General features: G+C 69.7%; 50 protein-coding genes and 1 pseudogene (1 of these 51 running past the window's edge). 7 read left to right on the top strand and 44 right to left on the bottom strand.

Annotated elements, in window-relative coordinates; translation table 11 throughout:
- The 7 genes from RB628_RS02795 to pyrR form a co-directional block, all read right to left on the bottom strand.
- A protein-coding gene (locus RB628_RS02795) for a quinone-dependent dihydroorotate dehydrogenase (RefSeq protein ID WP_318318629.1) crosses the window boundary here: on the bottom strand, positions 1-851 show its 5' portion. 256 nt of this gene lie to the left of the window's left edge; 851 of the gene's 1,107 nt are visible here — the first part of the coding sequence; the start codon lies at positions 849-851; its stop codon lies off the left edge, out of view.
- Between the two features lie 63 nt (positions 852-914).
- On the bottom strand, positions 915-4,223 hold the full coding sequence (carB, locus tag RB628_RS02790) for a carbamoyl-phosphate synthase large subunit (RefSeq protein WP_318318628.1): 3,309 nt from the start codon (positions 4,221-4,223) through the stop codon (positions 915-917).
- Positions 4,216-5,358 carry a glutamine-hydrolyzing carbamoyl-phosphate synthase small subunit gene (gene carA / locus RB628_RS02785; RefSeq protein WP_318318627.1) on the bottom strand — a complete coding sequence of 381 codons (1,143 nt, stop codon included), beginning with the start codon at positions 5,356-5,358 and terminating at the stop codon, positions 4,216-4,218. The genes carB and carA overlap by 8 nt, the downstream gene beginning before the upstream one ends.
- Positions 5,355-5,939, bottom strand: a complete 585-nt coding sequence (locus RB628_RS02780; RefSeq protein WP_318318625.1) for a hypothetical protein — start codon at positions 5,937-5,939, stop codon at positions 5,355-5,357. The genes carA and RB628_RS02780 overlap by 4 nt, the downstream gene beginning before the upstream one ends.
- Positions 5,936-7,222 carry a dihydroorotase gene (locus RB628_RS02775; RefSeq protein ID WP_318318624.1) on the bottom strand — a complete coding sequence of 429 codons (1,287 nt, stop codon included), beginning with the start codon at positions 7,220-7,222 and terminating at the stop codon, positions 5,936-5,938. Before RB628_RS02775 ends, RB628_RS02780 begins: the two co-directional genes overlap by 4 nt.
- A 5-nt stretch (positions 7,223-7,227) precedes the next feature.
- Complete coding sequence (locus tag RB628_RS02770; protein ID WP_318318623.1) at positions 7,228-8,205, bottom strand: aspartate carbamoyltransferase catalytic subunit; 978 nt, start codon at positions 8,203-8,205, stop codon at positions 7,228-7,230.
- A gap of 89 nt (positions 8,206-8,294) precedes the next feature.
- Complete coding sequence (gene pyrR / locus RB628_RS02765) at positions 8,295-8,876, bottom strand: bifunctional pyr operon transcriptional regulator/uracil phosphoribosyltransferase PyrR (protein ID WP_189146201.1); 582 nt, start codon at positions 8,874-8,876, stop codon at positions 8,295-8,297.
- A gap of 265 nt (positions 8,877-9,141) precedes the next feature.
- Between pyrR and bldD the strand changes: the two genes are divergently transcribed.
- On the top strand, positions 9,142-9,642 hold the full coding sequence (gene bldD / locus RB628_RS02760) for a transcriptional regulator BldD (protein ID WP_003956405.1): 501 nt from the start codon (positions 9,142-9,144) through the stop codon (positions 9,640-9,642).
- 226 nt (positions 9,643-9,868) lie between these two features.
- Here bldD and nusB read toward each other — a convergent pair whose 3' ends face one another.
- From nusB to RB628_RS02670, 18 genes are all read right to left on the bottom strand, one after another.
- On the bottom strand, positions 9,869-10,303 hold the full coding sequence (gene nusB, locus RB628_RS02755; protein ID WP_318318622.1) for a transcription antitermination factor NusB: 435 nt from the start codon (positions 10,301-10,303) through the stop codon (positions 9,869-9,871).
- A gap of 2 nt (positions 10,304-10,305) precedes the next feature.
- Entirely contained in the window at positions 10,306-10,872 is a 567-nt protein-coding gene (gene efp, locus RB628_RS02750; protein ID WP_053744664.1) for an elongation factor P, read from the bottom strand.
- 59 nt (positions 10,873-10,931) lie between these two features.
- Positions 10,932-12,041, bottom strand: coding sequence for an aminopeptidase P family protein (locus RB628_RS02745; protein ID WP_318318621.1), 1,110 nt, complete (start codon positions 12,039-12,041; stop codon positions 10,932-10,934).
- A gap of 720 nt (positions 12,042-12,761) precedes the next feature.
- Positions 12,762-13,646, bottom strand: a complete 885-nt coding sequence (locus RB628_RS02740) for a Pro-rich N-terminal domain-containing protein (protein WP_318318620.1) — start codon at positions 13,644-13,646, stop codon at positions 12,762-12,764.
- Positions 13,647-13,811: 165 nt separating this feature from the next.
- On the bottom strand, positions 13,812-14,906 hold the full coding sequence (gene aroB, locus RB628_RS02735; protein ID WP_318318619.1) for a 3-dehydroquinate synthase: 1,095 nt from the start codon (positions 14,904-14,906) through the stop codon (positions 13,812-13,814).
- Entirely contained in the window at positions 14,903-15,385 is a 483-nt protein-coding gene (locus RB628_RS02730) for a shikimate kinase (RefSeq protein WP_318318711.1), read from the bottom strand. The genes aroB and RB628_RS02730 overlap by 4 nt, the downstream gene beginning before the upstream one ends.
- A gap of 29 nt (positions 15,386-15,414) precedes the next feature.
- Positions 15,415-16,599, bottom strand: coding sequence for a chorismate synthase (aroC, locus tag RB628_RS02725; protein WP_318318618.1), 1,185 nt, complete (start codon positions 16,597-16,599; stop codon positions 15,415-15,417).
- A gap of 166 nt (positions 16,600-16,765) precedes the next feature.
- Positions 16,766-17,605, bottom strand: coding sequence for a shikimate dehydrogenase (locus RB628_RS02720; RefSeq protein ID WP_318318617.1), 840 nt, complete (start codon positions 17,603-17,605; stop codon positions 16,766-16,768).
- Entirely contained in the window at positions 17,586-19,346 is a 1,761-nt protein-coding gene (mltG, locus tag RB628_RS02715; protein WP_318318616.1) for an endolytic transglycosylase MltG, read from the bottom strand. Before mltG ends, RB628_RS02720 begins: the two co-directional genes overlap by 20 nt.
- Positions 19,347-19,471: 125 nt before the next feature.
- Entirely contained in the window at positions 19,472-19,936 is a 465-nt protein-coding gene (gene ruvX, locus RB628_RS02710) for a Holliday junction resolvase RuvX (protein WP_318318710.1), read from the bottom strand.
- Positions 19,937-19,953: 17 nt separating this feature from the next.
- Entirely contained in the window at positions 19,954-22,626 is a 2,673-nt protein-coding gene (alaS, locus tag RB628_RS02705) for an alanine--tRNA ligase (protein WP_318318615.1), read from the bottom strand.
- Entirely contained in the window at positions 22,626-22,985 is a 360-nt protein-coding gene (locus RB628_RS02700) for a hypothetical protein (RefSeq protein WP_318318614.1), read from the bottom strand. The genes alaS and RB628_RS02700 overlap by 1 nt, the downstream gene beginning before the upstream one ends.
- A gap of 8 nt (positions 22,986-22,993) precedes the next feature.
- Positions 22,994-23,440 (bottom strand): DUF948 domain-containing protein, encoded by a 447-nt coding sequence (locus tag RB628_RS02695; RefSeq protein ID WP_318318613.1) that lies wholly within the window; start codon positions 23,438-23,440, stop codon positions 22,994-22,996.
- A 251-nt stretch (positions 23,441-23,691) separates the two neighbouring features.
- Complete coding sequence (rpsD, locus tag RB628_RS02690; protein WP_318318612.1) at positions 23,692-24,306, bottom strand: 30S ribosomal protein S4; 615 nt, start codon at positions 24,304-24,306, stop codon at positions 23,692-23,694.
- A 299-nt stretch (positions 24,307-24,605) separates the two neighbouring features.
- Complete coding sequence (locus RB628_RS02685) at positions 24,606-25,961, bottom strand: replication-associated recombination protein A (protein ID WP_318318611.1); 1,356 nt, start codon at positions 25,959-25,961, stop codon at positions 24,606-24,608.
- Between the two features lie 45 nt (positions 25,962-26,006).
- Positions 26,007-26,666, bottom strand: coding sequence for a vitamin K epoxide reductase family protein (locus tag RB628_RS02680; protein ID WP_318318610.1), 660 nt, complete (start codon positions 26,664-26,666; stop codon positions 26,007-26,009).
- 360 nt (positions 26,667-27,026) lie between these two features.
- Positions 27,027-28,289: a histidine--tRNA ligase gene (gene hisS / locus RB628_RS02675; protein ID WP_318318609.1), complete on the bottom strand. Its 1,263-nt coding sequence runs from the start codon at positions 28,287-28,289 to the stop codon at positions 27,027-27,029.
- 13 nt (positions 28,290-28,302) lie between these two features.
- Positions 28,303-29,025: an MBL fold metallo-hydrolase gene (locus tag RB628_RS02670; protein WP_318318608.1), complete on the bottom strand. Its 723-nt coding sequence runs from the start codon at positions 29,023-29,025 to the stop codon at positions 28,303-28,305.
- A 177-nt stretch (positions 29,026-29,202) separates the two neighbouring features.
- Between RB628_RS02670 and RB628_RS02665 the strand changes: the two genes are divergently transcribed.
- Positions 29,203-30,021, top strand: a complete 819-nt coding sequence (locus tag RB628_RS02665; protein ID WP_318318607.1) for a peptidylprolyl isomerase — start codon at positions 29,203-29,205, stop codon at positions 30,019-30,021.
- A gap of 134 nt (positions 30,022-30,155) precedes the next feature.
- On the top strand, positions 30,156-31,385 hold the full coding sequence (locus tag RB628_RS02660) for a DUF349 domain-containing protein (RefSeq protein WP_318318606.1): 1,230 nt from the start codon (positions 30,156-30,158) through the stop codon (positions 31,383-31,385).
- Positions 31,386-31,458: 73 nt separating this feature from the next.
- Here RB628_RS02660 and RB628_RS02655 read toward each other — a convergent pair whose 3' ends face one another.
- The 15 genes from RB628_RS02655 to pgsA form a co-directional block, all read right to left on the bottom strand.
- Positions 31,459-33,990, bottom strand: a complete 2,532-nt coding sequence (locus RB628_RS02655) for a bifunctional (p)ppGpp synthetase/guanosine-3',5'-bis(diphosphate) 3'-pyrophosphohydrolase (protein ID WP_318318605.1) — start codon at positions 33,988-33,990, stop codon at positions 31,459-31,461.
- A gap of 194 nt (positions 33,991-34,184) precedes the next feature.
- Positions 34,185-34,724, bottom strand: a complete 540-nt coding sequence (locus tag RB628_RS02650; RefSeq protein ID WP_318318604.1) for an adenine phosphoribosyltransferase — start codon at positions 34,722-34,724, stop codon at positions 34,185-34,187.
- On the bottom strand, positions 34,721-35,839 hold the full coding sequence (secF, locus tag RB628_RS02645) for a protein translocase subunit SecF (protein WP_318318603.1): 1,119 nt from the start codon (positions 35,837-35,839) through the stop codon (positions 34,721-34,723). The genes RB628_RS02650 and secF overlap by 4 nt, the downstream gene beginning before the upstream one ends.
- A 1-nt stretch (position 35,840) precedes the next feature.
- Positions 35,841-37,607, bottom strand: a complete 1,767-nt coding sequence (gene secD, locus RB628_RS02640) for a protein translocase subunit SecD (protein ID WP_318318602.1) — start codon at positions 37,605-37,607, stop codon at positions 35,841-35,843.
- 149 nt (positions 37,608-37,756) lie between these two features.
- Entirely contained in the window at positions 37,757-38,263 is a 507-nt protein-coding gene (yajC, locus tag RB628_RS02635; RefSeq protein ID WP_318318601.1) for a preprotein translocase subunit YajC, read from the bottom strand.
- A gap of 175 nt (positions 38,264-38,438) precedes the next feature.
- Entirely contained in the window at positions 38,439-39,512 is a 1,074-nt protein-coding gene (gene ruvB / locus RB628_RS02630; protein WP_318318600.1) for a Holliday junction branch migration DNA helicase RuvB, read from the bottom strand.
- Between the two features lie 109 nt (positions 39,513-39,621).
- Entirely contained in the window at positions 39,622-40,230 is a 609-nt protein-coding gene (gene ruvA, locus RB628_RS02625) for a Holliday junction branch migration protein RuvA (RefSeq protein ID WP_318318599.1), read from the bottom strand.
- A complete protein-coding gene (gene ruvC / locus RB628_RS02620; protein ID WP_318318598.1) occupies positions 40,227-40,841 on the bottom strand; it encodes a crossover junction endodeoxyribonuclease RuvC in 615 nt (204 codons plus the stop codon). The genes ruvA and ruvC overlap by 4 nt, the downstream gene beginning before the upstream one ends.
- Positions 40,842-40,982: 141 nt before the next feature.
- Positions 40,983-41,735 (bottom strand): YebC/PmpR family DNA-binding transcriptional regulator, encoded by a 753-nt coding sequence (locus tag RB628_RS02615; protein WP_318318597.1) that lies wholly within the window; start codon positions 41,733-41,735, stop codon positions 40,983-40,985.
- Positions 41,736-41,783: 48 nt separating this feature from the next.
- The gene (gene pdxT, locus RB628_RS02610) at positions 41,784-42,416 is read right to left on the bottom strand and encodes a pyridoxal 5'-phosphate synthase glutaminase subunit PdxT (RefSeq protein WP_318318596.1); all 633 of its coding nucleotides are present in this window, start codon (positions 42,414-42,416) and stop codon (positions 41,784-41,786) included.
- 5 nt (positions 42,417-42,421) lie between these two features.
- Positions 42,422-43,270, bottom strand: a complete 849-nt coding sequence (pdxS, locus tag RB628_RS02605; RefSeq protein ID WP_412180585.1) for a pyridoxal 5'-phosphate synthase lyase subunit PdxS — start codon at positions 43,268-43,270, stop codon at positions 42,422-42,424.
- A 224-nt stretch (positions 43,271-43,494) separates the two neighbouring features.
- Positions 43,495-44,040 (bottom strand): hypothetical protein, encoded by a 546-nt coding sequence (locus RB628_RS02600; protein ID WP_318318594.1) that lies wholly within the window; start codon positions 44,038-44,040, stop codon positions 43,495-43,497.
- An 88-nt stretch (positions 44,041-44,128) separates the two neighbouring features.
- Positions 44,129-45,295 (bottom strand): glycosyltransferase family 4 protein, encoded by a 1,167-nt coding sequence (locus RB628_RS02595; protein WP_318318593.1) that lies wholly within the window; start codon positions 45,293-45,295, stop codon positions 44,129-44,131.
- Positions 45,292-46,281: a phosphatidylinositol mannoside acyltransferase gene (locus tag RB628_RS02590; RefSeq protein WP_318318592.1), complete on the bottom strand. Its 990-nt coding sequence runs from the start codon at positions 46,279-46,281 to the stop codon at positions 45,292-45,294. The genes RB628_RS02595 and RB628_RS02590 overlap by 4 nt, the downstream gene beginning before the upstream one ends.
- A complete protein-coding gene (gene pgsA, locus RB628_RS02585; RefSeq protein WP_318318591.1) occupies positions 46,278-47,012 on the bottom strand; it encodes a phosphatidylinositol phosphate synthase in 735 nt (244 codons plus the stop codon). Before pgsA ends, RB628_RS02590 begins: the two co-directional genes overlap by 4 nt.
- Positions 47,013-47,295: 283 nt before the next feature.
- On the opposite strand from pgsA, the gene RB628_RS02580 reads away from it, so the two are divergent.
- Both RB628_RS02580 and RB628_RS02575 read left to right on the top strand, forming a co-directional pair.
- Positions 47,296-49,494: an elongation factor G-like protein EF-G2 gene (locus RB628_RS02580; protein WP_318318590.1), complete on the top strand. Its 2,199-nt coding sequence runs from the start codon at positions 47,296-47,298 to the stop codon at positions 49,492-49,494.
- 219 nt (positions 49,495-49,713) lie between these two features.
- Positions 49,714-51,381: a hypothetical protein gene (locus RB628_RS02575; RefSeq protein ID WP_318318589.1), complete on the top strand. Its 1,668-nt coding sequence runs from the start codon at positions 49,714-49,716 to the stop codon at positions 51,379-51,381.
- A 33-nt stretch (positions 51,382-51,414) separates the two neighbouring features.
- On the opposite strand, the gene RB628_RS02570 is transcribed toward RB628_RS02575, so the two are convergent.
- On the bottom strand, positions 51,415-51,987 hold the full coding sequence (locus tag RB628_RS02570; protein ID WP_318318588.1) for an HIT domain-containing protein: 573 nt from the start codon (positions 51,985-51,987) through the stop codon (positions 51,415-51,417).
- Positions 51,988-52,054: 67 nt separating this feature from the next.
- On the opposite strand from RB628_RS02570, the pseudogene RB628_RS02565 reads away from it, so the two are divergent.
- Positions 52,055-52,736: pseudogene (locus RB628_RS02565) on the top strand (potassium channel family protein).
- Positions 52,737-52,763: 27 nt separating this feature from the next.
- Here the strand turns inward: RB628_RS02565 and thrS are convergent.
- The 3 genes from thrS to RB628_RS02550 all read right to left on the bottom strand — a co-directional run bounded on the left by thrS (position 52,764) and on the right by RB628_RS02550 (position 56,659).
- Positions 52,764-54,740 (bottom strand): threonine--tRNA ligase, encoded by a 1,977-nt coding sequence (thrS, locus tag RB628_RS02560; protein ID WP_318318587.1) that lies wholly within the window; start codon positions 54,738-54,740, stop codon positions 52,764-52,766.
- 132 nt (positions 54,741-54,872) lie between these two features.
- Entirely contained in the window at positions 54,873-56,096 is a 1,224-nt protein-coding gene (locus RB628_RS02555; protein ID WP_318318586.1) for a hypothetical protein, read from the bottom strand.
- Complete coding sequence (locus tag RB628_RS02550) at positions 56,093-56,659, bottom strand: DUF4365 domain-containing protein (RefSeq protein ID WP_318318585.1); 567 nt, start codon at positions 56,657-56,659, stop codon at positions 56,093-56,095. Before RB628_RS02550 ends, RB628_RS02555 begins: the two co-directional genes overlap by 4 nt.
- A 168-nt stretch (positions 56,660-56,827) precedes the next feature.
- Between RB628_RS02550 and RB628_RS02545 the strand changes: the two genes are divergently transcribed.
- The gene (locus tag RB628_RS02545; protein WP_318318584.1) at positions 56,828-57,553 is read left to right on the top strand and encodes a 3'-5' exonuclease; all 726 of its coding nucleotides are present in this window, start codon (positions 56,828-56,830) and stop codon (positions 57,551-57,553) included.
- The last annotated feature ends 118 nt before the right edge of the window (positions 57,554-57,671 follow it).

Below are 57,671 nucleotides of genomic sequence, written 5' to 3'. Positions count from 1 at the left end.
AGGGAGCGTGCCTTCAGGGGTGCGCCGGAGAGACCGCCGGTCTCCTCCACCAGGGTGAGGTCGGAGGTCAGACCGAGTCCCTCGCGCGCGATGGTGGTGTTCGTGGCGATGATCCCGTCCAGGCCCAGTTCGACGGCGAGGTCGGCGACGGCGTCCACGTCCTCGTCCGCGAGGTCGGGCGCGATCTTCACCAGCAGCGGGACGCGGCGCGAGGTCACCGTACGGTCGGCGGCCTCGCGGACGGCGCTGAGCAGCGGGCGCAGCGCCTCGGTGGCCTGGAGGTTGCGCAGGCCCGGTGTGTTGGGTGAGCTGACGTTGACGACTAGGTAGTCGGCGTACGTGGCGAGCCGCTCGGCCGACTTCACGTAGTCGGCGACGGCCTCGTCCTCGGGGACGACCTTGGTCTTGCCGATGTTGACGCCCACGACGGTCCGGAAGACCGCCTCCCGGCTCGCCAGACGGGCCGCCACGGCCAGCGAACCCTCGTTGTTGAACCCCATGCGGTTGATGAGCGCCCGGTCCGGCACAAGGCGGAACAGCCGCTTCCTGGGGTTGCCCTGCTGCGGCTCCCCGGTGACCGTGCCGATCTCGACGTGGTCGAAGCCGAGCATCGACATCCCGTCGATCGCGACCGCGTTCTTGTCGAAGCCGGCCGCGAGCCCGAACGGGCCGTGCATCCGCAGCCCGAATGCCTCGGTGCGCAGTTCCTCGTACCGGGGTGCGAGGGCGGCGGCGACGAACGTCCGCAGCACGGGTACGCGGGCGGCGAGGCGGATCCAGCGGAAGGCCAGGCAGTGGGCCTTTTCTGGGTCCATCCGTGTGAAGACCAGACGGAAGAAAAGCTTGTACATGGTGGTGTCCTCGTGAACCTCATGAAGAGGGGGACACCGTTTCCGGTGTCCCCCTCAGGGCTGCTAGTCGCGGGCCGCGATCAGATGTTCGGCGTGTTCCTGGAGTGAACGCACGCCCACGTCACCGCGGTTGAGAGCGTCGATGCCCTGGACGGCCGCGGCAAGCGCCTGGACGGTCGTCAGGCACGGCACCGACCGCGCCACGGCCGCCGTACGGATCTCGTAGCCGTCGAGGCGGCCTCCGGTGCCGTACGGCGTGTTGACGATGAGGTCGACCTCGCCGTCGTGGATGAGCTGCACGATGGTCTTCTCACCGTTCGGCCCCGTGCCCTCGTTCTGCTTGCGGACGACCTTCGCGTTGAGGCCGTTGCGCCTGAGGACCTCGGCCGTGCCGGAGGTGGCGAGCAGTTCGAAGCCGTGGGCGACCAGTTCACGGGCCGGGAAGATCATCGAACGCTTGTCCCGGTTGGCGACCGAGATGAAGGCACGTCCCTTGGTCGGCAGCGGGCCGTACGCCCCCGCCTGCGACTTGGCGTACGCCGTGCCGAAGACGGAGTCGATGCCCATGACCTCTCCGGTGGACCGCATCTCCGGGCCGAGCACCGTGTCGACGCCACGCCCGGACGTGTCACGGAAGCGGTTCCAGGGCATGACGGCCTCCTTGACGGAGATCGGCGCGTCCAGGGGCAGTTCGCCGCCGTCGCCGGTCGCCGGAAGGAGTCCCTCGGCCCGCAGTTCGGCGACGGTCGCGCCGAGCGAGATCCGGGCGGCGGCCTTGGCCAGCGGCACCGCGGTCGCCTTCGAGGTGAAGGGGACCGTACGGGACGCGCGAGGGTTGGCCTCCAGGACGTAGAGGATGTCGCCGGCCATCGCGAACTGGATGTTGATCAGACCCCGGACGCCGACCCCGCGCGCGATGGCCTCGGTCGAGGTCCGCAGCCGCTTGATGTCGAAGCCGCCCAGCGTGATCGGGGGCAGTGCGCAGGCCGAGTCGCCGGAGTGGATACCGGCCTCCTCGATGTGCTCCATGACGCCGCCGAGATACAGCTCCTCGCCGTCGTACAGGGCGTCGACGTCGATCTCGATCGCGTCGTCGAGGAAGCGGTCGACCAGGACCGGCCTGGAGGGGCTGATCTCGGTCGACTCGGCGATGTAGGACGACAGCCGGGTCTCGTCGTACACGATCTCCATGCCACGCCCGCCGAGGACGTACGACGGGCGTACGAGGACCGGGTAACCGATCTCGTCCGCGATGGCCTTGGCCTCGGCGAAGGTGGTCGCCGTGCCGTGCTTGGGGGCCGGGAGACCGGCCTCCGCGAGGACGCGGCCGAAGGCGCCCCGGTCCTCGGCGGCGTGGATGGCCTCGGGCGGGGTGCCCACGACCGGTACGCCGTTGTCCTTGAGGGCCTGCGCGAGGCCCAGCGGGGTCTGGCCGCCGAGCTGCACGATCACGCCCGCGATCGGACCCGCCTGGGACTCCGCGTGGACGATCTCCAGCACGTCCTCCAGGGTCAGTGGCTCGAAGTACAGGCGGTCGGAGGTGTCGTAGTCCGTGGAGACGGTCTCGGGGTTGCAGTTGACCATCACGGTCTCGTAGCCCGCGTCGCTCAGTGCGAAGGAGGCGTGGACACAGGAGTAGTCGAACTCGATGCCCTGGCCGATGCGGTTGGGGCCGGAGCCGAGGATGATGACGGCCGGCTTCTCACGACTCGCCACCTCGGTCTCCTCGTCGTACGAGGAGTAGAAGTACGGGGTCCTCGCCGCGAACTCGGCGGCGCAGGTGTCGACCGTCTTGTACACCGGGCGCACGCCCAGCGCGTGGCGCACCTCGCGCACGACGTCCTCGCGCAGCCCCCGGATCTCGGCGATCTGCTGGTCGGAGAAGCCGTGCCGCTTGGCCTCCGCCAGGAGTTCGGGGTTCAGACGCTCCGCCGCTGTCAGCTCGTCCGCGATCTCCTTGATCAGGAACAGCTGGTCGACGAACCACGGGTCGATCTTCGTGGCCTCGAAGACCTCCTCGGGCGTGGCTCCCGCGCGGACGGCCTGCATGACGGTGTTGATGCGTCCGTCGGTCGGCCGTACGGCCTCGGCCAGCAACGCGGCCTTGTCGCCGGGCTCGCCGACGAACGTGAACTGGCTGCCCTTCTTCTCCAGCGACCGCAGCGCCTTCTGGAGGGCCTCGGTGAAGTTGCGGCCGATGGCCATGGCCTCGCCGACCGACTTCATGGTCGTGGTGAGGGTGGAATCGGCGGACGGGAACTTTTCGAACGCGAATCGCGGGGCCTTCACGACGACGTAGTCGAGCGTCGGTTCGAAGGAGGCCGGGGTCTTCTCCGTGATGTCGTTCGGAATCTCGTCGAGGGTGTAGCCGACGGCCAGCTTTGCGGCGATCTTGGCGATCGGGAAGCCGGTGGCCTTCGACGCGAGGGCCGAGGACCGGGACACCCGCGGGTTCATCTCGATGACGATGATGCGGCCGTCGTCCGGGTTGACCGCGAACTGGATGTTGCAGCCGCCGGTGTCGACCCCGACCTCGCGGATGATCGCGATGCCGATGTCACGGAGGCGCTGGTACTCGCGGTCGGTCAGCGTCATGGAGGGTGCGACGGTGATCGAGTCGCCGGTGTGCACGCCCATGGGGTCGAAGTTCTCGATGGAACAGACGACAACCACGTTGTCGTGCTTGTCACGCATCAGCTCCAGCTCGTACTCCTTCCAGCCGAGGATGGACTCCTCCAGGAGCACCTCGGTGGTGGGAGACAGGGTCAGGCCCTGGCCCGCGATCCGGCGCAGTTCCTCCTCGTCGTGGGCGAAGCCGGAGCCGGCGCCGCCCATGGTGAAGGAGGGCCGGACGACGACGGGGTAGCCGCCGAGGGTGTCTACGCCCTCGATGACGTCGTCCATGGAGTGGCAGATCACGGAACGGGCGGACTCACCGTGCCCGATCTTCTCGCGGACGGCCTCGACGACGCCCTTGAAGAGGTCTCGGTCCTCGCCCTTGTTGATCGCCTCGACGTTGGCGCCGATCAGCTCGACGCCGTACTTCTCCAGCACACCCTGCTCGTGCATGGAGATCGCGGTGTTCAGGGCGGTCTGGCCGCCGAGCGTCGGCAGCAGGGCGTCCGGCCGCTCCTTGGCGATGATCTTCTCGACGAACTCCGGGGTGATCGGCTCGACGTAGGTGGCGTCGGCGATCTCCGGGTCGGTCATGATCGTCGCCGGGTTGGAGTTGACCAGGATGACCCTGAGGCCCTCGGCACGCAGGATGCGGCACGCCTGGGTGCCGGAGTAGTCGAACTCGGCGGCCTGGCCGATGACGATCGGGCCGGAGCCGATGACCAGGACGGACTGGATATCGGTGCGCTTAGGCACGCTGGCCCTCCATCAGGGAGACGAAGCGGTCGAACAGGTACGCGGCGTCATGCGGGCCCGCCGCCGCCTCGGGGTGGTACTGGACGCTGAACGCGGGCCGGTCGAGCAGCTGGAGCCCTTCCACGACCTGGTCGTTCAGACAGATGTGCGATACCTCGGCGCGCCCGAACGGCGTCTCGGAGACCCGGTCGAGCGGCGCGTCCACGGCGAAGCCGTGATTGTGGGCGGTGACCTCGACCTTGCCGGTCGTACGGTCCTGCACGGGCTGGTTGATGCCGCGGTGGCCGTATTTCAGCTTGTAGGTGCCGAACCCGAGCGCCCGTCCCAGGATCTGGTTGCCGAAGCAGATGCCGAAGAGCGGGGTGCCGCGCTCCAGGACCGACTGCATGACGGAGACGGGGTGGTCGGCGGTGGACGGGTCGCCCGGCCCGTTCGAGAAGAACACCCCGTCGGGGTTCACGGCGTACACGTCCTCCACGGTCGCCGTGGCGGGCAGCACATGCACCTCGATGCCGCGCTCGGCCATCCGGTGCGGGGTCATGCCCTTGATGCCGAGGTCGACAGCGGCGACGGTGAACTTCTTCGTGCCGATCGCGGGGACGACGTACGTCTCCTTGGTGGCGACCTCGGCCGAGAGGTCGGCGCCCTTCATCTCCGGGGCCTGGCGCACCTCGGCGAGCATCGTGCCGTCGTCGGGCAGCGCGTTGCCGGAGAAGATGCCGACGCGCATGGCACCGCGCTCCCGCAGATGACGCGTCAGCGCGCGCGTGTCGATGCCGGAGATACCGACCACGCCCTGCTTGCGCAGTTCCTCGTCGAGGGAGCGCCGGGAGCGCCAGTTGGAGGGAACGCGCGCGGGGTCCCGTACGACGTAGCCCGCGACCCAGATCCGCCGCGACTCGGGGTCCTCGTCGTTGACGCCGGTGTTGCCGACGTGCGGGGCGGTCATGACCACCACCTGGCGGTGGTACGACGGGTCCGTGAGGGTCTCCTGGTAGCCGGTCATGCCGGTGGAGAAGACGGCCTCTCCGAAGGTCTCCCCCACGGCCCCGTAGGCACGGCCGCGGAAGATCCGGCCGTCCTCCAGGACGAGTACGGCGGGAGCCTTCGCGGCTCCCCGGGTGGAGGTCGTCATCGTGCGCCTTCCGTTTCCGTCTTGTTGATCATCTGGTTCAGGGTCTTGACCCACTCGTTGTGCCCGGCCGCGGCGTCGGAGCGGAATCCCGAGTCGATCAGCCGGTCGCCGTGCGCCCAGGTGACGACCAGCAGGCCGCCCTCGGTGAGGACCTTGCCCGCGATGCCCTTGTCGAGCCGGGCCTCGCGAAGGGCCTCCAGGGGGACGAAGAAGTCGGCCGCCCCGGGGCGTACGACGTCCAGTCCCGCGTCCGTCAGCGTCAGCTCGACCCGGCTGCGGGTGCCGAGGCCGTGCGCCACGATGCGGTCGAGCCACTGCCCCGCGGTGGTGGAGCCGTGGTAGCGCCCACTCATCGACAGCACAGTCAGTCTCGCCGCACCGGGCTCGTCCGGCACGACGGGCAGCTCGGGCAGGTCGCCCTGGAGCGTGCCGCGCCACTTCCAGCCCTCGCGCATCAGCCAGTAGATGAGCGCGACGAAGAGCGCGAGCCCGACCAGCCAGCCCACACGGGCGGCCCAGTCGGTCACCTCCGCCGACTTCTGTTCGGCGGCTACGTACGTCAGATGCGGCAGTGATGTCACGCGAGCTTCCCGTCGACGAGCGTGGCCTTGCCCCGGAGCCACGTGTGCGTGACACGGCCCGGCAGCTCACGGCCCTCGTACGGGGTGTTGCGGCTGCGGGAGGCGAAGCCCGCGGGGTCCACGGACCCACGGTATGCCGTGTCGACGAGCGTGAGGTTGGCGGGCTCACCTGCCGAGACGGGGCGTCCGTGGCCCGTCGCCCGCCCGATGCGCGCGGGGGCGAAGGACATACGGTCGGCGACGGTCGCCCAGTCCAGCAGTCCGGTGTCCACCATCGTCTCCTGGACCACTGACAACGCGGTCTCCAGGCCGACCATGCCCATGGCGGCGGCGGCCCACTCGCAGTCCTTGTCCTCGTGCGGGTGCGGGGCGTGGTCGGTGGCGACGATGTCGATCGTGCCGTCCGCGAGCGCCTCGCGCAGGGCCAGCACATCGCGCTCGGTGCGCAGCGGCGGGTTGACCTTGTACACGGGGTTGTACGTCCGGACCAGCTCGTCGGTGAGGAGGAGGTGGTGCGGGGTCACCTCGGCGGTGACGTCGATGCCCCGGGACTTGGCCCAGCGGACGATCTCGACGGAGCCGGCGGTCGACAGGTGGCAGATGTGGACGCGGGAGCCGACGTGCTCGGCGAGCAGCACATCGCGCGCGATGACCGACTCCTCGGCGACGGCGGGCCAGCCCCCGAGCCCCAGTTCCGCCGACACGACGCCCTCGTTCATCTGGGCGCCCTCGGTAAGCCGCGGCTCCTGCGCGTGCTGGGCCACGACCCCGCCGAAGGCCTTCACGTACTCCAGCGCCCGCCGCATGATCACGGCGTCGTCGACGCACTTGCCGTCGTCGGAGAAGACGGTGACACCGGCCGCCGACTCGTGCATGGCGCCCAGCTCGGCGAGCTTCCTGCCGTCCAGGCCGACGGTCACCGCGCCGATGGGCTGCACGTCGCAGTAGCCGTGCTCCCGGCCCATTCGCCAGACCTGCTCGACCACACCGGCCGTGTCGGCGACCGGGAAGGTGTTGGCCATGGCGAACACGGCCGTGTAACCGCCGCTCGCCGCCGCCCTGGTCCCGGTCAGCACGGTCTCGGAGTCCTCGCGCCCCGGCTCACGCAGATGCGTGTGCAGGTCGACGAGTCCCGGCAGAAGCACCTTCCCCTCCGCCTCGACGACCTCGGCCCCCTCGGCGGACAGGCCGGCACCGACGGCGGCGATGGTCCCGCCGTCGATCAGGACGTCCTGCGGCTCGCCGCCGAGCACCCGCGCACCACGAATAAGGATCTTGCTCATGTGTCTTACTTCTCCTCGGTACGGGTGTGGGTGACGGCGGGTTCGTTGCCGCCGAGCAGCAGATAGAGCACGGCCATCCGGATGGAGACACCGTTGGTGACCTGCTCGATCGCCGTGCAGCGCTCGGAGTCGGCGACCTCGGCGGTGATCTCCATACCGCGGACCATCGGCCCGGGGTGCATCACGATGGCGTGCTCCGGCATCCGCGCCATGCGGTCGCCGTCGAGGCCGTAGCGCCGCGAGTACTCGCGCTCGGTCGGGAAGAACGCGGCGTTCATGCGCTCGCGCTGCACACGCAGCAGCATCACCGCGTCGGACTTCGGAAGGGTGCTGTCCAGTTCGTACGACACCTCGCAGGGCCAGGCCTCCACACCGACCGGCACCAGGGTCGGCGGCGCGACGAGGGTGACCTCGGCGCCGAGGGTGTGCAGCAGGTCGACGTTGGAGCGGGCGACGCGGCTGTGCAGGATGTCGCCGACCAGAGTGATGCGCTTGCCGGCGAGGTCCTGGCCGATGCCCGCGTCCCGGCCGACCAGCCGGCGCCGCATGGTGAAGGCGTCGAGCAGGGCCTGTGTGGGGTGCTGGTGGGTGCCGTCACCGGCGTTGATGACGACCGCGTCGATCCAGCCGGAGGTGGCGAGCCGGTACGGGGCCCCGGAGGCACCGTGCCGGATGACGACCGCGTCGACGCCCATGGCTTCGAGGGTCTGGGCGGTGTCCTTGAGGGACTCGCCCTTGGAGACGCTCGACCCCTTGGCGGTGAAGTTGATGACGTCCGCGGACAGGCGCTTCTCGGCGGCCTCGAAGGAGATCCGGGTCCGCGTCGAGTCCTCGAAGAAGAGGTTGACGACGGTACGGCCGCGCAGGGTCGGCAGTTTCTTGATCGGCCGGTCGGCGACCCGGGCCATCTCCTCGGCGGTGTCGAGGATCAGGACGGCGTCGTCGCGGGTGAGGTCGGCGGCCGAGATGAGATGACGCTGCATCTTTCAGGCTCCGTAAGGAAGTTCAGGAGATTCCGGGCAGACAGGGGCATCGCGGGGGGACGTACGGCGCGGGGCCGCACGCGCGCGTGCTACTGCTGGGCGGTCTGCTTCACACCGAGCAGCACGGTGTCCCGACCGTCCTCCTCGGCGAGCTGGACCTTGACCGTCTCCCGCAGCGACGTGGGGAGGTTCTTGCCGACGTAGTCGGCGCGGATGGGCAGTTCGCGGTGTCCGCGGTCGACGAGGACCGCGAGCTGCACGGCGCGCGGGCGCCCGAGGTCGTTGAGGGCGTCGAGAGCGGCGCGGATGGTGCGGCCGGAGAAGAGCACGTCGTCGACGAGTACGACCAGTCTGCCGTCGAGGCCGTCACCGGGGATGTCGGTGCGGGCCAGCGCGCGCGGCGGGTGCATACGCAGGTCGTCGCGGTACATGGTGATGTCGAGCGAGCCGACCGGGATCTTGCGGTCGGTGATCTCCGCCAGTTTGGCGGCGAGCCGCTGGGCGAGGAAGACGCCCCGGGTCGGAATGCCGAGGAGCACCACGTCGTCGGCGCCCTTGGCGCGTTCGACGATCTCGTGGGCGATGCGGGTCAGCACCCGCGCGATGTCGGGGGCTTCCAGAACGGGCCGTGCGTCGGCCTCGTACTGCTGCTTGTCCTGCTCTGAGTCCATACGAAACGGACCTCCTTCCCCGCCTCACAGGACGGATCATTAAAGGACGTCGGAATTGCGCCATCCACGGTACCAGCCCGCGCAACACGCCTGATCACCCGACCGGCGTCACACGTCACCCGACCGGCGTAACCGCACCTCGCGCACCGCGTGGGGGGCGGGCCACCCGGTTCGGCTTGACGGGAAAGAGTAACGCTGCGTAACCTCACAGTGAGTCACCAGCCGCGCGGCTCGTCCGCACGTCGACACTGTGTCCGGGAGCTATATGTCCAGCGAATACGCCAAACAGCTCGGGGCCAAGCTCCGGGCGATCCGCACCCAGCAGGGCCTTTCCCTCCACGGTGTCGAGGAGAAGTCCCAGGGACGCTGGAAGGCGGTCGTGGTCGGTTCTTACGAGCGCGGCGATCGTGCCGTGACCGTGCAGCGCCTCGCCGAGCTGGCGGATTTCTACGGGGTTCCCGTGCAGGAGCTGCTGCCGGGCACCACGCCGGGCGGGGCAGCCGAGCCGCCGCCGAAGCTCGTCCTCGACCTTGAGCGACTGGCCCATGTGCCGGCCGAGAAGGCGGGCCCTCTGCAGCGCTACGCCGCGACGATCCAGTCCCAGCGCGGCGACTACAACGGCAAGGTGCTGTCGATCCGCCAGGACGACCTGCGCACGCTCGCCGTCATCTACGACCAGTCGCCCTCGGTCCTGACCGAGCAGCTGATCAGCTGGGGCGTCCTGGACGCGGACGCGCGCCGCGCCGTCTCCCACGAGGAGAGCTGAACCAGACGGCTTTCAGCCGTTGAGCAGAAACGTGCCGCCGGGGTGGCCGGAACTCATGGGTTCCGGCCACCCCGGCCGCGTTCTACGGGCTTCGGAAGCCTCATGGGTGCAGCCGACACCCCGGGACGCCCCAGTGCCTTCCTGGCCACGCGAACGCCGGTGGGCCCCAGCAGTGTGTCGCTGGGGCCCACCGGCGTTCGTACGGCCCGACGCCCTGAGTGCTGGCTCAGACCTCGTCGCGGCGCAGCGAGGGCTTCAGGTCCTTGAACCGGCCGAGGAGCCCGTTGACGAACGAGGGCGACTCGTCCGTGGAGAACTCCTTGGCCAGCTGCACCATCTCGTCGAGAACGACGGCGTCCGGGGTCTCGTCGACCCAGATCAGCTCGTAGGCACCGAGGCGCAGGATGTTACGGTCCACGACCGGCATCCTGTCGAGCGTCCAGCCGACCGAGTACTGCGCGATCAGCTCGTCGATGCGCCTGGCGTGCTGCGCGTACCCCTCGACGAGCTGCATCGTGTACTCGCTGACCGGGGGCTGGCGGGTGTCGGCCCGGGAGAGCCGGATCCAGTCCCCGAGGACCGTCTGGACATCGGCCCCGCGCTGGTCGCCCTCGAAGAGGATCTGGAAGGCACGCTTGCGGGCCGTGTTGCGGGCAGCCACGGTTAGCTGTTCACCCGGCCGAGGTAGTCGCTCGTACGGGTGTCGACCTTGATCTTCTCACCGGTGGTGATGAAGAGCGGGACCTGGATCTGGTGACCCGTCTCCAGCGTGGCCGGCTTGGTGCCGCCCGTGGAGCGGTCGCCCTGGACGCCCGGCTCGGTCTCCTGGACGACGAGCTCGACGGCGGCCGGCAGCTCGACGAAGAGCACCTCGCCCTCGTGCTGCGCGACCGTGGCGGTGAAGCCCTCGATCAGGAAGTTGGCTGCGTCGGCGACGGCCTTGCGGTCAACCATGAGCTGGTCGTACGTCTCCATGTCCATGAAGACGAAGTACTCGCCGTCCATGTAGGAGAACTGCATGTCGCGCTTGTCGACAGTGGCCGTCTCGACCTTGACGCCGGCGTTGAACGTCTTGTCGACGACCTTGCCGGAGAGCACGTTCTTGAGCTTGGTGCGCACGAAGGCCGGGCCCTTGCCGGGCTTTACGTGCTGGAACTCGACGACGGACCAGAGCTGGCCCCCGTCGAGCTTGAGCACCAGGCCGTTCTTGAGGTCGTTCGTGGAAGCCACGGTTGCGGAATCTCCTGGACTGACGTGGACGACCCCGGGGCAGACGCGACAGCTCGAAGCTAGAGCGCGAGCAGTTCCTTGGTCGTGATGGTGAGTAGCTCGGGTCCGCCGTCCGCCTCAGGGCGTACGACGAGCGTGTCATCGATCCGGACACCGCCCCGGCCCGGAAGGTGGACTCCCGGTTCGACGGTGACCGGCACGCAAGCGTCCAGTTTACCCATGGCCGCGGGGGCGAGCTGCGGGTCCTCGTCGATTTCGAGTCCGACACCGTGTCCGGTGAGTTCCGGAAGGCGGTCGGCGTAGCCCGCGGAGTCCAGTACCTGCCGTGCCGCGCGGTCCACGTCACGGTAGGCGGCACCGGGCACCAGGGCCTCTCGGCCCGCGCGCTGAGCTGCGAAGACGAGGTCGTACAGCTCGATCTGCCAGTCGGCCGGCGAGGTTCCGATGACGAACGTGCGGCCGATCTCACAGCGGTATCCGCGATAGACGGCGCCCAGACAGACGGACAGGAAGTCTCCCTCTTCCACCCGGCGATCGGTGGGCCGATGCCCCCGGCGGCCGGAGTGGGGCCCGGTGGCGACGGCAGTCGCGAAGGCCGGCCCGTCGGCTCCGTGATCGACGAGCCGCCGCTCCAGTTCGAGGGCGAGATGTCTCTCCGTACGCCCGACGAGGATGGACTCGAGGAGTTCGCCGAGCGCCTGGTCGGCGATCTCCGCGCCGATCCGCAGACAGGCGATCTCCTCCTCGTCCTTGACCACCCGGAGCTGCTCGACGGCGCCGCCGAGGTCGGCGAGGCGCAGGCGGGGCGCGACCGAGCCGATGGCCCGGTGCCGGGCGACGGTCAGGTGGTGCTCCTCGACGGCCAGGGACTCGGCCCCCTGAGCGGCGGCGAGATCCGCGGCCGCGACGGCCGGATCACCGGCGGACGCGGACAGCGCGTGCACGCGCAGGGCCTCGTCCGGACGCCCGCCCACGGCGGGCCGGTCGTCCTCGGGCCCCGCACACACGAGCAGGTCCTCACGCTTTCCCAGCAGCAGTACGGCTCCCTGCGGGGCCGCACCCGCGAGATACCGCACATTGGCGGGCCGGGACACCAGCGCCCCCGCACTGCCGCCCGCGTGACACCGTTCCCGAAGCCGCGCTCTGCGCGCCGCGTACACCTCTGACATGCCCCGAGCGTAAGAGCGCTGCCGGATTGCCGCCGGTCGGAGAGAGCCGACCGGGCGGTGCGGGGCGGGGAGGCCCACGAGGGCGCGCTGGAGACGGGACCGGGCACGGACGCCCAGGCGCCCGCGCGCCGGTCCCCACAGGCCGTGCAGCTGATCACCACTGCAACAAGCACCAGCACCAGCACCAACGAGGGTCCACCGGGCCGGGGAGCCGCCCGCGCGTCCTGCGCCCAGGGCCATACAGCCGAACACCACAGCGACCAGCACCAGCACCAACCGGGCACCACCGGAACAGAGAACCGCCCGCACTCGGGCACCCGAGGCCACACAGCCGAACACCACAGCCACCAGCACCAACCACGCCCCACCGGAACGTCGAACCGCCCGCACGCGGCCTTCGCTCCATCCGACGGCAGCGCGAACCCAGGCCTCACCAGGACGGCAAACCGCCCTCAAAGGGCCGGTGCACCGCCTGGCTTGGCCAAGAGCCCGCCCGTCGGTCGTCGGGCGGACGACCGGCCGGACTCGGCCGGGCCACCCGTTCGGCCCAGCCTGCCGTCTCCCGGCCCCTACGGCGGGTCAGGCGGTCTGGGGCGGCGAAGGAACGGGGGCGGGGCCTGGAGGGCGGGGTCCGCGCCGGGGCGGCCGTCGGTCGGTGCCCGGCGGGCGGACGGACGCCGGCGGACGTATTCTGCCCCGCTTCCGGACGACCGTCGCCGGCTACCACTTGGGCGGGCTGGCCAGCAGTCGTGCGAGGACCTCGTCCAGGACCTGCGCCGTCGCCGGTACGTCGAGCTGGGAGTTGTCGATGATCGGAAGGCCGGAGCCGTACCAGCCCGCCATCCGGCCGTGGATGCGGGCGACTTCCTCGTCGGTGAGGCGGCGGTTGCCGGAGCGCTCGGCGTTGCGCTCCAGGACGATCTCCAGGCCGGGCAGCAGCACGACCGGCAGCAGACCGGGTCCCACATGCCGCTTCCAGCCGCCGAGGCCGACGACCGGGCGGTCGGGAAAGACCGCGTCGTCGAGGATGCACGAGATGCCGTTGGCCAGAAAGTTGCGCGCGGCGAAGCCACAGGTGCGGCGGGCAAGGCGGTACTGCGCCTCGGAGTGGTCGTTCCACCCCGACTGCGGGTCGGCGAAGCCCGAACGCACCCATTCGCGTACGTCATCGAGGCTGATGTGCGCGGTGGGCACCCGGCGATGGTCCGCCCAGTACTTCGCGACGCTGGTCTTACCGGCGCCCGCAGGGCCGATCAGCAGCACGGCGAGGGGCGCGGAGGCCGGGTCGGCGGGGCCCGTGGCGGGCGGCGGGCCCGGCATGGTGACGAAGTCGCCCTGCGGGAGCTGCACATGGCCGGTGGTGTCCGGTGTCGGCGGCACCGGGGCATGCTGGGGGACGGGCGGATGCGCATGCGCCTGCGGCCCCGGTCCCGAAGTCGCTCCCCCGGTGTAGACGGGGGCCTGCGGCAGACTCGGGGGTGCCGAACCCGGGTACGCGCCCGGGTGTTGCTGCCCCGCGTGTGGTGCGGCCGACGACCAGTCGGCGGCCGGTCCCTGCCCCGGCTGGTGGGGCGGCGGCAGCGGAGACCCCACTGCGTGCTGCATCCGGTGCCACTCCATCTCGTACAGGCGACTGGCGCTGGCCGGCGGGGCACGAACCCCGTCTGCCACCGAACGGTACCGTCCCGGGACGCCGTTTGGTGAACGGCCCGGAACGGCCCGAAGTGCCCGTCGCCACAGGCGAATCGGGCCAAGCGCCCGAGCGGGGAGCTACTGCCCCACTTCGCCGTAGGCTGCGAGGAGGACGGCCGGGTCGGGTCCCTCCAGGACGGTCGGTTTGGCCAGTCCGTCCAGGACGATGAACCGCAGCAGGTCGCCCCGCGACTTCTTGTCGACCTTCATCGTCTCCAGCAGCTTGGGCCACTGGTCGTAGCGGTAGTGCAGCGGCAGTCCGACGGACTCCAGGACCGTGCGGTGCCGGTCGGCCGTCGCGTCGTCCAACCGGCCCGCGAGGCGTCCCAGTTCGGCCGCGAAGTGCATGCCGACAGAGACGGCCGCGCCGTGCCGCCACTGGTAGCGCTCGTTCTTCTCGATGGCATGGGCGAGCGTGTGCCCGTAGTTGAGGATCTCCCGCAGGCCCGACTCCCTGAGGTCCGAGGAGACGACCTCCGCCTTCACCTTGATCGACCGCTCGATCAGCTCGGCGGTGTGCGGACCGGCCGGGCTGCGGGCGGCCTGCGGGTCGGCCTCGATCAGCTCCAGGATCGCCGGGTCGGCGATGAAACCGGCCTTGATGATCTCCGCGAGCCCGGACACGTAGTCGTTGACCGGGAGCGAGTCCAGCGCCGCGAGGTCGCAGAGCACTCCGGCGGGCGGATGGAAGGAGCCGACGAGGTTCTTGCCCTCGGCGGTGTTGATGCCGGTCTTGCCGCCGACCGCCGCGTCCACCATCGCCAGCACCGTGGTCGGGATCGCGATCCAGCGCACCCCGCGCAGCCAGGTCGCGGCCACGAACCCGGCCAAGTCGGTGGTCGCCCCGCCGCCGACACCGACGATGACGTCGGTGCGGGTGAAGCCGGACTGGCCCAGCGCCTTCCAGCAGTAGGCGGCAACCTCCGCGGTCTTGGCCTCCTCCGCGTTCGGGACCTGGATGGCGACCGTCTCGAAGCCCTGGCCGGCCAGGTCGGCGCGCAGCGCCTCACCCGTCTCGGCGAGCGCCTCGGGGTGGATCATTGCGACCCGCTTGGTCCGGGGCCCGATCAACCCGCCCAGCTCCTCCAGGAGTTGGCGCCCGATGAGGACCTCGTAGGGGTCACTGCCCGCGGTGCCGCCGACCTGGATCCGGGTCACTGCCTCGCTGCTCATGCTGACTTCAACTCCAGTGCGTCCAGAACGGCTTGGGTGACCTCTTCGGGGGTACGGCCATCGGTGGGTACGACGGCCAGGGCGACCTCCGTGTACAGATGGCGGCGGGCCTCCATCAGCTCCCGCCACTGCTTGCGCGGGTTGACCGCGAGCAGGGGGCGGGCCGCGTTCAGGCCGGTTCGCCGGACCGCTTCCTCGACGTCCATCGAGAGGTAGACCACCCGGTGACCGGCCAGCTGCCTGCGGGTGTCCTCGTCGAGGATCGAGCCGCCGCCGAGGGCGAGGACGCCCTCGTGGTCGGCCAGCGCCCGCTGGACCGCCTGCTTCTCGACGACCCGGAAGGCAGGTTCACCCTCGTCGACGAAGATGTCGGCGATCGTACGGCCCTGCTCGGCGACGATGTCGTCGTCCGTGTCCCGGTACGAGCAGCCGAGCCGCTCGGCCAGCAGCCGTCCGACGGTTGACTTGCCGACTCCCATCGGCCCGACCAGCACAATCTGCACCGCGCTCACCGGACGATCAGGTGTTCGAGGTAGGACTCCACATTGCGGCGGGTCTCGGGCACGCTGTCGCCGCCGAACTTCTCCACGACCGCGTCGGCCAGGACGAGGGCCACCATCGCCTCGGCGACGATGCCGGCCGCCGGGACGGCACACACGTCGGAGCGCTGGTGGTGGGCCTGGGTCGCCTCGCCGGTGACCACGTCGACGGTCTGCAGGGCGCGCGGCACGGTCGCGATCGGCTTCATCGCCGCCCGCACCCGCAGCAGCTCACCCGTCGACAGGCCACCCTCGGTGCCGCCGGAACGGCCGGTGGCGCGCCGGATGCCGTCGTCGGTGGGCACGATCTCGTCGTGCGCCTTCGAGCCGGGCACGCGCGCGAGGCCGAAGCCGTCACCGACCTCGACACCCTTGATGGCCTGGATACCCATCAGCGCGGCGGCCAGCCGGGCGTCCAGGCGCCGGTCCCAGTGCACATGCGAGCCCAGGCCGACCGGTACCCCGTACGCCAGCACCTCGACGACACCGCCCAGGGTGTCGCCGTCCTTGTGGGCCTGGTCGATCTCCGCGACCATCGCCTTCGACGCGTCCGCGTCCAGGCAGCGCACCGGGTCCGCGTCCAGCCGCTCCACATCGGAGGGCTTGGGGTACACGCCGTAGGGTGCCTTCGCCGCAGCCAGCTCGACGACATGCGAGACGATCTCGATGCCCGCCGCGGCCTTCAGAAACGACCGGGCCACGGCGCCGAGCGCCACCCGCGCCGCCGTCTCCCGCGCGGAGGCCCGCTCCAGGATCGGGCGGGCTTCGTCGAAACCGTACTTCTGCATGCCCGCGAGATCGGCGTGGCCGGGGCGGGGACGGGTCAGCGGGGCGTTACGGGCCAGCCCGGCCAGGATCTCCGGATCCACCGGGTCGGCGGCCATCACCTGCTCCCACTTCGGCCACTCGGTGTTGCCGACCATCACCGCGACCGGCGAGCCCATCGACAGACCGTGCCGGACACCGCCGAGAAAGGTGACCTCGTCCCGCTCGAACTTCATCCGGGCACCGCGCCCATAGCCGAGCCGACGCCTCGCCAGGTGGTCCGCCACCAGCTCCGTGGTGATGGGCACGCCGGCGGGAAGACCCTCCAGCGTCGCGACGAGTGCGGGACCGTGGGACTCCCCCGCGGTCAGCCAGCGCAACCTGCTCAACGGTGCTCCTCATGCTCGCGCCCTGGTACTGCCCTGCGTACGCGTGTTCTCGCGTACGGCGACGGCGTGACCGGGTGCGCGGCCCTGGCCCGCCACCCCGATCCTCCCACGTCCGGGCGGAATGCCTGATCGGCGGTCCAGTAGACGGACGCGGAACGGCACCGGGTCAGCGGTCGGCCAGCGCCTTCTCGCCCGCCCTGCGCATGGCGCCCAGCGGCCCGGGTGCGCACCCGGTCATCTGTTCCACCTGAAGCACCGCCTGGTGCACGAGCAGGTCGAGTCCGCTGACGACCGCCCCGCCGTACGCCGACCAGCGCGCCGCCAGATCGGTCGGCCAGGGGTGGTAGAGCACGTCGAAGAGGGTCGCGGGCCGTTCCGGGACGGCCCCGGACAGAACGTCCGTCGCACCCGCCGGGGTGGTGGCGATCACCAGCGGGGCGTGCAGCGCCCGGGCCGCGTCCGCCCAGTCAGCCGTACGGACCTCGATGTCGAGGCGCTCACCCCACTCCCGCATCTCGGCGGCCCGGGCCTCGCTGCGGACGTACACGACGACCTCGCCGGTGCAGATCCGGGCCAGCGCGGCGAGCGCGGAGGAGGCGGTGGCGCCGGCCCCGAGGATCGCGGCGGAGTCGACCTGTTCGATGCCGTGCTCACGCAGGGCCCCCACGATCCCGGGGATGTCGGTGTTGTCGCCGACGCACCGCCCGTCCGCGCCGAACACGACGGTGTTCACGGCCTCGACCGACGCGGCCGTCTCGCTCACCTCGTCGAGCAGCGGAATGACCGCCCGCTTCAGCGGCATGGTGAGCGACAGCCCCGCCCACTCGCGCCCGAGCCCGCCCAGGAACCCCGGCAGTGCCGCCTCGTCGACCTCGAAGCGGTCGTACGTCCAGTCGGTCAGCCCCAGTTCCGCGTACGCCGCGCGGTGCAGCACCGGGGAGAGGGAATGGGCGATGGGGGAACCGAGCACCGCGGCCCGGCGGGCGTCAGCTGCCCGTACTCTCATTGAACTTGTCCTTGAGCTTCTGGAATTCCGCGTGCGTCTTGGCGAATTCGGTCTTGCTCACGCCGTCGGTCGCCACGAAGTAGTACCAGCCCTCGTCGGTCGGATTCAGCGTCGCCTTGATCGCCACCTCACCCGGGTTTCCGATCGGACCGGGTGGCAGACCCTTGTTGGTGTACGTGTTGTACGGGTCCTTGTTGCTGTTGATCTCCGACTCGCTGATCTCGATTTCGCTCTCGTTCTTCGCATAGTTGAAGGTCGAGTCGAACTGCAGGAAGCCGTAGGTTTCGGGGTTCGCGAGATCGAGACGGTTGTAGACCACCTCGGCCATCTTGCGATAGTCGTCGCTGGTCTTCCCCTCTGCCTCGACAAGGCTCGCGACCGTGAGGAGCTGCAACGGACTGTCGAGGTCGAGCGCCTTGGCCTCGGCTTCGAGATCGAGCGCCTCGTACTTGGCGGCGGCCAGCGTGACCATTTCCTTCAGGACTTCCGCGGGCTTCATGCCCTTGGCGGCGGGATAGGTCGCCGGGTACAGGAAACCTTCCAGCGGGTCCTTGATGTCCTTGTTGTCGTTCGCCCAGTCCGGCAGACCAAGGGTCTTGTAGTCTTTCTCGGCAACCTTTCTCGTGGTGCCGGCGGAAAGCCCGAGCTGTTTGTCGATCGCCGCGTAGACCTGGATGTTGCGCTGCCCGGGAGCGACAATCAGATTGTTCTGGCTCTTGGGGTCGAGCATCATCGTGACGGCGCTCTTGGCGGACATTTCCTTGTTCAGGACATAGACACCGGCCTGGATTGTCTTCCCTTCCGGATTCTCCGACTGGGCGGCCACAAAGGCGTCGACGCTCTTGACGACACCTTTCTCTTTCAGCGCCTGGCCGATGGCGTATCCGCCCGCGCCCTTGGGGATCTCCACGGTCACCGTCGCGCTCGTGCCGTCGCCCGCGTAGTCGGGAGCCGCGCCGAAACGATTTTGGTAGAACTGGTACCCGTAATACCCGATTCCGGCGATGCCACCGCCGAACACCAGGACGACCACCAGGCAGGCGGTTCCGCTGCGGCCCTTCTTGCTCTTGCCGCCCTTCCCGCCACCCCGGTCCTTCCGGTCGCCGCGACCCCGACGTCCCCCCGCCTCGTCGTCGGCCTCGCCGTCATCGTCATCGTCGCCGCCCGCGAAGAAGGCGTGCTCACCCTGGTCGGGACCAGGGTCCCAACCGGTCTGCGGCGGTTCCGGCTCGGGCTCCGCACGGCGCCTGGCAGGCGGCTCCGGCGGCGGATACGCGTCAGGCGTGCCGTAGTAGTCGGGCTGCTCGCCCCCGTACCCGGCGGCCTGCTGAGAGTATGGGTCCGTGGGATCCGCAGTGTACGGGACCTGCGCCTGCGGACCGGCGTCCCAGCCGCCACCCGCGTACTGCTGCTGCCCCTGGTCGACGTACTGCTGATGGGCCTGCTCACCGTACTGCTGCGGGTAGTGCGGTTGCTGGGCCTGCTGATGGTACTGCTGATGCTGAGCCTGCTGCTGGTACTGCTGCTGATGGGGGTACTGCTGCTGCGCCTGACCGTAGGCAGCCTGCTGGCCGTCGGTGCCCCAGTCGCCGTACTGCGACTGCTGCGGGTAGTGCTGCGGCTGGCCGCCGTAGGTGGACTGGTCGGCCTGGGCCTGCTGTCCTTCCCATCCGCCGTCCCCGTACAACGGGTCCTCCGGATGCCACGGTTCGGAGCCTGGGCCCCGGCCATACTCAGTCATCGATCCCCTAGAGCCGCGAGGCGGCCGATCACGCGGCGCCCACATCACCGCTACCGTTCCGCCTCTTACTGTGCGGCCACTGTTCGAACAGAGCCACAATCGCGCGGAACGTTACCGTATCGCGATCAGATGACCACTTCGACGTACTCGCCGGGTGCTTTACCTGACACCCGTTCGGATTCCAGGGCCTGCTGCAGGATGATCACGGCTGCGGCCTGGTCAATGACCGATCTGCCCTTTTTCGATTTCACGCCCGATGCGCGCAGTCCCTGACTGGCCGTCACCGTCGTCATGCGCTCGTCCACCAGACGCACCGGGATTGGCGCGATCAGGCCGGCCAATTGCTGGGCGAAGCCGCGGACCTTCACGGCGGCGGGGCCCTCGCCCCCCTTGAGGGAGCGAGGGAGGCCGACGACGACCTCGATGGGTTCGTACTCGTCGACGAGCTGCTTCAACCTGCGCTGAGCTGCGGGAACGTCCCTCCCCGGAACTGTTTCCACCGGAGTGGCGAGGATCCCGTCGGGGTCGCACGAGGCGACCCCGATCCGGGCGTCCCCGACGTCGACCGCGAGCCGGCGGCCGCGGCGCATGGCGTTGTCGTCGCCGCTCACTTGGCCGTTTCCGCCACAAGGCGCTCGACGGCGTCGACAGCCTCGCCGACGGCGGCCGGATTCTGGCCACCTCCCTGAGCGACGTCCGGCTTGCCGCCACCGCCGCCGCCGAGGGTCTTGGCGGCCGTACGGACCAGGTCGCCGGCCTTGAGACCGCGCTCGCGGGCGGCCTCGTTGGTGGCGATGACCGTCAGCGGCTTGCCGTTGGCCACGGTGAACAGGGCGACCACGGCGGCCCGGTCACCGGGGATGCGTCCGCGCACGTCGAGGACCAGCCTGCGCAGGTCGTCCGGGGTCGTGCCGTCCGGGACCTGGCCGGTGACGAGCGCGACACCGCGTACGTCCTTGGCGCCCTTGGCGAGACCGGCGGCGGCCTGGAGGACCTTCTCGGCGCGGAACTTCTCGATCTCCTTCTCGGCGTCCTTGAGCTTGCCGAGCATGGCGGAGACCTTCTCAGGAAGCTCCTCCGGGCGGCCCTTGACCAGCTCCTGGAGCTGGGCGACGACCGTGTGTTCCCGGGCCAGGAAATTGTAGGCGTCGACGCCGACCAGGGCCTCGATACGCCGGACACCCGAACCGATGGACGACTCGCCGAGCAGCTTGACCAGGCCGAGCTGGGCGGTGTTGTGGACGTGCGTGCCGCCGCACAGCTCCTTGGAGAAGTCGCCGATCGTCACAACGCGCACGCGCTCGCCGTACTTCTCGCCGAACTCGGCGATGGCGCCCTGCTTCCTGGCCTCGTCGAGGCTGAGGATCTCGGCGCGCACGTCCAGGTCGCGGGCGAGCACCTCGTTGATCTGCTGCTCGACGTCTGTCATCACGGCCGTCGGTACGGCGGACGGGGAGCCGAAGTCGAAGCGGAAGCGGCCCGGCTGATTCTCGGAACCGGCCTGGGCGGCCGTCGGGCCGAGGGCGTCGCGCAGGGCCTGGTGGGTGAGGTGGGTGGCCGAGTGGGCGCGGGCGATGGCCTTGCGGCGGCGCACGTCGATGGCGGCCTGGGCCTTGGCACCCACGGTCACCTCGCCGACCTGGACGACGCCCTTGTGGACGTACACGCCGGGCACCGGCTTCTGGCAGTCGCGGATCTCGATGACGGCACCGGTGTCGATCCTGATACGGCCGGTGTCGCCGATCTGGCCGCCGCCCTCGGCGTAGAACGGGGTGCGGTCGAGGACGATCTCGACCTCGTCGCCCTCGGTGGCGGCCGGGGAGGCGACACCGTCGACGAGGATGCCGACGACCGTCGACTCGCCCTCGGTGCGGTCGTATCCGACGAACTCGGTCTCGCCGGCGGCGTCGGCGATCTCACGGTAGGCACCCAGGTCGGCGTGGCCGGTCTTCTTGGCCTTGGCGTCGGCCTTGGCGCGCTCCCGCTGCTCCTTCATCAGGCGCCGGAAGCCGTCCTCGTCCACGGAAAGGCCCTGTTCGGCGGCCATTTCGAGGGTGAGGTCGATCGGGAAGCCCCAGGTGTCATGGAGCAGGAAGGCCTTGTCGCCGGACAGGATCCCGCCGCCGGCGGCCTTGGTCTCCGTGACGGCGGTGTCGAGGATGTTGGTGCCGCCCTTGAGAGCCTTGAGGAAGGCGGCCTCCTCGGCGAGGGCCACGGTCTCGATGCGCCTGCGGTCGGTGATGAGCTCCGGGTACTGCTGGCCCATCGTCTTGATGACGACGTCGACGAGATCGGCGACGACCGGTCCGGAGGCACCCATCAGACGCATGTTACGGATGGCGCGCCGCATGATGCGGCGCAGCACGTAACCGCGCCCTTCGTTGCCGGGCGTGACGCCGTCACCGATGAGCATGACGGACGTACGGATGTGGTCGGCGACCACGCGCATGGAGACGTCGGAGTCGTGCTTCTCGCCGTAGCGCACGCCGGTCAGCTCGGTGGCCTTGTCCATGACGACGCGCAGGGTGTCGGTCTCGTACATGTTCTGTACGCCCTGCAGGATCATGGCGAGCCGTTCGAGGCCGAGACCGGTGTCGATGTTCTGCGACGGCAGGTCGCCGAGGATCGGGAAGTCCTCCTTGCCGTCGCCGGCCCCGCGCTCGTACTGCATGAAGACCAGGTTCCAGATCTCCACGTACCGCTCGTCGTTGACGGCCGGGCCGCCCTCGACGCCGAACTCGGGGCCGCGGTCGTAGTTGATCTCGGAGCAGGGTCCGCACGGGCCGGGGACGCCCATGGACCAGAAGTTGTCCTTCTTGCCCAGGCGCTGGATGCGCTCGGCCGGGACGCCGATCCGCTCGCGCCAGATCTGCTCGGCCTCGTCGTCGTCGAGGTAGACGGTGATCCAGAGCTTCTCGGGCTCAAGGCCGTAGCCACCGTCCGCGACGGAGTTGGTGAGCAGGTCCCAGGCGTACTTGATGGCTCCTTCCTTGAAGTAGTCCCCGAAGGAGAAGTTGCCGCACATCTGGAAGAACGTGCCGTGCCGGGTGGTCTTGCCGACCTCTTCGATGTCGGGCGTACGCACGCACTTCTGCACGCTGGTGGCGCGCGGGGCGGGCGGCTTCGTCTCACCGAGGAAGTACGGCTTGAACGGGACCATGCCGGCGTTGACCAGGAGGAGAGTCGGGTCGTCCGCGATGAGCGACGCCGAAGGGACGACGGTGTGACCGCGCTCCTCGAAGAAGCTCAGCCAGCGGCGACGAATTTCAGCCGACTCCATCAGTGGTCCTCATTCCGGTTGTACGGGTGCGTGTTGTCCAGCATCCCGTAGTGCTTCTCATCGTGCTTCTGGTTTTCCGCCCCGCGGTCGAGGGCGGCGAGCCGCCGTCGCGGGGGCAGGCCGCGGCCCGGGGATTCGGCGATCCCGAGGGCCTCTCCCAGTTCGGCCTCGCGCTGGACCATCCCGGCCCGCACGTCCAGTGCGAAGTCCCTGACCCGGTGGCCGGCCTCGATCGCCTTGTTGGCGGCCTGTGCGGCAAGGTGCTCGGGGGTCAGCTGCCGGAGCTTGCGGTTGACCTTGGTGGTGGCCCACACACCGGCCGCGGCACCCGTGGTGAACCAGAACGTACGGCGGAACATCGCGGGGTTCAGCCCTTCTGCCTGCGGCGCTTTTGGCCCTTCGGGCCCGGTACGGTGCGGCCGACGATGACCGTGCGCCGGGCCCGCCGGGGCTCTGGCGCCTCGTCGGTCCTGGTGCGGCTCATCGCCCGGCGTACGCCGTATCCGAACGCGGCGACCTTGACGAGCGGGCCGCCGAAGGTCGAGGCGACGGTCGTGGACAGCGCCGACGCGTTGGAGGTGACCTCCTGGACGTCGGTGGCGATGGCGTCCACCCGGTCGATCTGCGTCTGCGCGGAGCGCACGGCCTGGGAGGCGTCGGCCAGCAGCGGCACGGCCTGCTCCGTCACCTCCGCGACCAGCTTGGTGGTCGCCCTGAGCGTCTGGGCCAGCCTCACCAGCGCCACGGCGAGGAAGGAGACCAGGATCGCCCAGAAGACGGCCACCAGGATCCCGGCAACCTCTCCACCGGTCACACCGCACCGCTCTCTGCGCTCGTAGATCAACTGAGTTCTGGGGGTACTTCACTTGGTTCTGGATACTTCGAAAGCCGCCCCCGACCCTATCGCGCCGGAGGTGGCTCTCCGCACCGGACGGGGCTTGCCGGGACGGCGGTTGCAGGCGACCGAGGTCGTACGCGAAAGCCCGCCGCTCCCCCGCCGGTGAGGGCGGGGAAACGACGGGCCGAGGCGCGAAGCCGGTGATGCCTGGTGCTGCGACCGCTGGATCAGCGGGCGTAGTACTCGACGACGAGCTGCTCGTCGCAGATCACCGGGATCTCCTTGCGGTTCGGCTCGCGGTCCAGGCGGAATGCCAGGGCGCCGAGGTTCACCTGGAGGTAGCGCGGGGTCTCGCCGTCGGGGGCGAAGCCACCGGCGCGGGAGACCTCGAACAGCGTCTTGCTGCGGCTGCGCTCGCGGACCATCACGACGTCGTCGGGACGGACACGGAACGACGGCTTGTCGACCTTCTGGCCGTTGACCTCGATGTGGCCGTGGACGACCATCTGGCGGGCCTGGTAGATCGTACGGGCGATGCCCGAACGCAGAACCAGGGCGTCGAGACGACGCTCCAGCTCGATGACCAGGGCCTCACCGGTCTTGCCCTGCGTCTTGGCGGCACGCTCGTAGGCGCGGACGAGCTGGCGCTCGGACACGTCGTACTGCGCGCGCAGACGCTGCTTCTCCAGCAGACGGACCTTGTAGTCCGAGTTCTGCTTGCGGCCACGACCGTGCTCACCGGGCGGGTAGGGACGGGCCTCGAAGTACTTGACGGCCTTCGGGGTCAGCGCGATGCCGAGGGCACGCGACTTCTTGACCTTGGGGCGGGGCTGGTTAGCCACTTCTTTTCCTTTTCTTCTTCGGCTGCCTCAGGGTTACGGGAGGTCGCATCCGCAGCCGGGGATTCCCGACAGGTCCACGAGGGACTTGCCAGGCAGCCGTTCCCCTGTGCTGGGCACATACGTGCAGCACACGAACGGCCCACCGACCGTTCCCGGAACCCGGGTGGTGGTGGGCTGCCCGCGACACCTACGAAGGTGCGCGACGCTCCTGGATCAAAAGATCCGGCTGATTGTCCCGCCTGAGGCGCCGACCGAAGCCGGACACGGGACGCAGCACTGCGCAGGATTCTACAGCGTGCTCAGGACCGCTTGCGACCGAGGTGTTTCCTGGTCCACTCGACCGCGTCCGCGTACCGGGCCTCGGCTCCGTGCCGGGTCGGTTCGTAGTACGTACGGTCCTTGAGCTCCTCCGGGGCGTACTGCTGCTCGGCGATTCCCTCGGACAGGTCGTGCGGGTACACGTACCCCTGCGCGTGGCCGAGCTTGGCGGCGCCCTTGTAGTGCCCGTCGCGCAGGTGCATCGGCACGGGTCCCGCATGGCCTTTGCGTACGTCCTCCATGGCGGCGCCGATCGCCATGGTCGCGGCGTTGGACTTGGGTGCCAGGGCGAGGGCGATGGTGGCGTGGCTGAGGGTGAGGGCGGCCTCCGGAAAGCCGATCATGGCGACGGCCTGCGCGGCGGCGACGGCTGTCGGCAGGGCGTTCGGGTCGGCGAGGCCGATGTCCTCGCTGGCGGAGATCATCAGACGGCGGGCGATGAAGCGGGGGTCCTCGCCGGCCTCGATCATGCGGGCGAGGTAGTGCAGGGCCGCGTCGACGTCGGAGCCCCGGATGGACTTGATGAGCGCGCTGGCCACGTCGTAGTGCTGGTCGCCGTCACGGTCGTACTTCACGGCCGCCCGGTCGACGGTCTCCTCCAGGGTCTGGAGGGTGATCTCCGCGTCGCCCTTGTCGAGCGCGGCTCCGGCGGCGGCCTCCAGGGCGGTCAGGGCCCGGCGGGCGTCTCCGCCGGCGATCCGCAGCAGGTGTCCCTCGGTGTCCTCGGGGAGGGTGACGGCGCTCTTGAGGCCGCGCTCGTCGGTGAGCGCGCGGCGCAGGAGGCCACGCAGGTCGTCGTCGGTGAGGGGTTCGAGAGTGAGGAGGAGGGAGCGGGAGAGGAGGGGCGAGATCACCGAGAAGTACGGGTTCTCCGTGGTCGCCGCGATCAGGGTCACCCAGCGGTTCTCGACGGCTGGGAGCAGGGAGTCCTGCTGGGCCTTGCTGAAGCGGTGGATCTCGTCGAGGAAGAGGACGGTCTCCTTGCCGAAGCCGCCGGTGGCACGGCGGGCCCCGTCGATGACCGCGCGGACCTCCTTGACACCCGCGGTGATCGCCGACAGCTCGACGAAGCGCTTGTCGGTGGCCTTGGAGACGACATACGCAAGCGTGGTCTTTCCGGTGCCGGGCGGGCCCCAGAGGATCACGGACGACGGTCCCGCCGGTCCGCCCGCGCTCTCGCCGACGAGTCTGCGCAACGGTGAGCCCGGCTTCAGCAGATGCTGCTGGCCCACGACCTCGTCGAGGACGCGAGGGCGCATCCGCACGGCCAGGGGGCTGCTGGACGGGTCCTTCTCCTGGCGTGCTTCTGCTGCGGCGGTGAACAGGTCGGGCTCCACGTCCGAAACCCTATGTCACACCACTGACAATGCCTGCGGGCGCTGTCAGCTGGTCCAGAAGTCCCACCAGCGCGTCAGGATCAGCATCCCGATGATGCCGATGTGCAGGACGGGCACGACCCAGGTGAACTCGCCGAAGAAGCTCTTCAGCCAGTTCGGCGCCGGGATGAAGCCGTTCCTCACGTTGAACGAGGTCACGTACCAGAACATGATGATCGTCGCGACCCAGGCCAGGGAGCACCACAGGCACAGCGCGTTGATCCGGTACAGGGACTGGAACTGCAGCCAGGTGCAGAATCCGACACCGAAGAGGGTGCCCGCGTTGAGGGTGAGCCAGTACCAGCGTGGGAAGCGGGCCCGGCCGAGCAGGCTCATGCCGACGCAGATGACGATGCCGTAGGCGACAAGGCCGAGCATCGGGTTCGGGAACCCGAAGGCGGCGGCCTGCTTGCTCTCCATCACGCTGCCGCAGGACACCACGGGGTTGAGGCTGCAGCCGGGCGTGAACGTCTTGCCCTCGACCTTGGCTTCCAGCAGCTTGAACTTGTCGATCGTGATGACCCACGCCGCCAGCAGTCCGGCCGCGCCGGTGAGCAACAGCATCACGGCGAACGCACGACTGCCGCCCACGGCGCGCGAGGCCTCGGCAGGGGGCTCGGGCTGGTCGGTGGAGACGCCGTCCTTCATCACTGTCGTCTTGGTCATCACGCCGTTCCGTTACTTCGAGAGGGGGTTGGCGGGCACGGTCATTGTGCCGCACGCGGGCGCGTGCCCACCGTTCAGTGGACATAAGGAGGCACGCGCGTGCAGCGCTCACGTGCCGGAACCGTCCGATAGGACGAATCGACGCCCACCGGGTTGACGGTGCGCGAAGCCACGAGCGTGGTGCGGTACGGCTTGCTGTGACGTACGGGCGGCGCGCTCGTTGGACGGCGTGACTGCCGTCCCTTCCCCGCCGCAGCGGGGGTGCTCCGGAGATTTACGCGTTCGCGACCAACGGCGGCGACTGCTCCCCGCCCACGCGGGGCCCCGGGCCGGGCGGCTTCAACCGCCCGGCCCTGCTCATCAGCCGAGCCGCGATTCCAGCTCCGCCACGATCTCGTTCACGCCGATCGCCGCCTGCTCGCCGGACTCCATGTCCTTCAGCTGGACCACGCCCTCCGCAAGGTCCCGCTCACCGGCGACAATCGTGTAACGCGCCCCACTCCGGTTCGCGTTCTTCATCGCGCCCTTCAACCCCTTCGCCCCGTACGAGAAGTCGGCCGCGACGCCCACCTTGCGCAGTTCCGTGACCTTCGCGAACAGCACCCGGCGGGCTTCCTCTCCCAGCGGCACCGCGAACACGCTTGTCGCGGACGGGAGTTCGAGCTCGACGCCCTCCGCCTCAAGCGCCAGCACCGTACGGTCGACGCCCAGCGCCCAGCCCACCGACGGCAGCGCCGGGCCGCCGAGCATCTCGGACAAGCCGTCGTAACGCCCACCGCCGCCCACAGCGGACTGGGAACCCAGACCGTCGTGGACGAACTCGAAGGTCGTACGGGTGTAGTAGTCAAGGCCGCGGACCAGCTTCGGGTCGTCATCGAAGGCGACGCCCGCCGCGGTGATCAGCTCGCGGACCTCCTCGTGGTAGGCCCTGCACGCGTCGCAGAGATAGTCACGCAGAAGAGGCGCCCCCACCAGCTGCTTCTGGACGTCGTCCCGCTTGTCGTCCAGCACCCGCAGCGGGTTGATGTCGGCCCGGCGCAGCGTCTCCTCGTCCAGGTCGAGGCCCCGGAGGAAGTCCTGCAGTGCGGTCCGGTAGACCGGACGGCACTCCTTGTCACCCAGCGAGTTCAGCAGGATGCGGAAGTTCCGCAGGCCCAGCGACCGGTACGCCTGGTCGGCCAGGATGATCAGCTCGGCGTCCAGCGCCGGGTCTTCCGCGCCGATGGCCTCCGCTCCCACCTGCGAGAAGTGGCGGTAGCGGCCCTTCTGGGGGCGCTCGTAGCGGTAGTACGAGCCCGAGTACCAGAGCTTCACCGGAAGGTTGCCCAGCTTGTGGAGGTTGGCTTCCAGGGCCGCGCGCAGCACGGAGGCGGTGCCTTCGGGACGCAGGGCGAGCTGGTCGCCGCCCTTGGTCTGCAGCGTGTACATCTCCTTGGTCACGATGTCCGTCGACTCACCGACGCCGCGCGCGAAGAGTTCGACATTCTCGAAGCCCGGCGTCTCGATGTAGCCGTAGCCGGAGTTGCGCAGCGGGGCGGCGATGGCTTCCCGCACCGCCAGGTACTTCGCGCTCTCCGGCGGGATCAGGTCGTACGTGCCCTTGGGGGCCTTGAAGGTGCTCACGGGAGGTCTCTCGTCACATTCCTCGTCGGTGAGGGGGGTTCGATCCCTCGCCGCGATCTTGAAGGCCGGCCGCCACCTGCCGCAGATACGGGTTGGTGGCGCGCTCCTGGCCGATGGTCGTCTGGGCGCCGTGGCCGGACAGCACCACGGTCGAGTCGTCGAGCGGCAGGCACACGCGAGACAGCGAGTCGAGCATCTCGGCCATGTCACCGCCGGGCAGGTCGGTGCGTCCGATGGAGCCGGCGAAGAGCAGGTCGCCCGAGAAGAACACGGACGGGATGTCCGTGGTCTCCGGCATCCTGAACGTCACCGACCCCTTCGTATGGCCCGGCGCGTGCGCCACGCCCAGCTCCAGGCCCGCCAGCTCCAGCCGTGCGCCGTCCGCCAGCTCCCTGACGTCGTCCGGTTCCCCGATGGTCAGCTCGCCCAGCAGCGGCATCCCGACGGACCGGCCGAGGGCCTTCTCCGGGTCGCTCATCATGTAGCGGTCGTCGGGGTGGATCCACGCCGGGACACCGTGCGCGCCGCACACCGGGACGACCGACGCCACATGGTCGAGGTGGCCGTGGGTGAGGACGACGGCGACGGGCTTGAGCCGATGCTTCTTCAGCGTCTCCTCGACTCCCTGGGCGGCCTGATGGCCCGGGTCGATGATCACGCACTCCTCACCGGCGGCGGGAGCGACGAGATAACAGTTCGTCCCCCAGGCGCCGGCCGGGAACCCGGCAATGAGCACGATCGTCCTTCGATTTGTGGCGTACGTGGTCGTACGGGGTGGGTGGCAGCGCCTCAGAGCCTACCGGCGCTGCCGTTTCCTCAGCGAACCCATATACGGTACGGGGCACACGCAGGCGATCGGCACACAGACGCACGCGTCCCAGTTGACGTACGAGACGCATGAGGAGAGAACCCGGTGGTCACCCAGGAACAGCGGCGGCGTCAGCTCGCCCGGGAGAAGTTCTTGCGGCAGCAGCAGCGGCGTACGGCCGCGCGACGCAAGGCGAACGTGCGCAACTCGGTGATCGCGTCGGTCCTCGGCGTGATCGTCGTGGGCAGCGTGCTGTCGTACGCGACCGGGGTCTTCAAGAACGACGACGACAAGTCGAACGCGAGCGCGGAGGTCACCCCGAGCGCCACGCCCAGCAAGGCCGCGGACCCCTGTGAGAAGGCGGCCGAGGGGGCGGTGAAGTCGCTGAGCTGGAAGAAGGAGCCGGCGATGACCATCGACAAGTCGGCGAAGTACGACATGAAGCTCGCGACGACGTGCGGCGACATCGACATCGCACTGAAGACGTCCGCGGCCCCGCACACGGTCAACTCGTTCAACTTCCTGGCGAGCGAGGGCTATCTCGACCACACCAAGTGCCACCGGCTCACCACGAACGGCATCTACGTGCTGCAGTGCGGTGACCCGAAGGGCACCGGTATGGGCGGCCCCGGCTACACCATTCCGGACGAGAACCTGAAGGACAAAACCCTCAAGAACAACATCTACCCGGCGGGCACGATCGCCATGGCCAACACGGGCCAGGCGCACACCGGCGGCAGCCAGTTCTTCCTGGTCTACCAGGACAGTCAGCTCCCGCCCAGCTACACACCGTTCGGAACGGTTTCCGAGTCGGGCATGAAGGTCCTGAAGAAGATCGCCGCGGCCGGTGAGGCCACGGGACAGGGCGACGGAACACCGAATGCGACCGTTGTGATCAACAAGGCGACCGTAACGAAATCCTGACCGCCAACTGCGAAACTTCGGTCGCGCGGGATGCGGACAGCATCCCTGCCGGTCGCCTATGTTGGCCGTGACGAAACTGTGGACGATGCCCGGGGGTGCACAGCACTCCGCAGGCATCATGTGGAGGAGGCGCTGTGAGCAGCGACCCGTGGGGCCGCGTCGACGAGACGGGGACCGTGTACGTGCGTACGGCCGACGGCGAGCAGGTCGTCGGTTCCTGGCAGGCCGGCTCCCCTGAGGAGGCGTTGGCCTACTTCGAGCGCAAGTACGAGGGCCTGGTCGTCGAGATCGGCCTCCTCGAAAAGCGAGTCAAGACCACCGATCTGTCCGCGAAGGACGCCCAGGCGGCGATCGACCACATCCGCGAGCAGGTGGACGCCCACCACGCGGTCGGCGATCTGGCGGCACTGAAGGTCCGCCTGGACAAGCTGGTCGAGACCGTCGAAGCCCGGCGCGAGGAGCGCAAGCAGCAGCGGGCCAAGCAGTCCGACGAGGCGCGGCACGCCAAGGAGGCGCTGGTCATCGAGGCGGAGGAGCTGGCGCAGTCCGACCAGTGGAGGTCGGCCGGTGAGCGGCTGCGCGCGCTGGTCGACACCTGGAAGGGGCTGCCGCGGCTCGACCGGAAGTCGGACGACGAGCTGTGGCACCGCTTCTCGCACGCCCGTTCGGCCTTCTCCAAGCGCCGCAAGGCGCACTTCGCGTCCCTGGACGCGCAGCGCGAGGACGCCCGCAGGGCCAAGGAGAAGCTGGTCGCAGAGGCCGAGGCACTGTCCGCGTCGACCGACTGGGGTCCGACGGCGGCGCGCTACCGCGAGCTGATGACGGACTGGAAGGCCGCGGGCCGTGCCCAGCGCGAGCACGAGGACGACCTGTGGAACCGCTTCCGCGGTGCCCAGGACGTGTTCTTCGCGGCGCGCGGCTCGGTCTTCGCGGAGCGGGACGCGGAGCAGACCGAGAACCTCAAGCTCAAGGAGGAGCTGGCCGAGGAGGCCGAGAAGCTCCTGCCGATCACGGATCTGAAGGCGGCGCGGGCCGCGTTCCGTTCGATCAACGAGCGCTGGGAGGCCATCGGCCACGTTCCGCGCGACGCGCGCCCGAAGGTCGAGGGCCGGATGCACACGGTCGAGCGAGCTCTCCAGGAGTCCGAGGAAACCGAGTGGCGCCGGACGAACCCGGAGGCACGCGCGCGTGCCGAGGGTCTGACAGGTCAGCTCCAGGCGGCCGTGGACAAGCTCACCGGCCAGATCGAGACGGCTCGGGCGCAGGGCAACAACGCCAGGGCCGACAAGCTCCAGAAGGAGCTGGAAGGCCGTCAGGCGCTGCTGGAGCAGGCACTCAAGGGCCTGCAGGAGTTCGGCGGCTGAGAGATTTAACGCCGCCGGCGCAGAGGGGCTCCCGTACATCTCGTACGGGAGCCCCTCTGCGTACCTCTCGTGGTTACGGTCTGCGGGCCGAGGTCACCCGGTACACGTCGTACACGCCCTCGACGCCCCTGACCGCCTTCAGGACGTGTCCCAGGTGCTTGGGGTCGCCCATCTCGAAGGTGAAGCGGGAGGTCGCCACCCGGTCCCTCGACGTCTGGACGGCCGCCGACAGGATGTTGACGTGCTGGTCGGACAGGACGCGAGTGACGTCCGACAGGAGGCGGGAGCGGTCCAGGGCCTCGACCTGGATGGCGACCAGGAAGACCGAGGACTGGGTGGGCGCCCACTCGACGTCGAGGATTCGCTCGGGCTCGCGGGACAGTGACTCGATGTTCACGCAGTCGCTGCGGTGAACCGATACGCCGCTTCCGCGCGTGACGAAACCGATGATGGGGTCGCCGGGTACAGGCGTACAGCAGCGGGCGAGCTTCACCCAGACGTCGTCGACGCCCTTGACCACCACACCCGGGTCGTTGTTGCTGCGCCGCTTGCGGCCCCGGCCGCGTGGGGACGGAACGGCCTCGTCCATCTCCTCGGTGGCCGCCTCCTCGCCGCCGAGCGCCTGCACGAGCTTCTGTACGACGTTCTGCGCGGCCACATGGCCTTCGCCGATCGCCGCGTAGAGCGACGAGATGTCCGGGTAGCGCATCTCGTGCGCGAGGGTGACGAGGGAGTCGCCGGTGAGGATGCGCTGGATCGGCAGGTTCTGCTTGCGCATCGCGCGCGCGATGGCGTCCTTGCCCTGTTCGATCGCCTCGTCGCGCCGCTCCTTGGAGAACCAGGCGCGGATCTTGTTGCGGGCGCGCGGCGACTTGACGAAGCCGAGCCAGTCACGGGAGGGCCCGGCGCCAGCCGCCTTGGAGGTGAAGACCTCCACCAGGTCGCCGTTGTCCAGGGTGGATTCGAGTGGTACGAGACGGCCGTTGACCCGTGCCCCTATGGTCCGGTGGCCTACCTCGGTGTGCACGGCGTACGAGAAGTCGACCGGGGTCGCTCCCGCCGGAAGCGCTATCACGTCGCCCTTGGGCGTGAACACGAAGACCTCGTTGCGGGACAGGTCGAAGCGCAGGGACTCCAGGAACTCGCTGGGGTCCTCGGTCTCCTTCTGCCAGTCGAGGAGCTGGCGCAGCCAGGCCATGTCGTTGAGGTGGTCGTCCTTGCCGGTGGTCCTCGGCTGGTCCGAGCGCACCTTGGAGGCGCCGGCGACGGCCTCCTGCTTGTACTTCCAGTGCGCGGCGATGCCGTACTCGGCACGGCGGTGCATGTCGAACGTACGGATCTGGAGTTCGACGGGCTTGCCGTTGGGCCCGATGACCGTCGTGTGCAGCGACTGGTACATGTTGAACTTGGGCATCGCGATGTAGTCCTTGAACCGGCCGGGGACCGGGTTCCAGCGCGCGTGCACGGTGCCGAGGGCCGCATAGCAGTCCCGGACGGTGTCGACAAGGACGCGGATGCCCACCAGGTCGTAGATCTCCGCGAAGTCACGGCCTCGTACGATCATCTTCTGGTAGACGCTGTAGTAGTGCTTCGGGCGGCCGGTGACCGTGGCCTTGATGCGGGCCGCGCGCAGGTCGGACTGGACCTCGTCGGTCACTATGGCCAGGTACTCGTCACGCTTCGGTGCCCGCTCGGCCACCAGCCGGACGATCTCGTCGTACATCTTGGGGTAGAGGATCGCGAAGGCGAGATCCTCCAGTTCCCACTTGATGGTGTTCATGCCCAGGCGATGGGCGAGCGGCGCGTAGATCTCCAGCGTCTCGCGCGCCTTCTTCTCCTGCTTCTCGCGCTTGAGGTAGCGCATGGTGCGCATGTTGTGCAGGCGGTCGGCGAGCTTGATGACCAGGACACGGGGGTCCTTGGCCATGGCGACGACCATCTTGCGCACGGTCTCGGCCTGCGCGGCCTCGCCGAACTTGACCTTGTCCAGCTTGGTGACGCCGTCCACGAGGAGCGCGACGGAGTCGCCGAAGTCGCGGCGGAGCTGGTCGAGGCCGTACTCGGTGTCCTCGACCGTGTCGTGCAGGAGGCCCGCCATCAGCGTCGCCGGGTCCATGCCCAGCTCGGCGAGGATCGTGGTGACGGCCAGCGGGTGGGTGATGTACGGGTCGCCGCTCTTGCGCTTCTGTCCGCGGTGCCAGCGCTCGGCGACCTGGTAGGCCTTCTCGACCTGGCGCAGCGTCGCCGTCTCGATCTTCGGGTCGTTGCTGCGCACGATCCGCAGGAGCGGTTCCAGGACCGGGTTGTACGGGTTGGAGCGCTGCACCCCGAGCCGGGCCAGCCGGGCGCGTACGCGGTTGGGGGAGGCGGAGCGGGCGGGCTGGCCGGAGGCCGGGCGGACGGCGGGCGCGGGGGGCGGGGCGGGGGCTGGCTCGGACGTGGCCGGCTTGGGGCGCGAGGGCTCGGCCGCACGGTCGACGGGTGCGGACTGGGCGTGCTCGACCGGCCCGCGCGCGTCGTTCTTCTCGGTCCGCGCGGGCGTGGCCGCGGGCTCCGAGGCTGGCTCGGGCTTGGCGGCGGTCAGGGGCTGGGCCTCGTCTGCCAAGAGGACTCCTCGTGCACGATCCGGGTCCCCCGGTCAGGCTCCGGAGACCCCATGGTAGCGATCCCGGGCTCCGGCATCGCCTCCAGGCCGCTGAGACGGCCTTCTACAGGAGAAACGCGAGAGGCGGGCACCGGATTCCTCCGGTGCCCGCCTCCGCCGCTCCACTTACCCGCAGGCAACCCTGTGTGGGGGCCTCAGACGGTGATCAGCGCCTCCAGCACCGCTCCCGACAGAGCGGGTTCGAGCCGCTGCCGTCCGCCGAGGAACCCGAGCTCCATGAGGATCGCCAGACCTGCGACCTCCGCGCCGGCCCGCCGGATCAGCTGGACCGAGGCTTCGGCGGTGCCGCCCGTGGCCAGTACGTCGTCGATCACCAGGACGCGGTCCCCCGCGCTCAGGTCCTCGGCGTGCACCTCGATCTCCGCGGAGCCGTACTCCAGGTCGTACGCCTGGCTGAGCGTGGCTCCGGGGAGCTTGCCCGCCTTGCGTACGGGGATGAAGCCCAGGCCGGCCCGGACCGCGACCGGGGCGCCCAGGATGAAGCCGCGGGCCTCCAGGCCGACGATCTTCGTGGCACCGCTGCGGACGGCGATGTCCGCCAGGGCGTCGGTGAGCGCGGCGAACGCCGCGGGGTCCGCCAGGAGCGGGGTGATGTCCTTGAACATCACACCCGGCTCCGGGTAGTCCGCCACGTCGCGGATACGGCTGAGCAGCAGATCCCTGACGGCGGTCATCGGCGCTTGCCCGAGGGCCGCCCGCGACCGCGGTTGCGGGCGGCGGGCTGGTTGCGCGGGCCGACGACCGCCGGAGCGGCCTCGTCGTCCTCGTCGTCGTACGGCTGCTCGTCGCTGACCTGGGCCGCGGGGTCGTCGCCCGGTGCCGTGGCCTGCGCCCGCTTGGCCAGGACGCGCTTCCTGAGGGCCTTCATCTGCGGCTCGCGTTCCTTGAGGTCGGCGACGAGCGGCGTGGCGATGAAGATCGAGGAGTACGCACCGGCCGCGAGGCCGACGAACAGCGACAGCGAGATGTCGTTGAGCATGCCCGCGCCGAGCACACCGCCACCGATGAACAGCAGACCGGCGACCGGGAGAAGCGCGACCACCGTGGTGTTGATGGAGCGCACCAGGGTGCCGTTGATCGACCGGTCGGCGATCTCGCTGTAGGTCCAGCGGGTCTGCTTGGTGATGTCCTTCGTCTGCTCCTTGAGACTGTCGAAGACGACGACCGTGTCGTAGAGCGAGTAACCGAGAATCGTGAGCAGACCGATCACCGTGCCGGGCGTCACTTCGAAGCCGACGAGGGCGTAGATGCCGACCGTGATGGTGATGTCGTGGATCAGCGCGACGAGGGCGGCCACCGCCATGCGCAACTCGAAGGCGATCGCCAGATAGATCACGACGAGGACCATGAAGATCGCCAGGCCCTGCCATGCCTTGTTCGCGATCTGCTCACCCCAGCTGGGGCCGACCAGATCGGCGTTGATCTTCTCCGGGTCGACCTGTAGGTCCTCGGCGAGCACTTCCTTGATCTCGCCGGACTTGGCGGTGTCGATGCCGGAGATCTGGATGCGCAGGCCGCCGTTGCCGAGCTTCTGGACGATCGCGTCATGGCCGGAGGCCTCTTCCGCGAACGTCTCTGCCTGGCTCACCGAAATGCTGGTCTTCTCGGTCGTGAAGACGGCGCCGCCCTGGAACTCGATGCCCATGTTCAGGCCGCGCACCGACAGGCCGAGAATGGCCGTGATGGTGATCAGGATCGAGACGCCGTACCAGATGAAACGCTTGCCGACGAAGTCGTAGCCGATCTCGCCGCGGTGGAGCCGGGCGCCGAGGGTGCCGAGTTTCGACATCTCACGCCTCCTTCATGTCGACGGGCGCGGACGCGCGACGGGTGCGACGGAGCGGCGGTTTCGCGCCCAGGCGCTTCGGGTCGAGGCCGGACCAGCTGTGGCCCTCCACGAAGAACTTCTTGCGCGCGAGGATCGTCATCAGCGGCTTGGTGAAGAAGAAGACGACGACCACATCGAGCACGGTGGTCAGACCGAGCGTGAACGCGAAGCCCTGCACCTTGCCGACGGTGACGACGAAGAGCACCGCGGCGGCGAGGAAGGACACGAAGTCGGAGACCATGATCGTGCGCCGCGCGCGCGGCCAGGCCCGCTCGACGGCGGGCCGCAGCGAACGGCCCTCCCGGATCTCGTCCCGGATGCGTTCGAAGAACACGATGAACGAGTCGGCGGTGATACCGATCGCGACGATCGCACCGCAGACGGCCGGCAGGTTCAGCGCGAAGCCGATGGCCGGACCGAGCAGCGACATGATCACGTACGTGAGGACGGCGGAGACCAGGAGGGAGGCGATGGCGATGGACGACAGACCTCGGTAGTAGACCACCATGTAGATGACGACCAGGGCCAGGCCGATCGCACCCGCGATCAGGCCGGCCTCCAACTGCTCGCCACCGAGCGCGGCGGTCACCGTGGTGACGCTCGACTCCTGGAACGTGAGCGGGAGCGCGCCGTAGGACAGCATGTTGGCCAGGTCCTGGGCCGAGGTCTGGTCGAAGCTTCCGGAGATCTGCGCGGAGCCACCCGTGATCGACGTGCTCACGTACGGGTTGGAGACGACCTCACCGTCGAGGACGATACCGAACTCGTTCTGCGGAGCCTGGTTCTGGGAGAGACGGCCGGTGACCTCGGCGAACTGCTTGCTCCCCTTGGACGTGAAGTCCATGGTGACCTGCCAGCCCGCGGCACCCTGCGTGTCGAAGACGGCCTGGGCCTTCTTGACCTCGGTGCCGTCCACCTCGGCCGGGCCGAGGATGAACTTCTGCCACTGGCCCTGCGAGTCCTGGCCGCAGGCCACCGTGGGCTCGGTGGGCTTGACGCCGTCACCGGTGACGGCGCGGACCGCCTTCTTGGTGCAGTCGAGCGCCGTGTACTTCGCCTCAAGTTCCGCGGTCGCCGCGTCGGGGGCGGCGCTCGCCGGGGGCGACGCGCTGCCGGTCGCGGACGGTGTGGTGCTCGGCGTCGGGGAAGCGTCGGCCTTCAGGGCGTCCGTGACGGGGCGGCCCTGCGAGGTGGCGCTGGCCGACGGGCTGGGCGAGGCGGACGACGTCGAGGTCGCCTTGTCCCCTGTCTCCGAGACCGACGGCGACGGGCTGCCGGACGTGCTCGCGCTCGGCGTGGGGCTGGCCGTCGCGGCCGTGCCCTGGACCTCCAGGGCCAGAACCGGACGGAAGTAGAGCTTGGCGGTGGTACCGACCTGCTCCCGGGCCTGCTCGGAGTTCGTGCCCTTGGGGATGTTGACAATGATGTTGTCGCGTCCCTGGGTCTGCACCTCGGCCTCGGAGACGCCAAGACCGTTGACACGGCGGTGCATGATTTCGACCGCGGTGTCCATGTTGGTCTTGTTGATCGCGTTCGGCTGGCCCGGCTCGTTCTTCGCCGTGAGCGTGATGCTCGTACCGCCGGCCAGGTCGATGCCGAGACGCGGAGTCGTGTGCCCCGAGGCGAACATGCCTCCGGTGAGCGCCACGATGGCGATCAGAATGAAGGCCAGCGAGCGTCCTGGCTTGCTCTGGGAGCTTGCGCTCCGGCCCTTCTTAGGTGCTGCCACCTTCTCGTACTCCCTCTCGGGCCACCCCGCGCCGGGTCAGCGCGGCCGGCGGCCATGCATGGTGTCGGGACTCGGTGCGAGTACGGCACGTGCCGGGGTGCACGAGGCGGCGCGAGCGGATCGCGCCGCGCTCCTCCCCCGGAACGCGGCTACTTCGCGCCGGACTCGCCGTCGGTCTTCTTCGACTCTTCCGCATTCACCTCAGCGGCCTCGGTCTCGGTCTCGCCGGCCGGCTCGTCGGCCGCGTCCTTCTTGCCGAGGTCGATGGGCTTGTCGTCGGAAGCGGCGGAAGCGTCGTCGGAGGGCTCGTCGGTCCCGGTGAGGGAGGAGGCGTCGTCCGGGACGACGGCGTCGTCGTTCTTCAGGTCGTGCTCGATGCCGTGGACGATGCGGTTGTACTCGTCGTCGCCGAGGACGGCGCCGATGGCGTTCTTCGCGAACAGAAGCTCCACACCCGGGCCCGCGTCAAGGAGGACCGTCTCCTCGTTGACCTCCTTGACCGTCGCGTACATGCCCCCGATCGTGCGGACACCGGTACCGGGCTGCATGTCGTTGCGCATCTGCGCGGCGGCCTGCTGCTTGCGCTTGGCCGAGCGGGTCATCAGGAACATGGCCCCGATGAGCACGATGAACGGGAGGAGGGTCACGATATTCACGGGACGGAATTTCCTTCGCACTACCGCGTCGGTGAGCGGCCTGTTGGATGGGGGTGTGATCGGCGCCACCCAGAAAGCTGGAAAGGCGGCATCGGCGGAGTCTAAGCGAGTCCGCACTCCAGGAACAACGCTCAGCATCGCACCACGGTTCCTGAGCCTGCGAGCAGCCGCGCCCTCACGCCCCGAACAGGTCCTGTTGTCCGGTTCCCCCCAGTGTGGAACGGGGTGGTGTGAGCCCGAGATGCGCCCAGGCCGCGGGCGTCGCGACCCGCCCGCGCGGAGTTCGGGCCAGCAGTCCCTCCCGTACGAGGAAGGGCTCGGCGACCTCCTCGACGGTCTCCCGCTCCTCCCCCACCGCGACGGCCAGCGTGGAGAGCCCGACAGGGCCGCCGCCGAACAGCTTCAGCAGCGCTTCGAGGACGCCCCTGTCGAGGCGATCGAGTCCGCGGGCGTCGACCTCGTAGACCTTCAGGGCCGCCGCCGCGATGTCGCGCGTGATGACTCCGTCGGCCTTGACCTGCGCGTAGTCCCTCACGCGGCGCAGCAGGCGGTTGGCGATACGGGGAGTGCCGCGCGAGCGCCCCGCGATCTCGGCGGCGCCCTCGGCATCGATCTCGACGTCGAGGAGGTTCGCGGAGCGGTGGATGACGCGTTCCAGCTCGGCCGGTTCGTAGAACTCCATGTGCGCGGTGAAGCCGAAGCGGTCGCGCAGCGGGGGCGGCAGCAGTCCCGCGCGCGTGGTGGCGCCGACCAGTGTGAACGGGGGCAGTTCGAGGGGGATGGCTGTGGCGCCGGGTCCCTTGCCGACGATCACGTCGACGCGGAAGTCCTCCATCGCCATGTAGAGCATCTCCTCGGCGGGCCGGGACATGCGGTGGATCTCGTCGAGGAAGAAAACCTCTCCCTCCTGGAGGGAGGACAGGATCGCCGCGAGGTCACCGGCGTGCTGGATGGCGGGGCCGCTGGTGATGCGGATGGGGGCGCCCATCTCGGCCGCGATGATCATCGAGAGGGTGGTCTTGCCGAGGCCGGGGGCACCGGAGAGCAGCACGTGGTCGGCGGTGGCACCACGCGCGCGTGCGGCGCGCAGAACGAGGTCGAGCTGCTCCCGGACCTTCTCCTGGCCGATGAACTCGTCCAGGTCCTTGGGGCGCAGGGCGGCTTCGACGGCCTGGTCCTCACCGTCGGCGGACGCAGCGACGAGCCGCTCGGGGGCGGTGGTCTCGTCGGTCGTGTCGTCCCAGTTCATGCGTGTGCCTCGCGGTCGCGGTCGGTCGGGTGGTTCGTGCGGAGGAGCGAACGGCGGTGAGGGCGCCCGCGGTCAGCGGCTTTCTGCAGGCCGCGGCGGGCCCTGTCGGTCAGCGGGCTCTGTTGAGGGTCTGCAGGGCCGCCTTCAGCAACTGGCCCACCTGAGGCTTGCTTTCGGCTGCCTCGGCCTGCGGTGCTACGGCGGCCACCGCCTCGTCGGCCTCACGGGTCGCGTACCCGAGGCCGATCAGGGCCGCGTGCAGCTGGTCGCGCCAGCCGCTGGTGACCGGGGAGCCGATGGCGGGGCCGGTGCCGAGGGGGGCGCCGAGGCGGTCCTTCAGTTCCAGAAGCAGCTTCTGGGCACCCCTCTTGCCGATGCCGGGTACGGCGATCAGCGCCTTCTCGTCCGCCGTGGACACCGCGCGGCGCAGGGCGTCCGGCGTGTGGACGGCCAGCATGGCCTGGGCGAGGCGGGGGCCGACGCCGCTCGCGGTCTGGAGCAGCTCGAAGGTCTGCCGTTCGTCGTCGTCCACGAAGCCGTACAGGGTCAGGGAGTCCTCGCGGACGACCAGGGAGGTGGCCAGCCTGGCCTGCTGCCCCATCCGGAGCCCGGACAAGGTGTTGGGCGCGCACTGGACGGCGATACCGATGCCGCCCACCTCGACAACCGCGGAGTCGGGGGCGAGGGCGGCGACCGGGCCGCTGACGAAGGCGATCATGCGAGGCGGCCTTTCGGGGCGGGTGCTGTGGTCGATACGGATGCTGCGGTCGGCGCAGGTGCTTTGGCCCGTGCCTTGTGGAGGGCGACGGCCTGCTGGAGGCGGTTCTGTGCGACGGCCTGCTGCAGACGCGTCTGGGCGGGTGCGCGCCAGATGTGGCAGATGGCGAGCGCGAGGGCGTCGGCGGCATCGGCCGGCTTCGGAGGCTCGTCGAGCCGGAGCAGCCGGGTCACCATCGCACCGACCTGCGCCTTGTCGGCTCGTCCGCTGCCGGTGACGGCGGCCTTGACCTCGCTGGGGGTGTGCAGGGCGACGGGGATGCCGCGCCGGGCGGCACACAGCATCGCGACGGCGCTGGCCTGGGCCGTACCCATCACCGTACGGACGTTGTGCTGGCTGAACACCCGCTCCACGGCGACGAATTCGGGCCGGTGCTCATCCAGCCACTGCTCGATGCCCTGCTCGATCGCGACGAGCCGGAGGCTCAGTTCGGCGTCCGCGGGCGTGCGGACGACGCCGACGCCGACCATCGTCAAGGGACGCCCGGGCACGCCTTCGACGACACCGACCCCGCATCGGGTCAGACCCGGGTCAACTCCGAGTACGCGCACCCGCCCCACCCCTCTGTCCGGTCGCGGTCCGTCGACGGTGATCTTTGACTGCCGCCAGGCTATCCGCTGGCACTGACAACAGCGGCGGGCCGGTAGGACGTGTCCCACCGGCCCGCCGGAACCGCTCGCCTCACGGCAGGGCTACGCGTCGACCTTCTCCATGACCTCGTCGCTCACGTCGAAGTTGGCGAAGACGTTCTGCACGTCGTCGCTGTCCTCCAGCGCGTCCATCAGCTTGAAGATCTTCCTGGCGCCCTCCTCGTCCAGCTCGACCTGCATGGTCGGGACGAAGTTGGCGTCGGCGGAGTCGTAGTCGATGCCGGCCTCCTGGAGCGCGGTGCGCACCGCGACCAGGTCGGTGGCCTCGGAGATGACCTCGAAGGACTCACCGAGGTCGTTGACCTCCTCGGCGCCCGCGTCGAGCACGGCGCCCAGGACGTCGTCCTCGGTCAGCTCACCCCTGGGGACGACGATGACGCCCTTGCGGTTGAAGAGGTACGAGACGGAGCCGGGGTCGGCCATGTTGCCGCCGTTGCGGGTCATGGCGACGCGGACGTCCGAGGCGGCGCGGTTACGGTTGTCGGTGAGGCACTCGATGAGCACCGCGACGCCGTTGGGGCCGTAACCCTCGTACATGATCGTCTCGTAGTCGGCGCCACCGGCTTCGAGACCGGCGCCGCGCTTGACCGCGGAGTCGATGTTCTTGTTCGGAACCGAGCTCTTCTTGGCCTTCTGGATGGCGTCGAACAGCGTCGGGTTACCGGACGGGTCGGCGCCGCCCGTGCGCGCCGCGACCTCGATGTTCTTGATCATTTTCGCGAAGAGCTTGCCGCGCTTGGCGTCGATCACGGCCTTCTTGTGCTTCGTCGTAGCCCATTTAGAGTGGCCGGACATCTGCCTGTCTCCTTCGCGTAACCCATCTCTGTACGAACCCCAGAGATCCTACAAGGACTCCGCTGTACGGTCCGCGCCCATCGCGCGTGCCATGTCGGCCCGCACGATGTCGACGAACAGGGAGTGCACGCGGTGGTCGCCGGTCAGTTCCGGGTGGAACGACGTGGCGAGCGCGTTGCCCTGGCGTACGGCGACGATGTGACCGGCGTGCTCGGCGAGCACCTCGGCCCCGGCGCCCACGGACTCGACCCAGGGGGCACGGATGAAGACGCCCTCCACAGGATCGCCCTCCACGCCCTTGACGTCGACCGCCGCTTCGAAGGATTCGTTCTGGCGCCCGAAGGCGTTGCGGCGCACGATCATGTCGATGCCGCCGACCGTCTCCTGGCCCGAGCGCGGGTCGAGGATCTTGTCTGCGAGCATGATCATGCCGGCGCAGGTGCCGTAGACGGGCATTCCGGCGCGCACGCGCGTGCGGAGGGGCTCCATCACGCCGAAGAGGACAGCCAGTTTGGAGATGGTGGTGGACTCTCCGCCGGGGATGATCAGACCGTCCACCTCGGCGAGTTCCTCGGGGCGGCGCACCGGCCTGGCAAGGGCGTCCGCCTCGGCCAGGGCGATGAGGTGCTCCTGTACATCGCCCTGGAGGGCCAGGACACCGATGACGGGGGTGTCGTACATGGGTGTTACCAGCCCCGGTTCGCGTAGCGCTCGGCCTCGGGCAGGGTGTCGCAGTTGATGCCGACCATGGCCTCGCCGAGGTTGCGGGACGCGTCCGCGATGATCTTCGGGTCGTCGTAGAAGGTGGTCGCCTTGACGATGGCGGCGGCGCGCTTGGCCGGGTCGCCGGACTTGAAGATGCCGGAGCCGACGAAGACGCCCTCGGCGCCCAGCTGACGCATCAGCGCGGCGTCGGCGGGGGTCGCCACACCGCCCGCGGAGAACAGCACGACAGGCAGTTTGCCGAGTTCGGCGACCTCCTGGACGAGCTCGTACGGGGCGCGCAGGTCCTTGGCGGCGGCGTACAGCTCGTTGTTGTCGTAGCCGCGCAGGCGGGCGATCTCGTTCTTGATCTGCCGCAGGTGGCGGACGGCCTCGACGACGTTGCCGGTGCCGGCCTCGCCCTTGGAGCGGATCATCGCGGCGCCCTCGGCGATACGGCGCAGGGCCTCACCGAGGTTGGTGGCACCGCAGACGAACGGGGTGGTGAAGGCCCACTTGTCGGAGTGGTTGACCTCGTCGGCGGGGGTCAGCACCTCGGACTCGTCGATGTAGTCGACGCCGAGGGACTGCAGGACCTGGGCCTCGACGAAGTGACCGATGCGGGACTTCGCCATGACCGGAATGGACACGGCCCCGATGATGCCCTCGATCATGTCCGGGTCGGACATACGGGCCACGCCGCCGTCCTTGCGGATGTCCGCCGGGACACGCTCCAGGGCCATGACGGCGACGGCGCCGGCGTCCTCGGCGATCTTCGCCTGCTCGGCGTTGACCACGTCCATGATCACACCGCCCTTGAGCTGCTCGGCCATGCCGCGCTTCACGCGGGCGGTGCCGGTTTCGGGCGTCTGGGCGGAGTTGGAGAGCGTGCTGGACACGGTTTGACCTCACTCGGTGAAAGAGGGCTGCTGCAACTCTGAGGAAACGGGAGAGAAGCAGGCCACAGCAAGGGCCAATGGATAGCCGGTGGATCGTTTTCGCCGTCCTCGAACGCCGGACGGGCTGAAAGGAGCCCCTGGGGGGGCAAGAAGCCGCCCTACGCCGGCGCGCGCTCCGCCAGGGCCGTCGGCGGCTCGTCGTCCATCTCGAACGCCAGCGGGAACGGCGCATGCCCCGCCAGCCGGAACCACCGCACCTTCCGATGCCGCCGCAACGCCCGCGCCGCCCGCACCGCGTCATTGTGGAACCGCCGAGCCATCGGCACCCTGCGCACCGCCTCGGTCAGCTCGGCCGCCGCCGCCTCTCCGCCGGGGGCCTCCCGTACCGCCTCGACCTGCGCCGCCTCCGCGAAGACGGCCCGCAGTGCCTGGCTCAACTCGCTCTCGGCGACCTCCCGCTGTTCCTCCTCGGCCTGACGCGCGGCGTGCGCCGCCTCGTACAGCACGATCGAGGCGGCCGGGTCGAGGACGCCCGACGTGGCCAGCTCCTGGGTGACGGAAGCCCGGCGCAGCAACTGCGCGTCGAGTCCGGCGCGTGTGGCTTCGATCCTTACGTGCAGCCGGTCGAGCCGCCCGGCGGTCCAGCTCAGGTAGAGGCCGATCGCGACGAGCCCGACAAGGATCCAGATGAGGGTTGCGGTCACGGGCGGCAAGGCTACAGGGGCGCTCCACCTGTTCCGTGGAGTCCCTCAGCGTCGCTGTCCCGGGGGCGGTTCCCCCGGGCGCCCCCGCTCAGTCCCGGGCCAGTCCCAACCGCGCCCGCAGCCCCGTGGCCGTTCGCTCGTCCGCCGCCACGGCTGTCGTACCGTCCGTCACCGTCTCGTACACCGACAGGATGTCCGCCCCCACCGTCGACCAGTCGAACCGCCGCACATGGGCGCTGCCCCGCTCCCGCAGTTCGGCCCGGCGGCCTGGGTCGCCCAGCAGCCGTACCGCCGCGTCGGCCAGGGCGTCCGCGTCCTCGTTCGTGAACAGCTCACCCGCCGCTCCGTGGTCCAGGACCTGGGCGAAGGCGTCGAGGTCCGAGGCCAGGACCGGTGCCCCCGCCGACAGCGCCTCGACCAGGATGATCCCGAAGCTCTCCCCGCCTGTGTTGGGGGCGATGTACACGTCCACGCTGCGCAGCAGCCGTGCCTTGTCCTCGTCGCTGACCATGCCCAGGAACTCGACCTGCGAGCGCATCTCGGCCGGCAGGCTCTCCACCGCCTCCTCCTCGTCGCCGCGGCCCGCGACCAGCAGACGTGTCCCGGGGAGGGCGACGAGGATCCTGGGGAGCGCCTTCATCAGGACCGGCAGCCCCTTGCGGGGTTCGTCGATGCGGCCGATGAAACCGATCGTGCCGCCCTGCCACTCGGGCTTCGGCTTGGCCCCGGCGAAGAAGTCGACGTCCACACCGTTCGGGATGACGACCGCGTCGCCGCCCAGGTGTTCCACCAGCGTGCGCCTGGCGTACTCGCTCACCGCGATCCGGGCGCTGATCTTCTCCAGGGCGGCCTGGAGCATCGAGTACGCGGCGATCATGGCCCGGGAGCGCGGGTTCGAGGTGTGGAAGGTGGCCACGATCGGGCCCTGGGCCGCCCAGCACGCCAGGAGTCCCAGCGAGGGTGAGGCCGGCTCGTGGATGTGGAGCACGTCGAACTCGCCGTCGTGCAGCCACCGCCGTACCCGGGCCGCCGACAGGAAGCCGAAGTTCAGGCGGGCCACCGAGCCGTTGTACGGCACCGGGACCGCACGGCCGGCCGAGACGACGTACGGCGGGAGCGGGGTGTCGTCGTCGGCGGGGGCGAGGACGGACACCTCGTGGCCCAGGCGGATGAAGTACTCGGCCAGATCACGGATGTGGAACTGGACGCCGCCCGGCACGTCCCAGGAGTACGGACAGACGATGCCGATCTTCACGGGGTCCTCTTCTCGGTGCCCCGCACGACACCGTTCGCGCTCCCGGTGTTCTTCCCCGTACCCGTCTCAGTCCTCTTCTCCGGATCCTTCGCGGGGTCGAGATCCGCGAGCCACAGCCGCTGAAGCATGTGCCAGTCCTCCGGGTGATCGGCGATTCCCGTGGCGAAGGCATCAGCCAGCGCCTGTGTCATGACAGACGTCTTCTCGGCCCTCGTACCTGTCTCGGGTACCTCGATCGGGGGATGGATACGGCCGCGCATGACCGGTGAGTCGTCGTACCAGAGGGTCACCGGGAGCAGGAGTGCGCCGGTCTGCTGGGCCAGCAGGGCCGGACCGGCCGGCATCCGGGCCGTGTCGCCGAAGAACTTCACCTCGACGCCCGAGGCGGACAGGTCCCGGTCCGCGACCAGGCAGACCAGGCCGCCGTCGCGCAGCCGCCGCGCCAGGGTGCCGAACGCGGTGCGGCCGGTGTGCGGCAGGACCTCCATGCCCAGGCCCTCGCGGTAGGCGACGAAACGGTCGTACAGCGTCTCCGGCTTCAGGCGCTCGGCGACCGTCGTGAACGGCGTCTCCAGCTTGGTGGTGGCCCAGGCACCGGCCAGATCCCAGTTGGCCAGGTGCGGAAGTGCCGCGATCACGCCCCGGCCCGAGGCCAGACCGTCGGTCAGGTGGTGCAGGTCCGTCGGCTCGAAGCCCGTCCTCACCCGCTCCGGGCTCCACGCGGGGAGACGGAAGGACTCCATCCAGTAGCGCAGGTACGAACGCATGCCCGCGCGGGACAGTTCGGCGAGGCGCTCCGGTGTCGCGTCGGGCACCACGCGCGCGTAGTTCGACTCAAGGCGTCGTACGCGCTCTCCGCGCCGCTTCCAGGCGAGGTCTGCGATGGTCCGGCCGAGCCGGACGGCGACAGGCTCCGGAAGCTTTTTGACGGCGCTCCAGCCCACCGCGTACGCGCCGTCCGTCAGCCGCCCCCGCAGGTCGCTCATGACGCCGTCCCGCTGTTCTGCGCGGTGCTCTCGCTCGCGGCCGCCGCGTCCGCCTCAGCGGACTCCCGGCGGACCGTGACGACACGCTGGATCAGCGTGACCAGGCTGCCGACGGCGACGATCCACAGGGCGACCGGCAGCAGGTACTGGATGCCGGGCACCCCGAACGCGTGCATACCCGAGAGACCGGCCGCGACCAGGGAGATCACCAGGCGCTCGGCGCGCTCCACCAGGCCGTTGACGGCGACCGGCAGACCGATCGACTCGCCCCGGGCCTTGGTGTACGAGACCACCTGGCCGCTGGTCAGACAGAAGATCGAGACCGCGCACAGGACGTTGTCGTCGCCGCCGCCCGCGTACCAGAGGGCGAAGCCGCCGAAGATCGCGCCGTCGGCCACCCGGTCGAGGGTGGAGTCCAGGAAGGCACCCCATCGGCTGGAACGGCCCATCTGGCGGGCCATGTTGCCGTCGACGAGGTCCGAGAACACGAACAGCGTGATGACGATCGTGCCCCAGAAGAGCTCGCCCCTGGGGTAGAAGACCAGCGCGCCCGCGATCACCCCGGCGGTGCCGAGGAGCGTGACCGTGTCGGGGCTGACGCCCCGGCGGATGAGAAACGCGGCGAACGGCGTGAGGACACGCGTGAAGAATGCACGCGCGTACTTGTTCAGCATGGCCTTCCCGAGGGTCGGTGTCGCCGTGCGGCCCCTACTGGCCACCGGCTGGCCCATCGTAGCGACGCGCGCGCGTGTGCGACGGTCGGGCACCCGCGCCCCCGTGTCACGGCCTGACGGCATCCGGGTCACGGCGGGATGTCGGCAGCCCGGATCACCCCGTTCGCACCGTCCCGGACGTGCGATCGCGTCCTTCGTATGGACGCACCGTGACGCGGGTGCAAAGCTCGAAAGCACCGCGGGCGTCATCGGAGCCGCCACCGCTGGGGTTCCCCGGACAGAGTCTGGGGGAGGATCCGCCGCGCCCACAGTGACCTCACCGTGCACGGGAGGCAGGACCATGGGCGACAAGGCGAACGCACACCCCGGGGCCGCCGGCAGGGCTACAGCGGCCGACCACCCCGCGTCCGTACGGAATGTGGTGCTGGTCGGCCACTCAGGATCCGGCAAGACGACTCTGGTGGAGGCTCTCGCGCTGACCGCGGGTGCCGTCAACCGGGCAGGCCGCGTGGAGGACGGCGGCACGGTCTCCGACTACGACGAGATCGAGCACCGGCAGCAGCGCTCGGTGCAACTCTCCCTGGTGCCCGTCGAATGGGGCGGGTACAAGATCAATATTCTGGACACTCCCGGATACGCCGACTTTGTCGGGGAGCTCAGAGCCGGTCTGCGCGCGGCGGACGCGGCCCTTTTCGTCGTCTCGGCCTCGGACGGGGTGGACGGCTCGACGCGGATGGTGTGGGAGGAGTGCGCGGCGGTCGGCATGCCGCGGGCCATCGTCGTCACGCATCTGGAGTCCGCGCGCGCGGACTTCGACGACATGACGCGGATCTGCGCGGACGCCTTCGGCGCGGACGACCCCGACGCCGTACTGCCGCTGTACCTGCCGCTGCACGGCTCCCCGGGACCGGACGGGCACGCGCCCGTGACCGGGCTGACCGGGCTGCTGTCGCAGAAACTGTTCGACTACTCCTCCGGGGAACGCAAGGAGGCCGAACCGGCCCCCGACCAGCTCCCGGGCATCGAGGAGGCCCGCAACCGGCTCATCGAGGGGATCATCGCGGAGAGCGAGGACGAGACCCTCATGGACCGCTATCTGAGCGGCGAGGAGATCGACTTCAAGACGCTGGTCGAGGACCTGGAGCGGGCGGTCGCGCGCGGGACCTTCTTCCCGGTGCTCGCCGCCGCCCCCGCCGCCGAGGGCGCCCGGCAGGGACTCGGCACGGTCGAACTGCTGGAACTGGTCACCGGAGGCTTCCCGACCCCGCTGGAGCGAGAGGCCCCCGGGGTCACCACGATCGACGGCCGCCCGCGCGCCCTGAAGCTCTGTGATCCGGACGGTCCCCTGGTCGCGGAGGTGGTGAAGACGGCCAGCGACCCGTACGTGGGCCGGGTGTCGCTCGTCCGCGTCTTCTCCGGCACCCTGCGGCCCGACGAGACGGTCCACGTCTCCGGGCACGGGCTCGCCGACCGCGGCCACGAGGACCACGATGTCGACGAGCGCATCGGCGCCCTGTCAGCCCCCTTCGGCAAACATCAGCGCTCGCTCACGCACTGCATCGCCGGCGACCTGGCCTGCGTGGCGAAGCTGAACCGGGCGGAGACCGGGGACACCCTCTCCGCGAAGGACGACCCGCTGCTGATGGAACCGTGGCAGATGCCCGACCCGCTGCTGCCGCTCGCCATCCAGGCGCACAGCAAGGCCGACGAGGACAAGCTCTCGCAGGGCCTCGGCCGGCTCGCCGCCGAGGACCCCACCATGCGGCTCGAACAGAACCAGGACACCCGCCAGGTGGTCCTGTGGTGCCTGGGCGAGGCGCACGCGGACGTCGCCCTCGAACGGCTGCGCAACCGGTACGGCGTCCGGGTCGACGTCGTACCGCACAAGGTCTCCCTACGGGAGACGTTCGGCGACCGGGCGACGGGGCGCGGACGCCATGTGAAGCAGTCCGGCGGGCACGGGCAGTTCGCGATCTGCGCGATCGAGGTGGAGCCGCTGCCGGGCGGCTCGGGCATCGAGTTCGTGGACAAGGTCGTCGGCGGCGCCGTGCCCAGGCAGTTCATCCCGTCCGTGGAGAAGGGCGTGCGGGCCCAGGCCGCCAAGGGAGTCGCCGCGGGCTGTCCGCTCGTCGACGTACGGATCACCCTGCTCGACGGCAAGGCCCACTCGGTGGACTCCTCCGACGCCGCCTTCCAGACCGCCGGGGCGCTCGCGTTGCGCGAGGCCGCCGCCGACGCGAAGATCCATCTCCTCGAACCCGTGGCCGAGGTGACGGTGCTGGTCGGCGACGAATACGTGGGATCCGTGATGAGCGACCTGTCCGGGCGGCGCGGGCGGGTCGTCGGCACCGAGCAGACGGCCGGCGGGCGGACCCTCGTACGCGCCGAGGTGCCCGAGATCGAGATCGGCCGGTACGCGGTCGATCTGCGCTCCCTCTCGCACGGCACCGCCCGCTTCGACCGCACGTACGCACGGCACGAGCCGATGCCGCCGCAGATCGCCGAGAGGGTCAGCGAACAGGCCCGGACAACCCCGTAGTTGGCGCCCGCTGCCCGACAAGTGACCCTTACGGAACGCTCTCCTCCACATCGGCGGACGGCTTGTGCCGTCCGCCGCCCAATTGCCGGTGGCTGCGGATACGCTGATCACCTGATCAAGTTGCGACTCGATCAACACGATGACCTGTTCAACAGGTGTGCGGAGCAAGGAAGTCGGGAAAGGCCGCAGAAGCGGGTACGGCGGCGAGGGGGCGGCACAGTGGCGGACGACGGTTTCGATTTCAGTCCCGGGGCGCAGGTGCCCCTGTCGGGTTCCGCGGGCCAGACGGCGGCGACCTTCGCGCTGGCCTCGGCGGCCTACCGGGAGGACGACGAGGTCACAAAGATCCTCGAAGCCGACAACGAGTGGCACAAGTCGACGGTCAAGGCGCCCCGGGGCGCCTGGGCGAAGATCTTCCGGCCCAAGCTCGGGGAGGCGTTCTCCCGGGCCGTGATCGACCGCATGCTGGGCGCCGGCCGAAAGCCGCTCATCCAGTCCTTCGGCACCGAACCGCAGGTCATCGTCGAGCACGCCCTCGCGGCCCACCGCATCCGGCGCGACCGCGACAACTGGCTCTCCGCGGTGATGGTGCTGTGCGGAGTGCTCTTCCTGCCCGGACTCCTGCTGTGGCTGGCCGTCTTCGCCGGCCGGGCGAACATCACCAAACGCGAGGACAGGCGGGCCTCCGCACTCGCCACCACCCTCCTCGTCACCGTCGGTGCCTTCGCCGTGATCTTCCTGATCAAGATGCCGTTCACCGGCTTCTGGGCCTGGTACGCACGCGCGTGCGTCGTCCTGCCGGTCGTCGGCTGGCTGTGGGCCAAACAGATCTGCGAGCGCACCGCGCAGGACCTCCGCGACCGCTGGGCCGCCCTGCTGTCCGGCGGTGGCGTGGGCGCCAAGATCCCCGAGGCGGTCCCCGGCAGCCCCGGCGAGACGGCCGCCGAACATCTCCGCAAGGAACTGGCCCGGCTCAGCGCCGAGCAGCAGTCCAACTCCGTCTTCTACGCCGGCCCCAAGGGCATACTCGGCATGGGCACGCGGTGGGGCAGCTGGCAGCTCGCCGAGGACCTGGTCCCGCGGGAGGCGGGCAGGGAGATCCACCCCTTCCGCAGCTGGGACGTCGTACGCTCGATCCACGACCAGCTGCGCATGCTGGAGCGCGGCCCGCTCAACACCGGCGGATTCACCAAGCCGTCCCTGAAGCACTGGATCGTCACGCCCGTCGGCGAGGGCGCGAAGGAGGTCTCCCGGCCCAGCGGCACGGACGTGGACGCCTACATGATCAAGAACCACGCGATACAGGACATCTGCAACAAGCAGCAGTTCGGCGCGGGCCAGCGACACTACCTCGGGGTCCAGTGGACGCTCTGGGACGGTCAGTTGATCATCACGATGCTCATCACGGTCACCGTGCTCCACGAGACACTCCGCATCGAGGTGACCGGCCACGCGCTCGGTCCGGTGCACTCCCTCTTCACCAGCAAGCCCGCTGCCAAGGAGAAGGAGGTCCAGAAGTCGATCCGCTTCTGGGAGACCCGGAAGGTCAAGCTGCCGCTGGTCGACGCGGACGAGGTCGTACGGCTCACCGCGCGCGCTCCGCTGACCTGGTACCCGCCGCTGCTGAACTGGCTGGGCGGCTCGCTGGCCCTGCCGGAACCCTTCGGGCTGCGGCACTCGTGGGCGGACCAGCCGTGGCGGCACCGCTTCATGGCGGACGACGCGCTGCGGGCGGCGACGCCGGTGCTGCGGGTCGTGCACGCGGCGGCGATCAAGGTGCTGGAGGAGAACGGCGTGGACACGGAGAAGTTCGGCTCCCGGTCGTCGTTCCTCAGCACGGCGGTACAGGACCCGATGCCCCGGAAAGCCGACGTCTACGACGCGTGAGGTCCGGGGGCACGGTCCCAGGACCCCGTGTCCTCAGGCACCCGAGGAACCTGCGGGCCACGCCTCCGCCAGCATCTTCCTCGTGTCCCCCAGCAGTTGTGGCAGCACCTTCGTGTGGCCCACCACCGGCATGAAGTTCGTGTCGCCGCCCCAGCGCGGGACGATGTGCTGGTGCAGATGGGCCGCGATGCCCGCGCCCGCCACCGTGCCCTGGTTCATCCCGATGTTGAAGCCGTGTGCACCGGACGCCGTGCGCAGCGCCGTCATCGCCTGCTTGGTCAGCTCGGCCAGTTCGGCGGTCTCGGAGTCCGTGAGGTCCGTGTAGTCGGCGACATGGCGGTACGGCACGACCATCAGATGGCCACCCGTGTACGGGTACAGATTGAGCACCGCGTAGACCTGCTCGCCGCGCCGGAGAATGAGGCCGTCCTCGTCGGACTTGGCCGGGATCGAGCAGAAGGGACAGCCGTCGTCGGCACCGGGGCCGGTCGGCTTGTTCTCGCCCTGGATGTACGCCATCCGGTGGGGCGTCCACAGGCGCTGAAACGCGTCCTGTGTCCCGACTCCGATCTGCTGCTCCGGCTCACTCGTCATGCCATGCAGCATATTGGTTCGCCCATATGGAGCGTGTCGCCGGGGCACGCGCCGGGGCGCCCACGGCCAAGCTGACGGCATGGACGACGACAGCCGCACAGAACCCCGGGAGCGGCGCACCGAGGCCCCGCTCGGGGTGGCGTCACTGCTCCGTCTCGCCGCGTACGCGGTCCGCCTACTCGCCCACGACCTGCCGCGCCGGACAGGTCCTCTGCCTGGCCGTACTGCTGTCCGCCCGGGCCGTCTTCGCGCTCGACCACGCGGTGCGCCGGCGGCTGAGCGGGGAGGGCGCTCCATTCGTACCCACGCACTGGCTGGACACCCTCGTCCTGCTGCTTCCCCTGCCGCGCCCGCTGCGTGTGGTCAGAGTGCACGAGGCCGTACTGCACCGGCGTGGCAGGCCCCGGCTCGCGCTGCACGCGCGTGTGATCGCATACGCCGGACTGTCGGTGGCACTGCTCGGGGTCGCGGGCGCCCTGGCGGTGAACCAGCGGGACCACGCCGAGCCCGGCGCGACGATCCGGACGTCCGGCGTCGCCGTGTGGTGGACCCGCGCCACGCTCGCGACCTTCGGTTACTGCGATGTCTCTCCCGTGACTCCGGTCGGACGGCGGGTCGCGGTGGGCCTGATGGCGTGTGGTCTTGCACTGTCGGGGGCGGTGACGGGGTCGTTCTCGTCGCGGCTGGTACAGGTGTTCTCGCGGGAGGACAAGCCAGGGCGGGGCAGGCCCGGCAACGACGAATGGCCCCCGGGGAGTTGATCTCCCCGAGGGCCGGACAGCTCTCGATCAGACCTGCGCCCGCTCGTCGACCACCTTCGCGATCTTCGCGATGGCCTCCTCGAAGGGGATGCCGTTCTCCTGCGAACCGTCCCGGTAGCGGAAGGAGACCGTGTCGCCGTTCATGTCGTCGTCGCCGACGATGACCATGAACGGCACCTTCTGCTTCTGGGCGTTGCGGATCTTCTTCTGCATGCGGTCGGACGAGGCGTCCACCTCGACCCGCAGACCCTGCTTCTTCGCCGCGGCGGCGAACTTCTGCAGGTACTCCACGTGCCCGTCGCCGATCGGGATACCGACCGCCTGCACAGGCGCCAGCCACGCCGGGAACGCGCCCGCGTAGTGCTCGAGAAGCACGGCGAAGAACCGCTCGATGGAGCCGAACAGAGCACGGTGGATCATGACCGGCCGCTGCTTGGAGCCGTCGGGACCCGTGTACTCCAGGTCGAACCGCTCCGGCAGGTTGAAGTCCAGCTGGACCGTCGACATCTGCCAGGTACGGCCGATCGCGTCCTTCGTCTGGACGGAGATCTTCGGCCCGTAGAAGGCCGCGCCCCCCGGGTCCGGCACCAGCGGCAGACCCTGCTTCTCGGCCACCTGCCGCAGCGTCTCCGTGGCCTCCTCCCAGACCTCGTCCGAGCCGACGAACTTCTCCGGATCCTTGGTGGACAGCTCAAGGTAGAAGTCGGTCAGACCGTAGTCCCGCAGCAGGCCGAGGACGAAGGTGAGCGTCTTGTCCAGCTCCTCCGCCATCTGCTCACGCGTGCAGTAGATGTGCGCGTCGTCCTGGGTGAAGCCCCGGGCGCGGGTGAGACCGTGCACGACGCCGGACTTCTCGTACCGGTACACCGTGCCGAACTCGAACAACCGCAAAGGGAGTTCACGGTAGGAACGACCGCGGGCGTCGAAGATCAGGTTGTGCATCGGGCAGTTCATGGGCTTGAGGTAGTAGTCCACGCCCTCGTCGAGCTGCATGGGCGGGTACATGCCGTCGGCGTACCAGTCCAGGTGGCCCGAGGTCTCGAAGAGCTTCCCCTTCGTCGCGTGCGGGGTGTAGACGAACTCGTAGCCCTCCTCCTCGTGCCGGCGGCGCGAGTAGTCCTCCATCACCCGGCGGATGACGCCGCCCTTGGGGTGGAAGACGGCGAGGCCGGAACCGATCTGTTCCGGGATGGAGAACAGGTCCAGCTCGTTGCCGAGCTTGCGGTGGTCGCGCTTCTCGGCCTCGACGAGGAAGTCGAGGTGCGCCCTGAGCTCCTCCTTGGAGGGCCAGGCGGTGCCGTAGATGCGCTGCAGCATCGGGTTCTTCTCACTGCCCCGCCAGTACGCGGCGGCGTTGCGCATCAGCTTGAACGCCGGGATGTTCCGGGTGGTGGGCAGGTGGGGACCACGGCAGAGGTCCTTCCAGCACAGGTCGCCGGTCTTGGCGTCGAGGTTGTCGTAGATGGTCAGCTCACCGGAGCCGACCTCGACGTTCGCACCGTCGTCGGTGGACGCGGAGCCCTTGATGCCGATCAGCTCCAGCTTGTACGGCTCCGACGCCAGCTCCTCGCGAGCCGCCTCGTCGGTCACCACACGGCGGGAGAACCGCTGCCCGCGCTTCTGGATCTCCTGCATCTTCTTCTCGATGGCCTTGAGATCCTCGGGCGTGAACGGCTTCTCGACGTCGAAGTCGTAGTAGAAGCCGTCCTTGACCGGCGGGCCGATGCCGAGCCTGGCCTCGGGGAACAGTTCCTGCACGGCCTGGGCCATGACGTGGGCGGTGGAGTGGCGCAGGATGTCGAGGCCGTCCTCGGAGGAGATCTCGACGGGCTCGACCTCCTCGCCGTCCGCCACCGCGTACGCGAGGTCCTTGAGCTCTCCGCCCACCCGCGCGGCGACGACCGTACGTTCGCCGGCGAAGAGGTCGGCGGCCGTAGTCCCCGTCGTCACCACGCGCTCTTCCCGCTCGGAATCGCGTTGGATGATCACACGGACGTCTGACACCGGTCTCTCCTGACTGAAGGTGGGTGCGGCGCCATACCGGGAGCGCGCGCAGTTAGGGATCGTACCGACCCCGGCCCGCCCACCGCGAAACAGATAACCCGAAGCCCTGGCCCACGACGGTCCGCGACGCCCTCAGTCGTCTCCGCTGCAAGCCTCCTCGAAGAAGTCGAGGTTCTCCTGCAACGACTTCATCAGCCGGTCCCGCTCCGCCTCGTCGACCTGGACGGGTACGACCCCGGAGGCCTGGGTGAGCCGGCGGAAGCCGCCCCGGCTCTCCAGCCGGCCGTTCACACGCACCGGCAGCCCGACCAGGTGCGCCTGCCCGGCGATCCGGTACGCCTCCTCGTCCAGCGTCATCCGAACGTGCGGAATCTCGGCGCCGGCCAGGACCCGCAGACGTACGGTGCCTTCGCCGCGCGGCCCCGACCTGCACATCCGTACCACGGTGCCGGTGATCCGGACCGGCACCGGCGGCTCCTCGCGCAGATACCGGGTACCGGCCGCGCGCAGGGCGGGCAGGTCGCCGGGGGAGAACTCGACAGGTTCGGCGGAAGCGGCACAGCCCTCGGGGACACCCGCGCCGGGCGCCCACTCGACGGCGATCCGGGCGCCCTCCGTACCGCGGACCAGGGCGACGAGGGACTCCGTGAGCTCATGGCTGACGCCCGCCTCGACGGCCCCGTCGAAGGCGTCCATGCCGCCGGTGGCCCGTTGGTAGTCGATGGCCTCGCGGGCCGCGTACAGGGCCTGGTGGAGCCGTACGGCGAGGGGACGGCCCGTGGCGACGGGGACGAACGCGGTGAGGCTGCGGCCGGCGGGGGCGGCGCCGACGAGAACGTGCTCCAGCAGCGAGGCGGCGGGCCTGCGGTGGCGGGCGCCGTGGTAGCCGGCCCGCGCGCGGGTGGCGAGCGCTCCGGCGAGCATCATCCGGCGGGCGGCCGAGCGCAGTTGCTCCTCGACGGGCCAGGAGGCGGCGCCGGCGGGGCCGGTCGGGACGTCCCGCCACCAGCGGATCTCGTCGCTGGGTACGGCGAGGCCGACGAGCACCTCGCGCGCGGCGGGCGATCCGCTGCGGGCCAGCGCGACGAGGGCCTCGGCGAGCAGGTCGTCGCTGTCGGGGAAGGCCCGGCTCTCGGGCACGAGGAGGCTCGTGCCGCTGTCGCCGGGCCCGGGTGGGGTCCAGCGGCCGTACCGCCCGACGGCGCCCCCGCGCCGCTGCCAGCCGTGCCGGCGCAGCAGAGCTCCGAGCACGGCCGGGTCGACCTGCTCGGGCGCGGGCGGCTCGCTGTGCCAGGGGGTGTCCACGGGGTGCGGCCGGACGGGCCGCAGGGGCTCCTCGGTAGGCCGGTGCGTCACGGTCTGCCTCCCGTCCCGACCCGCGTCATGATCTCGCACAGCGCACGGTCGTCGAAGATGCGTGAGGTCGGAATCCGCACGGTCGTCCGGTGCCGGCCTGTGATCGGATGCCCGGCGAGGTTGATCCAGTAACAGCAGTGCCGCAGGTCGAGGCGGTCGTGGCCGGCGCGCAGCCAGTCGTCCTGCGAGCGGGGTACGAGCATCACGACCAGGATCTTGTGCACCGAGACCGGGGTGCGGGCGAGCTTCGCCAGGTGGGCGTTGTCGAGCGTGAAGGAGAAGTGCGGGCCCGGCGGGCTCGGTGCGATCTGGTACGTGCACTTCAGCTGGACCTTGATGGTGACCTCGTCGTCGACCGTGTGCGCGGGGGCGCCGTGGCTGACGTGCCAGTCGATGCCGTTGTCGGGGAACGGCTGGGACAGCGAGCAGCCGGCCGCCGCCGCGACGGCGTGCAGATAGCCCACCTGCAGGGTCTCCATGCAGGCGGTGGTGGCGAGGGTGCCTCGATGGGGTGCCGTGCGCTCGGGCAGCAGCCCGCCCCGTTCGGGCTGCGCTATCGCCATGACCAAGTGCCTTCCAAACCAGGTGAATTCCCATGACAGGCCACTGAAGTGCGTAAACCTGTATCTCTGTTGTCTCCTTCCGGCGTACGGCGCAAACAGCCCGGGTATCACCAAACGGGCAGAAGACGGTGCGTCAGCTGCCGTGGGTGAACAAGGAGTTGTGTAGGTATGACGTGCTGGTACGAGGGCCCCTTGGCCGCGTTCGACACGGAGACCACGGGTGTGGACGTCGAGACCGACCGGATCGTGTCCGCTTCCGTCGTGGTCCAGGAAGGGCCGGCCATCCGGCCGCGGATCAGCCGCTGGCTGATCAACCCGGGTGTGCCGGTGCCCGCTTCGGCGACGGCGGTGCACGGACTGACGGACGAGCATCTGCAGCGCAACGGCCGCTGGCCGTCTCCCGTGGTCGAGGAGATAGCGCGGGCACTGGCGGAGCAGGCCGCGGCGGGCCGCCCGCTGGTCATCATGAACGCGCCGTTCGATCTGACCATGCTGGACCGGGAGTTGCGACGCCATCGCGCCTCGTCGCTCGACCGCTGGTTCGAGTCGACGCCGCTGCTGGTGCTGGATCCCCGGGTCCTGGACAAGCATCTGGACCGCTACCGCAAGGGCCGCCGCACCCTCACGGATCTGTGCGCGCAGTACGGCGTGACGCTGGAGGGCGCCCATGACGCGGCGGCGGACGCGATGGCCTCACTGGAGGTCGTACGGGCGGTCGGGCGCCGTTTCGCGCCCCGGCTGGAGCGCCTCTCCCCCGCCGAACTGCACACGCTCCAGGCGGTGTGGCACGCGGCGCAGGCGCGCGGCCTGCAGGCGTGGTTCGCGAAGAGCGGTTCGGGGGAGGCTGTCGACCCGGCGTGGCCACTGCGTCCGGAGATGCGGGCGGCGGCATAGCCGTGGAGCAGATGTACAGGCTCATGAAAAAAACCGGCCCGTCGGTGACGGACCGGTTTTCTCCCGGTGGGCGATACTGGGTTCGAACCAGTGACCTCTTCGGTGTGAACGAAGCGCT

Source organism: Streptomyces sp. ADMS, from assembly GCF_033441795.1.
Lineage (GTDB): Bacteria > Actinomycetota > Actinomycetes > Streptomycetales > Streptomycetaceae > Streptomyces.
Note: the sequence above shows the minus strand (reverse complement) of the source record. Positions and strands in the feature narration are given on the sequence as shown.

Coding starts and splice junctions, on each gene's coding strand:
- RB628_RS02680 (WP_318318610.1), bottom strand. CDS start 26,666: ATGACCAAGACGACAGTGATGAAGGACGGCGTCTCCACCGACCAGCCC.
- ruvB (WP_318318600.1), bottom strand. CDS start 39,512: ATGAACTGGGACGACACGACCGACGAGACCACCGCCCCCGAGCGGCTC.
- RB628_RS02720 (WP_318318617.1), bottom strand. CDS start 17,605: ATGAGAGTACGGGCAGCTGACGCCCGCCGGGCCGCGGTGCTCGGTTCC.
- pdxS (WP_412180585.1), bottom strand. CDS start 43,270: ATGGCCGAGCAGCTCAAGGGCGGTGTGATCATGGACGTGGTCAACGCC.
- ruvA (WP_318318599.1), bottom strand. CDS start 40,230: ATGATCGCCTTCGTCAGCGGCCCGGTCGCCGCCCTCGCCCCCGACTCC.
- aroB (WP_318318619.1), bottom strand. CDS start 14,906: ATGAGCAGCGAGGCAGTGACCCGGATCCAGGTCGGCGGCACCGCGGGC.
- RB628_RS02650 (WP_318318604.1), bottom strand. CDS start 34,724: ATGACCGCCGTCAGGGATCTGCTGCTCAGCCGTATCCGCGACGTGGCG.
- RB628_RS02745 (WP_318318621.1), bottom strand. CDS start 12,041: ATGTCAGAGGTGTACGCGGCGCGCAGAGCGCGGCTTCGGGAACGGTGT.
- RB628_RS02550 (WP_318318585.1), bottom strand. CDS start 56,659: ATGGCGATAGCGCAGCCCGAACGGGGCGGGCTGCTGCCCGAGCGCACG.
- RB628_RS02590 (WP_318318592.1), bottom strand. CDS start 46,281: ATGAGCGACCTGCGGGGGCGGCTGACGGACGGCGCGTACGCGGTGGGC.
- RB628_RS02580 (WP_318318590.1), top strand. CDS start 47,296: ATGGGCGACAAGGCGAACGCACACCCCGGGGCCGCCGGCAGGGCTACA.
- alaS (WP_318318615.1), bottom strand. CDS start 22,626: ATGGAGTCGGCTGAAATTCGTCGCCGCTGGCTGAGCTTCTTCGAGGAG.
- RB628_RS02740 (WP_318318620.1), bottom strand. CDS start 13,646: ATGCAGCACGCAGTGGGGTCTCCGCTGCCGCCGCCCCACCAGCCGGGG.
- RB628_RS02545 (WP_318318584.1), top strand. CDS start 56,828: ATGACGTGCTGGTACGAGGGCCCCTTGGCCGCGTTCGACACGGAGACC.
- RB628_RS02775 (WP_318318624.1), bottom strand. CDS start 7,222: ATGAGCAAGATCCTTATTCGTGGTGCGCGGGTGCTCGGCGGCGAGCCG.
- carA (WP_318318627.1), bottom strand. CDS start 5,358: ATGACGACCTCCACCCGGGGAGCCGCGAAGGCTCCCGCCGTACTCGTC.
- RB628_RS02570 (WP_318318588.1), bottom strand. CDS start 51,987: ATGCTGCATGGCATGACGAGTGAGCCGGAGCAGCAGATCGGAGTCGGG.
- pdxT (WP_318318596.1), bottom strand. CDS start 42,416: ATGTACGACACCCCCGTCATCGGTGTCCTGGCCCTCCAGGGCGATGTA.
- pgsA (WP_318318591.1), bottom strand. CDS start 47,012: ATGGGCCAGCCGGTGGCCAGTAGGGGCCGCACGGCGACACCGACCCTC.
- RB628_RS02700 (WP_318318614.1), bottom strand. CDS start 22,985: ATGTTCCGCCGTACGTTCTGGTTCACCACGGGTGCCGCGGCCGGTGTG.
- RB628_RS02770 (WP_318318623.1), bottom strand. CDS start 8,205: ATGCAGCGTCATCTCATCTCGGCCGCCGACCTCACCCGCGACGACGCC.
- RB628_RS02730 (WP_318318711.1), bottom strand. CDS start 15,385: ATGGGAGTCGGCAAGTCAACCGTCGGACGGCTGCTGGCCGAGCGGCTC.
- pyrR (WP_189146201.1), bottom strand. CDS start 8,876: ATGGACTCAGAGCAGGACAAGCAGCAGTACGAGGCCGACGCACGGCCC.
- ruvX (WP_318318710.1), bottom strand. CDS start 19,936: ATGCGCCGCGGCCGCCGGCTCGCGGTCGACGTCGGGGACGCCCGGATC.
- secF (WP_318318603.1), bottom strand. CDS start 35,839: ATGTCGAAACTCGGCACCCTCGGCGCCCGGCTCCACCGCGGCGAGATC.
- RB628_RS02615 (WP_318318597.1), bottom strand. CDS start 41,735: ATGTCCGGCCACTCTAAATGGGCTACGACGAAGCACAAGAAGGCCGTG.
- bldD (WP_003956405.1), top strand. CDS start 9,142: ATGTCCAGCGAATACGCCAAACAGCTCGGGGCCAAGCTCCGGGCGATC.
- mltG (WP_318318616.1), bottom strand. CDS start 19,346: ATGACTGAGTATGGCCGGGGCCCAGGCTCCGAACCGTGGCATCCGGAG.